This is a genomic window from Salipaludibacillus keqinensis, assembly GCF_003226325.1.
Classification (GTDB): Bacteria; Bacillota; Bacilli; order Bacillales; family Salisediminibacteriaceae; genus Salipaludibacillus; species Salipaludibacillus keqinensis.
In genome coordinates this window covers 461,374-519,044 of the sequence record NZ_PDOD01000001.1, presented here as the reverse complement: position 1 = coordinate 519,044, position 57,671 = coordinate 461,374, and the positions used below count along the sequence as shown (strand labels likewise).

At 38.1% G+C, this 57,671-nt stretch carries 61 protein-coding genes and 3 riboswitches (1 of these 64 running past the window's edge); of the genes, 18 read left to right on the top strand and 43 right to left on the bottom strand.

Annotated elements, in window-relative coordinates; all coding sequences use genetic code 11:
* Positions 1–845: the 5' portion of a D-alanyl-D-alanine carboxypeptidase family protein gene (locus CR194_RS02700; RefSeq protein ID WP_110608091.1), read on the bottom strand. Its footprint begins 304 nt before the window's first position; 845 of the gene's 1,149 nt are visible here — the first part of the coding sequence; its start codon is at positions 843–845; its stop codon lies beyond the left edge, outside the window.
* A gap of 172 nt (positions 846–1,017) precedes the next feature.
* Between CR194_RS02700 and CR194_RS02695 the strand changes: the two genes are divergently transcribed.
* Positions 1,018–1,746 carry a DUF421 domain-containing protein gene (locus tag CR194_RS02695; RefSeq protein WP_408640718.1) on the top strand — a complete coding sequence of 243 codons (729 nt, stop codon included), beginning with the start codon at positions 1,018–1,020 and terminating at the stop codon, positions 1,744–1,746.
* A 96-nt stretch (positions 1,747–1,842) separates the two neighbouring features.
* Here the strand turns inward: CR194_RS02695 and spoVAE are convergent, their stop codons facing one another.
* From spoVAE to CR194_RS02675, 4 genes are read right to left on the bottom strand one after another with little or no spacing between them, the layout of a single operon-like run.
* Positions 1,843–2,193 (bottom strand): stage V sporulation protein AE, encoded by a 351-nt coding sequence (spoVAE, locus tag CR194_RS02690; protein WP_110608090.1) that lies wholly within the window; start codon positions 2,191–2,193, stop codon positions 1,843–1,845.
* 1 nt (position 2,194) lies between these two features.
* The gene (gene spoVAD / locus CR194_RS02685) at positions 2,195–3,208 is read right to left on the bottom strand and encodes a stage V sporulation protein AD (RefSeq protein WP_110608089.1); all 1,014 of its coding nucleotides are present in this window, start codon (positions 3,206–3,208) and stop codon (positions 2,195–2,197) included.
* Positions 3,209–3,222: 14 nt separating this feature from the next.
* On the bottom strand, positions 3,223–3,687 hold the full coding sequence (gene spoVAC, locus CR194_RS02680; protein WP_110608088.1) for a stage V sporulation protein AC: 465 nt from the start codon (positions 3,685–3,687) through the stop codon (positions 3,223–3,225).
* 10 nt (positions 3,688–3,697) lie between these two features.
* Positions 3,698–4,126 (bottom strand): YhcN/YlaJ family sporulation lipoprotein, encoded by a 429-nt coding sequence (locus CR194_RS02675; protein WP_110608087.1) that lies wholly within the window; start codon positions 4,124–4,126, stop codon positions 3,698–3,700.
* Positions 4,127–4,310: 184 nt separating this feature from the next.
* Between CR194_RS02675 and CR194_RS02670 the strand changes: the two genes are divergently transcribed.
* Positions 4,311–4,820: a hypothetical protein gene (locus CR194_RS02670; RefSeq protein WP_110608086.1), complete on the top strand. Its 510-nt coding sequence runs from the start codon at positions 4,311–4,313 to the stop codon at positions 4,818–4,820.
* A gap of 60 nt (positions 4,821–4,880) precedes the next feature.
* The gene (locus CR194_RS02665; RefSeq protein ID WP_233254202.1) at positions 4,881–5,591 is read left to right on the top strand and encodes a DUF421 domain-containing protein; all 711 of its coding nucleotides are present in this window, start codon (positions 4,881–4,883) and stop codon (positions 5,589–5,591) included.
* Positions 5,592–5,720: 129 nt separating this feature from the next.
* On the opposite strand, the gene CR194_RS02660 is transcribed toward CR194_RS02665, so the two are convergent.
* From CR194_RS02660 to CR194_RS02650, 3 genes are read right to left on the bottom strand one after another with little or no spacing between them, the layout of a single operon-like run.
* Entirely contained in the window at positions 5,721–6,218 is a 498-nt protein-coding gene (locus CR194_RS02660; protein WP_110608084.1) for a DUF3907 family protein, read from the bottom strand.
* Entirely contained in the window at positions 6,208–6,837 is a 630-nt protein-coding gene (gene scpB, locus CR194_RS02655) for an SMC-Scp complex subunit ScpB (RefSeq protein ID WP_110608083.1), read from the bottom strand. The genes CR194_RS02660 and scpB overlap by 11 nt, the downstream gene beginning before the upstream one ends.
* Positions 6,824–7,588: a segregation/condensation protein A gene (locus CR194_RS02650; protein WP_110608082.1), complete on the bottom strand. Its 765-nt coding sequence runs from the start codon at positions 7,586–7,588 to the stop codon at positions 6,824–6,826. Before CR194_RS02650 ends, scpB begins: the two co-directional genes overlap by 14 nt.
* A 146-nt stretch (positions 7,589–7,734) precedes the next feature.
* Between CR194_RS02650 and CR194_RS02645 the strand changes: the two genes are divergently transcribed.
* Positions 7,735–8,262, top strand: a complete 528-nt coding sequence (locus tag CR194_RS02645; protein ID WP_110608081.1) for a DUF309 domain-containing protein — start codon at positions 7,735–7,737, stop codon at positions 8,260–8,262.
* Between the two features lie 16 nt (positions 8,263–8,278).
* Here CR194_RS02645 and CR194_RS02640 read toward each other — a convergent pair whose 3' ends face one another.
* From CR194_RS02640 to CR194_RS02535, 22 genes are all read right to left on the bottom strand, one after another.
* Entirely contained in the window at positions 8,279–8,629 is a 351-nt protein-coding gene (locus CR194_RS02640) for a GNAT family N-acetyltransferase (RefSeq protein ID WP_110608080.1), read from the bottom strand.
* A 118-nt stretch (positions 8,630–8,747) separates the two neighbouring features.
* On the bottom strand, positions 8,748–9,218 hold the full coding sequence (gene ribH, locus CR194_RS02635) for a 6,7-dimethyl-8-ribityllumazine synthase (RefSeq protein ID WP_110608079.1): 471 nt from the start codon (positions 9,216–9,218) through the stop codon (positions 8,748–8,750).
* An 18-nt stretch (positions 9,219–9,236) separates the two neighbouring features.
* Positions 9,237–10,436, bottom strand: coding sequence for a bifunctional 3,4-dihydroxy-2-butanone-4-phosphate synthase/GTP cyclohydrolase II (locus CR194_RS02630; protein ID WP_110608078.1), 1,200 nt, complete (start codon positions 10,434–10,436; stop codon positions 9,237–9,239).
* 17 nt (positions 10,437–10,453) lie between these two features.
* The gene (ribE, locus tag CR194_RS02625) at positions 10,454–11,110 is read right to left on the bottom strand and encodes a riboflavin synthase (RefSeq protein WP_110608077.1); all 657 of its coding nucleotides are present in this window, start codon (positions 11,108–11,110) and stop codon (positions 10,454–10,456) included.
* 3 nt (positions 11,111–11,113) lie between these two features.
* Complete coding sequence (gene ribD / locus CR194_RS02620; RefSeq protein ID WP_110608076.1) at positions 11,114–12,202, bottom strand: bifunctional diaminohydroxyphosphoribosylaminopyrimidine deaminase/5-amino-6-(5-phosphoribosylamino)uracil reductase RibD; 1,089 nt, start codon at positions 12,200–12,202, stop codon at positions 11,114–11,116.
* Positions 12,203–12,477: 275 nt separating this feature from the next.
* Positions 12,478–12,623, bottom strand: a riboswitch (FMN riboswitch).
* A 92-nt stretch (positions 12,624–12,715) separates the two neighbouring features.
* Positions 12,716–13,150 (bottom strand): peptidylprolyl isomerase, encoded by a 435-nt coding sequence (locus tag CR194_RS02615; RefSeq protein WP_110608075.1) that lies wholly within the window; start codon positions 13,148–13,150, stop codon positions 12,716–12,718.
* Positions 13,151–13,377: 227 nt separating this feature from the next.
* On the bottom strand, positions 13,378–14,715 hold the full coding sequence (gene lysA / locus CR194_RS02610) for a diaminopimelate decarboxylase (protein WP_110608074.1): 1,338 nt from the start codon (positions 14,713–14,715) through the stop codon (positions 13,378–13,380).
* Between the two features lie 115 nt (positions 14,716–14,830).
* Positions 14,831–15,008: riboswitch (Lysine riboswitch) on the bottom strand.
* Positions 15,009–15,102: 94 nt separating this feature from the next.
* Positions 15,103–16,584, bottom strand: a complete 1,482-nt coding sequence (locus tag CR194_RS02605; RefSeq protein ID WP_110608073.1) for a spore germination protein — start codon at positions 16,582–16,584, stop codon at positions 15,103–15,105.
* A complete protein-coding gene (locus CR194_RS02600; RefSeq protein WP_233254201.1) occupies positions 16,568–17,146 on the bottom strand; it encodes a stage V sporulation protein AE in 579 nt (192 codons plus the stop codon). Before CR194_RS02600 ends, CR194_RS02605 begins: the two co-directional genes overlap by 17 nt.
* A 99-nt stretch (positions 17,147–17,245) precedes the next feature.
* Positions 17,246–18,004, bottom strand: a complete 759-nt coding sequence (gene sigF / locus CR194_RS02595; protein WP_110608071.1) for an RNA polymerase sporulation sigma factor SigF — start codon at positions 18,002–18,004, stop codon at positions 17,246–17,248.
* Between the two features lie 11 nt (positions 18,005–18,015).
* Positions 18,016–18,456, bottom strand: a complete 441-nt coding sequence (gene spoIIAB, locus CR194_RS02590; RefSeq protein ID WP_110608070.1) for an anti-sigma F factor — start codon at positions 18,454–18,456, stop codon at positions 18,016–18,018.
* The gene (gene spoIIAA / locus CR194_RS02585) at positions 18,453–18,806 is read right to left on the bottom strand and encodes an anti-sigma F factor antagonist (RefSeq protein ID WP_110608069.1); all 354 of its coding nucleotides are present in this window, start codon (positions 18,804–18,806) and stop codon (positions 18,453–18,455) included. Before spoIIAA ends, spoIIAB begins: the two co-directional genes overlap by 4 nt.
* A gap of 158 nt (positions 18,807–18,964) precedes the next feature.
* Entirely contained in the window at positions 18,965–20,128 is a 1,164-nt protein-coding gene (locus tag CR194_RS02580; protein ID WP_110608068.1) for a D-alanyl-D-alanine carboxypeptidase family protein, read from the bottom strand.
* 348 nt (positions 20,129–20,476) lie between these two features.
* A complete protein-coding gene (locus tag CR194_RS02575; protein WP_110608067.1) occupies positions 20,477–21,778 on the bottom strand; it encodes a pyrimidine-nucleoside phosphorylase in 1,302 nt (433 codons plus the stop codon).
* 15 nt (positions 21,779–21,793) lie between these two features.
* The gene (locus CR194_RS02570) at positions 21,794–22,633 is read right to left on the bottom strand and encodes a purine-nucleoside phosphorylase (protein ID WP_110608066.1); all 840 of its coding nucleotides are present in this window, start codon (positions 22,631–22,633) and stop codon (positions 21,794–21,796) included.
* The gene (locus CR194_RS02565; RefSeq protein WP_408640717.1) at positions 22,630–23,466 is read right to left on the bottom strand and encodes a purine-nucleoside phosphorylase; all 837 of its coding nucleotides are present in this window, start codon (positions 23,464–23,466) and stop codon (positions 22,630–22,632) included. Before CR194_RS02565 ends, CR194_RS02570 begins: the two co-directional genes overlap by 4 nt.
* Positions 23,467–23,477: 11 nt before the next feature.
* Positions 23,478–24,662: a phosphopentomutase gene (gene deoB / locus CR194_RS02560; RefSeq protein ID WP_110608065.1), complete on the bottom strand. Its 1,185-nt coding sequence runs from the start codon at positions 24,660–24,662 to the stop codon at positions 23,478–23,480.
* Positions 24,663–24,775: 113 nt separating this feature from the next.
* Positions 24,776–25,666: a site-specific tyrosine recombinase XerD gene (gene xerD / locus CR194_RS02555; protein WP_110608064.1), complete on the bottom strand. Its 891-nt coding sequence runs from the start codon at positions 25,664–25,666 to the stop codon at positions 24,776–24,778.
* Between the two features lie 77 nt (positions 25,667–25,743).
* Entirely contained in the window at positions 25,744–25,950 is a 207-nt protein-coding gene (locus CR194_RS02550) for a YqzK family protein (protein WP_233254200.1), read from the bottom strand.
* Positions 25,951–26,188: 238 nt separating this feature from the next.
* Positions 26,189–26,623, bottom strand: a complete 435-nt coding sequence (gene fur, locus CR194_RS02545; protein ID WP_110608062.1) for a ferric iron uptake transcriptional regulator — start codon at positions 26,621–26,623, stop codon at positions 26,189–26,191.
* Between the two features lie 196 nt (positions 26,624–26,819).
* On the bottom strand, positions 26,820–27,461 hold the full coding sequence (gene spoIIM, locus CR194_RS02540) for a stage II sporulation protein M (protein ID WP_110608061.1): 642 nt from the start codon (positions 27,459–27,461) through the stop codon (positions 26,820–26,822).
* A 345-nt stretch (positions 27,462–27,806) separates the two neighbouring features.
* Positions 27,807–28,358, bottom strand: a complete 552-nt coding sequence (locus CR194_RS02535; protein ID WP_110608060.1) for an NUDIX hydrolase — start codon at positions 28,356–28,358, stop codon at positions 27,807–27,809.
* A 194-nt stretch (positions 28,359–28,552) separates the two neighbouring features.
* Here CR194_RS02535 and CR194_RS02530 point away from each other — a divergent pair, with 194 nt between their 5' ends.
* Positions 28,553–29,464 (top strand): aldo/keto reductase, encoded by a 912-nt coding sequence (locus CR194_RS02530; protein WP_110608059.1) that lies wholly within the window; start codon positions 28,553–28,555, stop codon positions 29,462–29,464.
* Between the two features lie 124 nt (positions 29,465–29,588).
* On the opposite strand, the gene CR194_RS02525 is transcribed toward CR194_RS02530, so the two are convergent.
* The gene (locus tag CR194_RS02525; protein WP_110608058.1) at positions 29,589–30,206 is read right to left on the bottom strand and encodes a TlpA disulfide reductase family protein; all 618 of its coding nucleotides are present in this window, start codon (positions 30,204–30,206) and stop codon (positions 29,589–29,591) included.
* A gap of 593 nt (positions 30,207–30,799) precedes the next feature.
* On the opposite strand from CR194_RS02525, the gene uppP reads away from it, so the two are divergent.
* The 3 genes from uppP (at position 30,800) to CR194_RS02510 (ending at position 33,844) form a co-directional block, all read left to right on the top strand.
* Positions 30,800–31,630, top strand: coding sequence for an undecaprenyl-diphosphatase UppP (uppP, locus tag CR194_RS02520; protein WP_110608057.1), 831 nt, complete (start codon positions 30,800–30,802; stop codon positions 31,628–31,630).
* A gap of 147 nt (positions 31,631–31,777) precedes the next feature.
* Complete coding sequence (locus CR194_RS02515; protein WP_110608056.1) at positions 31,778–32,827, top strand: permease; 1,050 nt, start codon at positions 31,778–31,780, stop codon at positions 32,825–32,827.
* Between the two features lie 21 nt (positions 32,828–32,848).
* Complete coding sequence (locus CR194_RS02510; protein WP_110608055.1) at positions 32,849–33,844, top strand: TIGR03943 family putative permease subunit; 996 nt, start codon at positions 32,849–32,851, stop codon at positions 33,842–33,844.
* 101 nt (positions 33,845–33,945) lie between these two features.
* Here CR194_RS02510 and CR194_RS02505 read toward each other — a convergent pair whose 3' ends face one another.
* Entirely contained in the window at positions 33,946–34,473 is a 528-nt protein-coding gene (locus CR194_RS02505; RefSeq protein ID WP_110608054.1) for a PTS sugar transporter subunit IIA, read from the bottom strand.
* Between the two features lie 220 nt (positions 34,474–34,693).
* Positions 34,694–34,795: riboswitch (purine riboswitch) on the top strand.
* A gap of 161 nt (positions 34,796–34,956) precedes the next feature.
* Between CR194_RS02505 and CR194_RS02500 the strand changes: the two genes are divergently transcribed.
* Positions 34,957–35,565, top strand: coding sequence for a xanthine phosphoribosyltransferase (locus CR194_RS02500; protein ID WP_110608053.1), 609 nt, complete (start codon positions 34,957–34,959; stop codon positions 35,563–35,565).
* Positions 35,552–37,069 (top strand): NCS2 family permease, encoded by a 1,518-nt coding sequence (locus CR194_RS02495; RefSeq protein WP_233254199.1) that lies wholly within the window; start codon positions 35,552–35,554, stop codon positions 37,067–37,069. Before CR194_RS02500 ends, CR194_RS02495 begins: the two co-directional genes overlap by 14 nt.
* Positions 37,070–37,135: 66 nt before the next feature.
* On the opposite strand, the gene CR194_RS02490 is transcribed toward CR194_RS02495, so the two are convergent.
* Both CR194_RS02490 and CR194_RS02485 read right to left on the bottom strand, forming a co-directional pair.
* Positions 37,136–38,014, bottom strand: a complete 879-nt coding sequence (locus CR194_RS02490; protein WP_233254198.1) for a Cof-type HAD-IIB family hydrolase — start codon at positions 38,012–38,014, stop codon at positions 37,136–37,138.
* A 58-nt stretch (positions 38,015–38,072) separates the two neighbouring features.
* The gene (locus tag CR194_RS02485) at positions 38,073–38,816 is read right to left on the bottom strand and encodes an SDR family oxidoreductase (RefSeq protein ID WP_110608052.1); all 744 of its coding nucleotides are present in this window, start codon (positions 38,814–38,816) and stop codon (positions 38,073–38,075) included.
* 103 nt (positions 38,817–38,919) lie between these two features.
* Here CR194_RS02485 and CR194_RS02480 point away from each other — a divergent pair, with 103 nt between their 5' ends.
* The 4 genes from CR194_RS02480 to CR194_RS02465 all read left to right on the top strand — a co-directional run bounded on the left by CR194_RS02480 (position 38,920) and on the right by CR194_RS02465 (position 43,013).
* Positions 38,920–39,708: a carotenoid biosynthesis protein gene (locus CR194_RS02480; protein ID WP_110608051.1), complete on the top strand. Its 789-nt coding sequence runs from the start codon at positions 38,920–38,922 to the stop codon at positions 39,706–39,708.
* Positions 39,701–40,429 carry a lysophospholipid acyltransferase family protein gene (locus CR194_RS02475; RefSeq protein WP_110608050.1) on the top strand — a complete coding sequence of 243 codons (729 nt, stop codon included), beginning with the start codon at positions 39,701–39,703 and terminating at the stop codon, positions 40,427–40,429. The genes CR194_RS02480 and CR194_RS02475 overlap by 8 nt, the downstream gene beginning before the upstream one ends.
* Positions 40,430–40,527: 98 nt before the next feature.
* The gene (locus CR194_RS02470; protein ID WP_158282149.1) at positions 40,528–41,532 is read left to right on the top strand and encodes a glycosyltransferase; all 1,005 of its coding nucleotides are present in this window, start codon (positions 40,528–40,530) and stop codon (positions 41,530–41,532) included.
* The gene (locus tag CR194_RS02465; RefSeq protein WP_110608048.1) at positions 41,529–43,013 is read left to right on the top strand and encodes a phytoene desaturase family protein; all 1,485 of its coding nucleotides are present in this window, start codon (positions 41,529–41,531) and stop codon (positions 43,011–43,013) included. The genes CR194_RS02470 and CR194_RS02465 overlap by 4 nt, the downstream gene beginning before the upstream one ends.
* A gap of 98 nt (positions 43,014–43,111) precedes the next feature.
* Here CR194_RS02465 and CR194_RS02460 read toward each other — a convergent pair whose 3' ends face one another.
* From CR194_RS02460 to CR194_RS02450, 3 genes are all read right to left on the bottom strand, one after another.
* Positions 43,112–43,948 (bottom strand): phytoene/squalene synthase family protein, encoded by an 837-nt coding sequence (locus CR194_RS02460; RefSeq protein ID WP_110608047.1) that lies wholly within the window; start codon positions 43,946–43,948, stop codon positions 43,112–43,114.
* Positions 43,949–44,020: 72 nt separating this feature from the next.
* Positions 44,021–45,490, bottom strand: coding sequence for a phytoene desaturase family protein (locus CR194_RS02455; RefSeq protein ID WP_110608046.1), 1,470 nt, complete (start codon positions 45,488–45,490; stop codon positions 44,021–44,023).
* Complete coding sequence (locus tag CR194_RS02450; protein ID WP_110608045.1) at positions 45,487–46,989, bottom strand: phytoene desaturase family protein; 1,503 nt, start codon at positions 46,987–46,989, stop codon at positions 45,487–45,489. Before CR194_RS02450 ends, CR194_RS02455 begins: the two co-directional genes overlap by 4 nt.
* Positions 46,990–47,212: 223 nt before the next feature.
* Here CR194_RS02450 and CR194_RS02445 point away from each other — a divergent pair, with 223 nt between their 5' ends.
* On the top strand, positions 47,213–47,491 hold the full coding sequence (locus CR194_RS02445) for a ubiquitin-like small modifier protein 1 (RefSeq protein WP_110608044.1): 279 nt from the start codon (positions 47,213–47,215) through the stop codon (positions 47,489–47,491).
* Positions 47,492–47,496: 5 nt separating this feature from the next.
* Positions 47,497–47,772, top strand: a complete 276-nt coding sequence (locus tag CR194_RS02440; protein ID WP_110608043.1) for a hypothetical protein — start codon at positions 47,497–47,499, stop codon at positions 47,770–47,772.
* Positions 47,773–48,054: 282 nt separating this feature from the next.
* Here CR194_RS02440 and CR194_RS02435 read toward each other — a convergent pair whose 3' ends face one another.
* From CR194_RS02435 to CR194_RS02410, 6 genes are all read right to left on the bottom strand, one after another.
* A complete protein-coding gene (locus CR194_RS02435; RefSeq protein ID WP_110608042.1) occupies positions 48,055–49,878 on the bottom strand; it encodes an aldehyde ferredoxin oxidoreductase family protein in 1,824 nt (607 codons plus the stop codon).
* Between the two features lie 114 nt (positions 49,879–49,992).
* On the bottom strand, positions 49,993–51,843 hold the full coding sequence (gene asnB, locus CR194_RS02430) for an asparagine synthase (glutamine-hydrolyzing) (protein ID WP_110608041.1): 1,851 nt from the start codon (positions 51,841–51,843) through the stop codon (positions 49,993–49,995).
* A gap of 115 nt (positions 51,844–51,958) precedes the next feature.
* On the bottom strand, positions 51,959–52,945 hold the full coding sequence (locus CR194_RS02425; protein WP_110608040.1) for a class I SAM-dependent methyltransferase: 987 nt from the start codon (positions 52,943–52,945) through the stop codon (positions 51,959–51,961).
* 288 nt (positions 52,946–53,233) lie between these two features.
* Positions 53,234–53,704 carry a low molecular weight protein-tyrosine-phosphatase gene (locus tag CR194_RS02420; protein ID WP_110608039.1) on the bottom strand — a complete coding sequence of 157 codons (471 nt, stop codon included), beginning with the start codon at positions 53,702–53,704 and terminating at the stop codon, positions 53,234–53,236.
* 78 nt (positions 53,705–53,782) lie between these two features.
* Positions 53,783–54,097 carry a hypothetical protein gene (locus tag CR194_RS02415; protein WP_110608038.1) on the bottom strand — a complete coding sequence of 105 codons (315 nt, stop codon included), beginning with the start codon at positions 54,095–54,097 and terminating at the stop codon, positions 53,783–53,785.
* 192 nt (positions 54,098–54,289) lie between these two features.
* Positions 54,290–55,087: an SDR family NAD(P)-dependent oxidoreductase gene (locus CR194_RS02410; RefSeq protein WP_110608037.1), complete on the bottom strand. Its 798-nt coding sequence runs from the start codon at positions 55,085–55,087 to the stop codon at positions 54,290–54,292.
* Positions 55,088–55,286: 199 nt separating this feature from the next.
* On the opposite strand from CR194_RS02410, the gene proC reads away from it, so the two are divergent.
* Together proC and CR194_RS02400 are read left to right on the top strand one after the other, a co-directional pair.
* Positions 55,287–56,135, top strand: a complete 849-nt coding sequence (gene proC / locus CR194_RS02405; RefSeq protein ID WP_110608036.1) for a pyrroline-5-carboxylate reductase — start codon at positions 55,287–55,289, stop codon at positions 56,133–56,135.
* Positions 56,136–56,331: 196 nt separating this feature from the next.
* The gene (locus CR194_RS02400) at positions 56,332–57,645 is read left to right on the top strand and encodes a phytoene desaturase family protein (protein WP_110608035.1); all 1,314 of its coding nucleotides are present in this window, start codon (positions 56,332–56,334) and stop codon (positions 57,643–57,645) included.
* The last annotated feature ends 26 nt before the right edge of the window (positions 57,646–57,671 follow it).

The window sequence follows — 57,671 nt, the reverse complement described above, 5'->3', positions numbered from 1 at the left end:
TTCACCTTTCCTTCTTTCACTAATGTCTTTAACTGAAAATGTTCAAATCCCCATTCAAACAAATTCATATGGTCGTACCAATCACTCGGGGCATTAATTGTGACGGCAATTAAATCCATTTCATTTTTTTCTGCCGTTGAAACGAGCGTTCGTTTCGCTCTTTTCGTGTAACCTGTTTTACCTCCGGTGGATGCAGGATAGAGTTGGGTTAATAATCGGTTTTTATTATTAAAGACTCGGATACGATTTTCCTTTGTTTCTGAGCGATAAGTCTCTGTAGCGGAGACTTCTTGATAAACAGGGTTTTTCATTGCATATTGGGTTAGCAAAGCCATATCATAAGCAGTTGAATAATGCTCTTCGTGATCATCTAAACCATGTGGGTTCGAAAAAACAGTTTGACTCATTCCAATTTCTCTAGCTTTTTCGTTCATTAAATAAATAAATCCTTCTAAACTTCCACCAACATGTTCAGCAATTGCTACGGCTGCGTCATTTCCGGAACGGAGCATCAATCCATACACCAAGTCATTTAAAGGGATTTTCTCTCCTTCAGCTAAATAAATGGAGGAACCTTCTGTACCGAAAGCTCTACTGGAAACTGTCACCGTTTCATCTAACTTTCCAGATTCTATCGCTAAGATGGCTGTCATGATCTTTGTAATACTAGCAATTCTCATTTGCGTTCGGGAATTCTTTTCGTACAAAATCCGTCCGCTTTCTTGTTCCATAAGAATAGCGCCTTCAGCTGATACGTTTTGATTAAATTCATTAGCTCCGGATGCGCCTGACAAAGTTAATACTATTACAACGCTCGCTACCACGGTAAATAATTTCTTATACATACCTGTCCTCCGATCATATCAACCCGTGTGTTGGCTTGTCTTGCCTATCTCTTATAAGTCAATTTATGCAGAGATTAATAAAGTATGTCCATCTCGTTTTACGATAAGAAGAATATCTTTCCTCTAGTTGTAAAAACTAACTTTATTCATATAAATTGAAGGGGAAGATAAGATGAACGACTCCATGATTGTGATGGAATTAGCGAAAGTCATTTTAAGGATTTTTACTATTCTTCCTTTACTACTCGTTGTAACTATGTACATGGGTAAAAGAGCAATCGGACAATTACCGTTATTTGATTTTCTAGTCATTATCACACTAGCTTCTGTAACAGGTGCTGATATTGCCGATCCTAACATTCATCATATTCATACGATTGTAGCAATTGTAATGATTGCTATATTACAAAGAATTGTCAGTTACCTCTTAATAAAGAAACGGTGGTTCGGCCATGCGATGACCTTTGAACCTACTGTTGTAATAGAAAATGGGGTATTAATCATCGCTAACCTCGAGAAAATCCGTTATTCTATAGATAACATCCTTCAAATGTTGAGAGAAAAAGACATTTTCGATCTATCTATTGTTAAATTGGCAATTGTAGAAGCTAATGGAAAATTGACAGTTTATAAAAAACCTGAGAATGCTGTTGTCACTCTAGAAGATCTCTATCTTGCTAAGCGCTCTTCTAATTTAGCTTTTCCTGTTATTATTGAGGGCCAGGTCTATCCAAATATATTAAAACATTTGAATTTGTCTATTAACTGGCTTGATGAAGAACTAAAGAAAAAGGGTGTTAGTCAATCAAAAAACGTCTTATTCGCCAGTGTAAATGAGGAAGGCGACCTTCATATATCAATAAATGACATCAAATATAAAGGTCCTCCTTTTTACCATTAATCTTCGCTGAAAATAAACTTGAGAATCTTGCTCCTTTATCAAGTTGATAGGAAAGATCTCGCTCCCCTTCCACGTAGCGTATTTAACATGACTCCCTCACCCTTTTGGTCTGAAAAGAAGAGCAGCTAAAAAGCTGAAAATAATTGCTGATGAGATACCAGCACTAGTGACTTGGAATATGCCTGTTAAAATTCCTATCCAACCGCTTTGACCAGCTTCAGTAACTGCACCATGAACAAGAGCATTTCCAAAGCTAGTAATTGGTACACTTGCTCCTGCCCCTGCAAAATCAATTAAAGGTTCATAAAGACCTAAACCATCCATAATTGCACCTACGACGACTAATGTGCTCATAGTGTGTGCGGGCGTTAATTTAGCGACATCCAAAAGAATTTGTCCTATTACACAAATAATTCCCCCGACGATAAAAGCATGAACAAATATCATTTTACATCCCTCCTTGATGTTCAATAGATACAGCGTGTGCTATGCAAGGGATTGATTCTTTTTGTTGGAAAGTTAGTGGGGATAAAAGTGCACCTGTAGCGACAATCAATACTCTCTTCAATTCACCACTTTGGATACGTTTCAAGATATGTCCATACGTAACTGCCGCAGAGCATCCAGCTCCACTAGCACCAGCTTGAATTGGTTGATCAGGTTTATAAATCAACAAACCAGCATCCTGAAAGATATCCTCTTGAATGGAAATCTTATTTTGCTGAAATAGTTCCAACGCTATCGGCCTGCCGATCTTTGCTAGATCTCCAGTCAAAATTAAATCGTAATGATCAGTTGAAAGATTTCGATCGGTTAAATGCGCTTTTATAGTATCTACAGCTGCTGGCGCCATAGCAGCACCCATGTTAAAAGGGTCTTTTAAACCTTCGTCTATCACTTTTCCAATTGTTGCAGAAGTAACAACAGCGCCTTCACCTTGAGAGGCTACAAGTCCAACGCCTGCTGCAGTCACCGTCCATTGAGCAGTAGGAGGCTTTTGAGACCCATATTCAGTGGGGTATCTAAATGTTTTTTCGATAGCAGCGTTATGACTGCACGATCCAGTTAGAACGTGTTGGGCCCCTTGGCTGTTTACAACGTAGGCTGCCAGTGCAAGAGCTTCCATAGAAGTTGCACAAGCACCGAACAGGCCGAAATAAGGAATAGACAAGGATCTACAAGCAAAACTAGTAGAGGTAATTTGGTTTAATAAATCGCCTGCAAAGATAAACTGAATATCCTCTTGCTTCAAATTGGCTTTGTTTAAAGCTTCCTGACATGCATCTTCTAACAATTTTTTTTGTGCTTGCTCATAACTTTTTTCTCCACACCATAAATCGTCATAAAAGCGGTCAAAATCGTTGGCCAATGCTCCCTGTTTTTCAAAAGGGCCACCGATAACACCTGAGCTAATAATCACTGGACGCTTTTCAAACATCCATGTTCGTTTTCCGACTAGCAATGAATTCTCCTCCTTTATAGCTCAAAGAACGCCATTTTGATTAACACCACGAAGAAAGCCGCAACTACACCGAACACAATGACTGAACCGGCAAGTTTAAACATATTTGATCCTACTCCTAATACATAACCTTCTGTTCGGTGTTCGATTGCTGCTGAAGCCATTGAATTAGCAAAACCAGTGACCGGAACTGCGGAACCTGCTCCTGCTAACTGGCCAAACCTGTCGTATACACCGAACCCAGTAAGTAGAGCTGCTAAAAAGACCAACGTAGCTACTGTAGGGTCCCCAGCAGTCTTTTCTGTGAAATCAAAGTAATGAATATACCCGTTTTGAATAAGTTGTCCAAACGTGCACACTAACCCACCGAAAATAAACGCTTTAACACAGTTTATTCCTACAGGTCTTTTCGTCTCATGTTTACTGGCGACTTGTTGATATGCTTTTTGAGCGGGCGATAACTTGGAATCTTTACCCATAAAAAGACACCTATCCTTTCATGTCTTTGTCGATTTTCTCTAATTCAGTTTTCATTTGCTCCTTAGTCATTCCCTGTTCCTTCAATTTTTCCTTAAGTTCTTTGATTTCTAATTCGATTTTCTTATCAGTAGAGACGTGAATATTCTCTTTCGAAGCTTTTGTTTCAAGGCTTTTTTCAGCTTCTTTACGAATATCTTTTAGAAAGAAACGATCAAAGCCAGTCACTGATAAATGAATATACACATCCTTATCCAATGACACCGCTGTAGCCTCTTCTACTTGCTCCAAGCTCTCTACTGTCTTCTCTGCTTGGACAGCCTCTTGTTGAGAAATGACCTCTTTCTTCATGCTTTGCCCTTGAGGAGAGCTTTGGTCAGACGTTTGACATGCAGTAAGAATGACAAAACACATGGCCAAGAGCATAATTCTTATCAACACTGCGTTCATCCTCTCTAACTTTGTACAGTTAGTATCTTAAAAGGTAAGATTTTTTATGTTGGGAAAATAAGGTGACTTTCAGCTTATAAAAGATGCTGGCATATTAGAAATCTAATCTAGCAAGAACTTGTGTCATTTATAGGTCATCTTTGATACGATACTTGTGTGAATGGAGGGTTTACCAATGCTTTTATCGATTTCTATCATGCTGTTCGCCATATTTCTTGTACAGATCATCACCCTATTTTTCATCATGAAGATGATACCTAAACACAAAAATGTAAAAAATACCCGAAAATTACATACTGAATCTGACTATACAGAAAAAGATTGGCACGAAGAAATATCACGAACGATTGAATTGCAATTATTGAAAATAAGGAATGCGGTTCAAAAACAAACTTACAGTATTCATAAAAAAGAGATTGAATTAACCCCCAATTTTCTTCTATTCGATGACGAAATATTGGCATCTATATATATTGAGGATCAACTAATCATAATAAATAAATATTTACAGACTTATAACGATTATTTACTTCGCTTTTGGTATACAAAAGAAGGTACATTAAAAACGGTTTTTTCAGGTTCAATAAATAATCCAAATACAGAAGTAGGTCAACTTGTAGCTGTATCAAACGAAATTTGCTCTCAAATGGATCAATGGCTAACTGAATTATTAAAAGCCTCATAATATTGAATGCTTAGAGAACCCTACTTAATAAACAAGTTTTCAGAAGGCAGGGTTAGATCATTGAATACAACCTTTTCATCTTTAACAATCGAATTATTAATAGGATTTATAGCTCTACTTGTGTTAACAAAAGTTTTGGGCAAGACTCAAATCACCCAATTAACACCTTTTGATTTTATTTCAGCTCTTGTATTGGGGGAGTTAGTTGGAAATGCGATCTACGATAAAGAAATTGGCATAAATTATGTTCTTTATGCGGTTTTGTTATGGGGAATCTTGATTGTGGGGATTGAAAAAGTTACTCAAAAATGGAAGGGTACGCGTAGTTTGTTAGAAGGGAAACCTTCTATCGTAATCAGAAAGGGAATCATCGATCGTGAGCAGTTGAAAAAAAATAATTTAGATCTCCACCAGTTGCAAAATTTATTAAGAAACAGGGACGTATTCTCTTTTAAAGAAGTAGAATATGCTATTCTTGAAGCGAATGGAACAGTAAATGTACTGAAGAAGAGCCCTTATCAAAGCATCACTAAAGATGACCTGTCTAAAACTCCTACTAATGTGATATTACCTATGACCATCATTAGCGATGGTGAATGGATTCTAGACAACGTAGATCAGACAGCATATTCTAAGGAATATTTCGAATTTCTTCTCGATCAACAAGGATTAAACGTGCAACACGTCATTATAGGTGAGTGGACGAAAGATACTCCTCTCTACTTACAACTAAACCGCAGTCCATTCATTAAAGAGATTCAAATACTTTAATCTTCACCTGTTATTAATGAGTCTTCCTCATTACCTGATCAAGGAACAAGTTCTTATTTTAATGCAGACTTAAAAACACTAAAAAACAGGCTGTCACCCATATCGTGGCGCAGCCTGCATGAATCTAAACTATTTGCTTTCTCTTTGCTTCACTTTTGTACGATAGTCTGTTTCATAATACTCTAATTCCTCTCGCACCTCTTGAAGAGGACCCTCAATCACTTTTACGATTTCTTTTATTTTCTGAGGAACTTCCGTTCGAAAACGAATCGCATTTTTACCAGTGTAAGCAGCACGACTATCTTCATACCATATATCAAAGTGCGGTTGGAAAAACTCTTCCACGCATTGATGAAAAATCCAGTAAAGTGTTTTCTCTGCAGCACTTTTCCGGAAGTTTTCGCTGCGAAGCAGTAAATTGCCGGATTCCCGTCCTTCATCAAAGAAGACAAGAAGTCGACGAAACTGATCAAGAATTAATTGAAAATCTTCTTCTGAGGTCTCACTTCCTTCTGCTATTAAATTAGTTAATGTTGCTTCATTTAAGAAGCTTCTCAATTCTTCTGCAGCTTGTTCCATATTATCCATCGTAAATTGAAGTTGTCGTTTTACTAAATCATTTCCCATTAGGTTGTTTCTCTCCTTCTTGAATTAAAGTCGGTTGATTAGCCATTTGCTCTTGGAATTTCTCGAAAAACAAGTCAACTTCTTCTTCCCCTTCATCTTCAGACACTTGATCAGGTAAGGGAGGAAGTTCTTTCGTTGAACGCAAACCAAACTGCTCTAAAAAGAGCTTTGTTGTTCCATATAATATCGCTCTGCCAGTACCTTCTGCCCGTCCAACTTCTTTAATAAATCCTTTGCCATTCAAAGTCCTTATCGGCCGTTCGGATTTCACGCCGCGGATATCTTCCACGTCTACCCGTGAAATGGGTTGTTTGTAAGCGATGATCGCAAGAGCTTCCAAAGCAGCTTGTGAAAGTGTGGCTGATGTAGGAGACTGCACAAGCTTTTTGAAATAAGGTGCATGTTCCTGCTTCGTAGTCAGTTGGTATCCATCTGCTACTTCCACTAACTGTAATCCACGGTGATCAGACTGATACATCTCTTTCATTTCATGGAGATAAAACTTAAGAGATTTACGATCTATTTGCAGAACGTCCATCAGCTGACTTTCGTCTATACCTTCTTCGCCAGAAACGAATAAAAGTCCTTCAATAATTGCCTTGATTTCATGACTTTTCAATCGCATGGACCTCCTTTTTATAAATAAATATATCTTCAAAGTTTGATTCTTGCTCACATCGAATCGTGTTCGATTTCATTAATTCTAAAATCGCTAGAAAGCTCACGACAATATGTTCGTCATTATCTTCTTCAAATAATTCTGAGAACCTGCTTTTACCTCCAAGATGATGCAGTTTCAACACAATCTGAGACATCTTTTGTTCTATTGGAATTTCTTGACGATGAATCTTAGAATATACGGGCTCTTTTCTTTTCTTTCTTTTCTTCATGTTTTGAAAAGCTTGCAGCATATCGTATATAGAGACGTCCACTTTCGATTGACTTGTTTCTTCTTCAGAATCAGCTAATAAAGGAGTAAGATCTGTCATTGGTTTTGAAAAAAGGTCACTGCGGGCTAATTCTCTGTCTTTTAATTCGTCAGCCGCTTCTTTGTATTTCTTGTACTCAATTAATTTTTGCATAAGGTCTTCACGAGGATCTTCTTCATCTATAAACTCTTCCTCATCCCAGACTTCCTCTTCTACTGGAAGTAGCAGCAAACTTTTCATATGTAATAACGTAGATGCCATGACTAAATATTCACTTGCCACATCTAAATGAACGACTTGCATAGCATGAATGTATGTCATATATTGCTCCGTAATCTCTTTTACAGGGATATCATAAAGATCTAAATCATTTTTTTGAATAAGATGAAGTAATAAATCTAAAGGACCCTCAAAGGAATGAAGCTTTACATTGTATTGCATGAATTCACCATTCCCTTTCTTTCATGAATGAATTATACCATATTCTTTTTCCATCATTCGGCTATGTCTCATTTTTTGTCATCTTCACTTTGAAAGGAGAATAGTTTATGATGAAGAGATAAAACTTGATTTTGTTGGAGGGGAAAATGGAAAAATATCCACAGCCTTATATAGAATATCTTGTTCATTTCCATGGATCAAGAGATTATTTCGAATGCCATGAAATCATGGAGGAATTTTGGATCGAAAATAACCATGATGTCAAATGGCTAGCGCTTATTCAAATCGCGGTTGCTGTTTATCATGAACGTCAAAAGAATATTGATGGTGGCTTACGCTTGTACCGTAAAGTATTGTCTCATTTGCGAAACGATCGAGGTTTACTAAACGATTTGAGTATTCACCAAAGTGACTTAGAACAATTAATAAAGTCGAGAATAAAGAATATGCTTTACGAAGGTCCTTATCAGCCATTGGACCTTCCTATTATAGACGAAGCATTAATAGAACAATGCAAACAGTTGGCTGCTAAAAGAGGTTGGGAATGGTCGTCTTGTGAAATAGAAGATACCACAGAATTAATTTACAGGCATAAACTGAGAGATCGATCCGAAGTGATCCAAGCAAGACAACATTCACTTATAAAAAAGAAAAAAGAAAGAGAAGAGGGATAACTCTTTTCTTTCTTTTTTATGAGGAAACTTTACATTTATCTACGAAATGTTTTGTCCTTTCTGATCCTACCACTGGAAGTGAGTTCATTACGATCAACGTTTTTACCATCGTTGTTCCATGACCCTCATTACGGTGAGATGGATCAACCGTAATATTATTCACATATACTCGCCGTCCACTTTCTTTTATTCCAATCACCCCTATGAAGCGATCTGTATCGTTTTTCCATAAATATAGTTGAGAAGTTTTAGATGTTTGGTAAAGATCGATCCATTCTCGAATGATTTTAATGCTTTTTTTACCAGGCATAAAGGACAGTAGCCCCATGGCAATTTTTTCATATTCTTTCTTGTATGGAATTAACATCGATCTCCCTCTTTGCTTGGTTTTACACATGGTATTCCCTTCTTTACTTAGTATTATTCCTCTTTTCGTAGGTTAAATAGGAAAAGCATCTGCAATATACTGCAGATGCTAAATGAATTTATTTAGAAAATGTTTTTGATAGGTTAGCCATTTCAATAGCCCCTGCTGCAGCTTCCCAGCCTTTATTTCCAGCCTTTGTGCCTGCTCGTTCTACAGCCTGCTCAATCGTATCTGTAGTTAGCACGCCAAATATGACAGGAATCCCCGAAGAAAGAGAGATAGAAGCGACTCCCTTAGACACTTCACTACATACATAATCAAAATGAGGGGTAGACCCTCGTATTACAGTACCAAGTGTCACAACCGCATCATAATTACCAGAATCCGCCATTCGCTTCGCGATTAGAGGAATTTCATATGCCCCCGGTACCCAAGCAACATCAATATCTTCTTCTGCAACGCCATGTCGCTTGAAAGCATCTTCCGCTCCACCTAAAAGTTTACTCGTAATAAATTCATTAAACCTTCCAACAACGATCCCTACTTTTAAACCTGTTCCAATTAAATGTCCTTCGAAAACTTGACCCATGATTATTCCTCCTGTGAATTAAAAGTGTAGTAAATGTCCCAACTTATCTTTTTTTACTTTTAGATACTTTTCATTCGATTTAGAATGAGGAAGCTGAAGGGCAACCCGGTCAACAACCTCTAAATCGTACCCTTTTAGACCTTTGATTTTACGCGGATTATTTGTTAACAGCTTCATTTTCCGAATGCCAAGATCTCGCAGAATTTGTGCACCGATACCGTAATCTCTTAAATCAGGAGCAAATCCTAGTTTTTCATTTGCTTCTACTGTATCGTATCCTTCTTCTTGTAGTTTATAAGCTTTCATTTTATTAAGTAAGCCAATACCTCTGCCTTCTTGACGCATATAAAGCAATACACCCGATCCAGCTTCCTCAATTTGTGCCAGTGCAGCCTGCAACTGAGGTCCACAATCACATCGCTGAGAGCCGAAGACATCACCTGTCAAACACTCTGAATGGACTCTGACGAGCGTTGGCTTCTCCCCGCCAATTTCTCCTTTAACAATGGCCACATGTTCTTTTCCATCGACGACATTTGAATAGCCAATCGCTTTGAAATCCCCAAACTCTGTGGGGAGTTTAATTTCCACTTCTTTCTTGACTAGCTTGTCTTTTCGGTTTCTGTATTGAATTAAATCTTTAATCGTCACCATTTTAAGGTCATGTTCATCCGCGATCTTGCGAAGGTCTGGTACCCTTGCCATTGTACCATCCTCTTTGATGACTTCACAAATGACACCTGCTGGTTTAGCTCCAGACATTCTTGCTAAATCTACAGCCGCCTCTGTATGTCCCGCTCTACGTAAAACGCCACCCTCTTTGGCAATCAAAGGAAAGATGTGACCAGGGCGTTGAAAGTCAGCTGGTTTCGTACTATCATCAATAAGTGCTTTTACGGTCATAGCCCGCTCTGGTGCAGAAATCCCTGTGGTAGTGTGTTTGTGATCAATACTGACAGTGAACGCTGTACCATGAGGATCAGAATTCCGGTCCACCATCGGAACTAAACCAAGTTTTTCTGCTCTATCTTCAGTAATAGGTGTGCAGACGAGTCCCCTACCATGAGTGATCATGAAATTAATAATTTCTGGTGTCGTTTTCTCAGCAATAGAAACGAAATCACCTTCGTTTTCTCTGTCTTCGTCATCACAGACGATGACAACATCTCCTTGCGCTAATGCGTATATCGCCTCTTCAATCGGATCAAAAGTACTCATGTTATTGTCTCCTTCCTTTATCTAAACCCATGTTCTTTCAAGAAACTTTCTGTCATCTTTTCAGAAGATGCTTCGTCAGCAGAAAACCGATGAGACATCAATTCTTCTATATATTTTGCGAGCATATCACATTCAATGTTTACAATATCACCTGTACCTTTACGGCCAATGATCGTTTCTTGAATGGTATGAGGAATGATAGAGATAGTAAAACTGTCCTCTGTAAGACCAAAGATCGTTAAACTTGTTCCATCGACTGAAACGCTTCCTTTCATCATCATATACTTTCTTAATGCTTTTTCAACTTGAATGGTATAGTATACAGCGTTATGTTCTGTTCTTTTGGATTGAATCACACCAACTCCATCAACATGTCCAGTGACAAAGTGACCACCAAACCTTCCTTTCGCTGCCATTGCTCGCTCTAAATTCACTTCAGAACGAACATTCAGGTCCCTTAAACTTGTTGAACGAACAGTTTCCGGCATTAAATCTACCGAGAATGAAGATTGATTAAAAGTAGTCACTGTTAAACAAACACCATTTACTGCGATACTGTCACCAAGTTGAACATCTGAAAGGATTTTGTCCGCATGGATGGTCATTCTAATCGCATCACCCGATTGGTGGATGCGGTCAATCGTTCCTTTTTCCTCAATTATTCCCGTAAACATAACTCAATCAATCCTCTCTTTGTGAAAAACTAGTTTTACGTCATCTCCTAGAGGTTCCATTGATTGTAATCGGAGTTTAGGAGCGTCAACTAATCGGCCAATTCCTTCGCCTGAAAATGAAGACTTGGCCATTTCCCCACCAATCAGCATGGGAGCCATATACTTGATTAATCGTTGAAACTGACCAGATCGAAGAAAACTGTCATTGACTCTTCCCCCACCTTCAACTAGGAGAGAGGTAATTTTCCATTCAGCCAATACTTTCAGCATGGGAGAAATTGAGATCGTTTCATCACTCATAACAAGGATCTCCACTCCTCTTTTCTCCATCTCCTTGATACGATTTAATGGCGCCGCTTCTGTAGTGACAATCCAAGTTGGTGCCTTTTGATCTGTAAGCACCTTTGATGTTAAAGGAGTACGAAGCGTTCTATCCAAAATGACTCGAATGGGGTTCTTGCCTCCCTCTTCCAACCTTGTAGTTAAAGAAGGGTTATCTTGTATGACAGTGTCTACCCCTACAAGAATCGCATCATGTTCTCGCCTTAAATAATGACCATCTCTTCTCGCTTCTTCTCCAGTAATCCACTGACTTTCACCTAATGACGTGGCAATCTTTCCATCTATACTTGTTGCTGATTTCAATGTTACATAAGGTTTTGACGTGGTCATATAATGAAAGAATATCTCATTTAAGGCATCTGCTTCTTCTTTCATGACACCTACCTCAACCTCGATTCCAGCTTGTTTCAGTTTGGAAATCCCTTGACCTGATACTTGTGGATTAGGATCTGTTGATGCAATGACAACTTTGGCTAGACCAGCTTCAACAACTGCATCAGCGCACGGAGGTGTTCGACCATAATGAGAGCAAGGTTCTAATGTGACATACATAGTCGCCTCTTTAGCTTTGTCGTCTGCCATATGAATCGCATGTCGCTCAGCATGAGGTTCACCCGCTTTTAAGTGGGCCCCTAACCCAACAATTTCACCGTTTTTGACGATGATACATCCAACAACGGGGTTCGGTGCTGTTTGTCCTATTGTCTGTTTTGCCATTTGAATAGCTAATTCCATATACTGATTCCTCATTGAACCCTCCTCTTCTAAACGGATAAACCTCTATTATACGCGGGCTCTAAAAAGACTAACAAGATCTGCAAGAGTTTTAATAGCCAAAATAAAAAGCCTGAAGGAAAACACCCTTCAGGACATAGTTGCAGAATATGATTTGTGCAGAAAAGGGTCCTTTACCTTCATGCGAGAACACAACAAACAATAGAGGTGTCTCTCGAAGAAGAAGTTGCAAAGAAAAGCATTAGAAGTGAAGACACACTTGTCCCTTTGACATTACCCTCTTCAACCGTCATATCCTTCTCCCATCCAGACTTTACTGTCGGCTTTGGAGTTTCACCAAATCCACCGTCACTTGAAATCAAGCAACGGGTCACGGACTAAGAGGCCTTGCCTCATCACCGCCGGTTGGGAATTTCACCCTACCCCGAAGGAACGGTTTATTCGTTTTGTTTATTATATCACAAGAGCTTCCAAATGCGTTTATATTTGCTCAAAAAAACCCGAAGAATAGCTCCTCGGGTAAAAGTTTTACTCTTCATATACCTTGACTTCTTGCATAATATCTCCTTGGCGAATACGGTCCACAGCATCAATGCCTTCAATAACTTTACCGAACACAGTATGAACACCATCAAGATGAGGTTGAGGTTCGAACACAAGGAAAAATTGACTTCCACCTGTGTCTTTACCAGCGTGTGCCATAGAGAGACTGCCTTTCTCATGCTTGTGAGGATTTCCTTTTGTTTCACATTTAATTGTGTAACCAGGCCCCCCCGTACCTGTTCCATTAGGGCAACCACCTTGTGCAACAAATCCAGGAATCACACGGTGAAAAGATAAACCGTTGTAAAAACCTTCATTAGCCAATTTTTCAAAGTTTGCCACTGTTCCTGGTGCTTCATCAGGATAAAATTCAATAACTACTTTTTCACCTGTCTCAAACGTAATTTCACCTTTTTTCATGTGTCATTACCTCCTAAATGTTTTTTAATATGTACACCTCACTTATTTTACACTAAGTGAGAAAAGAAGGAAACTAGGGCGCTCAATAGATAGAGTCTACTTCCCGAATCTTTGTAGTTTCAGAACAGTCTCGTTCTAACTCATCTCTAGGGGTCTAAGCTTGCTTTGTCATCCGCATAAGACTCCAAATTCATTGCCCTAATTCCTTCTAAAAACTTGATTATCCTTCACGCTTGTGTGACATTTTTTCTTGTGTTTAAACGTGAATACGAACGTTCTCTCCTTGTTAAATCTTGGAAAGATTCTCTGTCGATAACACATGTATGCTCGCCATCCTCTACAAATACAACAGCGGGACGCAAAATTCGGTTGTAATTATTAGCCATTGAGTACCCGTAGGCTCCTGTAGATGACACAGCTAGAAAATCTCCTTGCAGTGCTGGAGGCAATGAAAGATCCCATATAAGCATATCACCACTCTCACAACATTTCCCTGCAATAGAAACGACTTCTGTCTTCTTGTGATCCGCTTTATTTGCAATAATCGCCTCGTATTCTGCTTGATACAAAGCAGGACGTATATTATCTGTCATTCCACCGTCGACAGAAATATAGGTTCTTAAGTCTGGGATATCTTTTCTAGATCCAATACGATATAGAGTCGTCCCAGCTTCACCGACCAAGGCCCTTCCCGGTTCAATCCATATTTCTGGTACGGGCATATTTAATTTCGCAGATTCAGCTTTTGCTGCTAAAACCATTTTATCAATATATTCGTGTAACGGGAGGGGATGATCATTCACCCCGTATCGAATTCCGAAGCCACCGCCTAAATTCAACACTTCTGGGTAGTAATCTAATTCTTGTTTCCATTGTGCTAATGACTGATAAATAGCTTTGACCGCTTCCTCAAACCCTTCAGCTTTGAAAATCTGAGAGCCAATATGAGAATGAACGCCTTTAAGATTTAAATGAGTATGTGTCAAAATCATCGTAATTGCTTTTTTAGCTTGACCGCTATTTAAGTCAAAACCAAACTTTGAATCTTCTTGTCCTGTAGAAATGTAATCATGAGTATGTGCTTCTACACCTGGTGTGATTCGAATTAACACGTCCATATCTGTGTTCATGGATTCAGTCATATTCATAAGCCAAGATAATTCAGTGAAATTATCAACTACAATGCAACCAATATTTTCTTTTACAGCCATTTCAATTTCATCTGGGGTTTTGTTATTTCCATGAAAATGAATTCTTTCTACTGGAAACCCTGCTTGCAGAGCTGTAAACAGTTCTCCGCCAGAACACACATCCAAACTTAGTCCAAGTTCGTCAGCCAATTCAATCATAGCAATACAACTAAAAGCTTTACCTGCGTATGCTACTTGATAATTAACTTGATGATATTCAAAAGCTTGTTGAAACTCTCTCGCTTTGTTTCGGATGTCTTTCACATCGTATACGTATAAAGGTGTCCCATATTCGTTGGCAAGTGTGACCGTATCAACTCCGCCAATGGTTAAATGACCTTCATTATTAATTTTACTAGTACCATATAAACCCATTTGTTATCCACTCCTCAAAGCCATGCTTGAACGGTTCTGTGATCTTGAAAGTACAAAAGGGAAATGAATGTGAATCACACTCATTTCCCTTTTGGTCAACTTAAATCAAGTCTATCCATTAGGTTAGTGCTCCACTACAAAGTGTAGTGACAGTGAGCCGTTTTTTCAACCACTCCCCAGCAGACAAAAGTTAGGAATTCTCCAGTCGCTTCGGCAAATCGACCTTTCCAAAGTCTTCAACGCTTCCTAAGCTCAAACTTTGTACTCATTCTTTTTGCACCTCTACCTATTTTGAGTTATTAACTCATTTGAAATTGTTTTTTAAACAATACCATACTCTTTTTGATGTTGCAACTACCTTCTTTCCTTTGACTAATCCCTTGCGGATTAACTTTGTTTAATTGAATCTTCAGGGTGGACGATACTAGGTCTTTTCCGTTTGATTGGGATAGGTTGACGGATTAGAATGTCCATAAACGCTTTTGGATAAAACGGCAAGAATGGCCATAAATAAGGGGCATTCAGTGTAGTCGTTCTCACTAACATGATAAACATAATCGTGGCAGCTATCATAAATCCAGGAACGTTAAATAGCGCCACGGACAATATTAGAACGAATCGAAGCATCTTTAATGCTACAGCCATTTCATAACTAGGTGTTGCGAACATACCTATCGCACCTACCGCAACATACAAAATAACTTCTGGTACAAATAACCCTACTTCAATAGCAATTTCACCAATTAACAATGCGGCTACAAGGCCTAAAGCTGTAGCTAATGGTGATGGTGTATGAATCGCTGCCATTCTTAACAGCTCGATTCCCAATTCAGCTAATATAATCTGGATAAATATAGGGACATTAGAGTCTTCTTCTGGTCCTATAAAATCTAAATTGTCCGGCAGTAACGATGGTTCTTGTACCATGAGTAGCCATAGAGGTAAAATTAAAAGGGAAAACAGCATCCCAGAAAATCTTACCCAGCGGAAAAAAGTACCTATAATAGGGGCTTGTCTATATTCCTCAGCATGTTGCACATGATGAAAAAGAGTTGTAGGAAAGATAATCACACTTGGTGAGGCATCCACAAATAAGATGACATGCCCTTCTAATAAATGTGTTGCTGCCACATCTGGCCTTTCCGTATAACGGACCATTGGAAAAGGATTCATTCCTTGTTTTACTACAAATTCTTCGACTACTTTATCTGCCATCGTTAATCCATCAATATCAATAGTTTCAAGTTCTTTTCTTACGATTTCTACAAGCTTTGAGTCAGCTACCCCTTCTATATATGATAAGCTTATATCTGTCTTGGAGCGCCTTCCTATTTGCATAATTTCATTTCTTAAGCGCTCATCGCGAATTCTTCTTCTTGTTAATGCTGTATTTTCTATGATATTTTCTGTATATCCATCTCGGCTCCCTCTAACGACCCGTTCTGTATCAGGTTCTTCAGGACCTCTTCCAGGATAGCTTCTGACATCTACCACGATCGCTCTCGGTTCGCCTTCAATAAGAATAAAGATTAACCCAGATAACATTTGTTTAATAGCTTCATCTAAGGTATCTACTTCTTCCACCTGGACATGGGTTAGTCGGTTAACTACTTGATCTTTTAGGTTGTAACGCTTACGCTCAGTGGCATCCAAAAACATTAACTCTTTCAATAACTCAATAATATACTGAATGTCGCATAGACCATTGACAAAGTAAAACTGTATTTCCTTATCAAAAACATATATTTTCCGAACATCTACATCGAAACTTTTTCCAATACCCACGCGCTCTTTTATTATTCTTTCATTTTCATGGATATCCCTTGAAATAGGATGGTCAATCTTAGTTTCATCATTTTGGTGGCTCACGGAGACCGCTCCTTTCCAATATTACTGTTAAAGCTTTCTTTGTCACTGGTGCTCCTTTTTCTAATGCATCGTATCCTCCCATTTTTCCTACATCCCCTATTCCAATAATGATTGGAATCTCATTTATATCTAAACAATCCACCGTATCACCTCGAATTCGTCCCGTTTCCACTTCTTCAAACCCTTCTTTATCGACTCCATACTCGGTCAATTTTCCTTGACGATCCACACAAAGGTGGACTTTCGTCCAATCGTTCACATATGAATGAGCTGCTACTGCGACCACACCAATCAAAAAGATTTCTGGTGATTTCGCTACCTCAGTCATCTTTTGCTCTCCTTGACCTATCCCTGGACAACCAGCGTCATCAAATAATAATACAACTGGTTCAAGTGTCGCTTCCTTGATTTTTTTAATAAGCCCTTTAGCATCCACTGGAGATGGATTCCCTTGCGACAAGGTAAGAAAATAACACCCTAGTGTTTCTGAAGCAGCTTTTACAGCATGAGCTGCTGTTTCATCGCCATCCGTTACGAAAATGACTTTTTTCTTTCCTTTCATCATTTCACCCTTTTTTCTATCATCTCAAGCAATTGGTCATTTGTAGACGATCTTAGTATGAGTGAAAGGACTCGAAACCATACAAAAAACAACTCAACATTAATCGTTGAGTTGCTCCCTTAACTGAACTAGTATTTTCTTTTCTAGTCGAGACACTTGAACTTGTGAAATTCCTAGCCTTTCAGCTACTTGTGATTGAGTTTGGTCTTTATAGTATCGTAGATAAATAATTAACTTTTCCCGCTCGTTAAGCTTTTCAATTTCATCCCTTAAAGCGATCTTATCAAACCACTTTACGTCTTCTTGAGCAGAAATTTGATCTAATATTGTGATAGGGTCTCCATCATTTTCATAAACCGTTTCATGAATGGATGCTAACTGTCTGTTAGCCTCTTGAGCAAAAACCACTTCCTCAGGAGACAAATCCAATTTACTAGCAATCTCTTGAACCGTCGGAACTCTTCCTAACGTTTTAGATAATTCATCATTCATCTTCCGAATATGGTTTGCCGTCTCCTTAATAGACCGGCTTACTTTCACAGTTCCATCATCTCTTAGAAACCTTTGTATTTCACCAATTATCATCGGAACAGCATAGGTGGAAAATTTAACTTCATAACTTAAATCGAATTTATCTACTGATTTGATCAAACCAATGCAACCAATTTGAAATAAGTCTTCTTGATCGTATCCTCGATTCAAAAAGCGTTGCACGACAGACCAAACAAGTCTAGTATTGTGCTGAACAATTCGATCTCTAGCTTTACGGTCGCCCTTTTGTGCCAACTCTATTAGTTGCTTTACTTCATCATCATGTAAGTGTTTCTTCTTTTCTTTTCTATAATCAACCTTTGTCATCGTTCTGCCTCTTAATTGCATAATGCTTTTTGCTTCGAGAGACGTTTCACCAATGTCACAGTCGTTCCAGTCATTGGTTCCGATTCAACTTCTATGTTATCCATGAAATTCTCCATAATTGTAAAGCCCATGCCGCTTCGCTCTAATTCCGGTTTGGAAGTATAAAGGGGTTGACGTGCTTCGTCAAGGTTTACGATTCCATGCCCGTCATCTCGAATAATGAGATAGACAGTGCCGTCAATTAGCTCCACCTCAATATGAACGAATCCTTCATCTGTTTCACCATAGCCGTGAATAATCGCATTCGTTACAGCCTCACTGACAACGGTTTTAATTTCTGTTAACTCGTCCATAGTAGGGTCTAATTGAGTAACAAATGCCCCTACGGAAACTCTGGCAAAAGACTCGTTTGCGCTTACTGCTAAAAATGAAAGTTCCATTCTGTTTTTCATGAAGCCACCCCCAAACTCATAAGTGCTTCCCTTTCATTAGAGGTGAAGGTGACGATCTTAAATAATCCAGAGAGTTCAAATAAACGTTTCACTTGGGGGGAAATACAGCATATAACCATTTCTCCTCCCACAGACTGCACTTTCTTATACCTGCCTAGAACCACTCCAAGACCTGAACTATCCATAAATGTTAGTTTTTCTAAATTCATAAGCACATGTGTTAAATGATGTTCATTTAAGGCAGCATCGACACGTTCTCGTAACTTCATAGCTGTGTGATGATCTAATTCTCCGACAAGACGAACACATAATACTTCTTCCTTTTTCTCCAAGTCGATTAATAAACTCACTACGTTTCACTCCTTCTTGTAAATTCTATTCTCTCCAGTTTCCCTCTCCACGGAAAACATTGGATACGCTCAACTAATTCCTTTTGAATCATCTCTTTTCCTGCTTCAAAACAAAACTAGTGGACATTCGCCAAAAGCAGTTTATATTCGTGATTATTTTACGAGGCATCACCAAACATAATTGATCTTGTTCGCTTCATTAACTCCCATAAAGAGGCTTCTGGAACGCTTTCGGAGGCAATCAAAGCTTTGTTTATGACTTCCTTTCCATCTTTTTCCATTGTCATTGTACCCACTTGATCGCCTCGTTGCACAGGAGCTTTCACATTTCTATTTAGTGTCATCGTTTCTGTTATCCCTTCAACTTCCTCCCCTTTCTTTAGCAAAATTGAAATCGGTTCTTCAGGAATTACTTGGACGACAGGTTGACTTCCTTTATCTATTTTCACTGTTCCTAAGATATCAGACGTATGATATCGCGTATGCAATTGGTATTGACTATAAGCGTAATCAAACAATTCTGTTATTTGGCGGTTCCTCTCTTTAGGAGAGGGAGCTCCCATGATCACGGCAACCATTCTCATTCCATCTTTGTTGGCACTTGCAGTCAAACAATATTTAGCTTCGTTCGTATACCCTGTTTTCAATCCGTCTACCCCGGGATAAAATTTCACAAGTTTATTTGTATTTACAAGCCAAAAAGGTTCTTTCGTTCCTTCTCTCAAATAATCTTCGTATAGACTGGTGAACTCAGTGATCGCCTCATGACGCAATAATTCTTTCGCAATGATCGCCAAATCATAAGCAGACGAATAATGATTATCTGCTGGAAGACCATTTGAATTCACGAAATTTGTATTTTTCAAACCTAACTCTAATGCTTTTTCATTCATTAGCTTGACGAATTCATTTTCAGTTCCTGCTAAATGCTCTGCCATCGCTACAGATGCGTCGTTTCCTGAGGCAATCGCAATTCCTTTCATCATTTCTTTCACCGTCATTTCCTCTCCAGGTTCAAGAAAAATTTGAGATCCTCCCATAGAAGCAGCTCTTTCACTTGTTCTTACACTATCATCCCAAGACAGATTTCCATTTTCAATAGCTTCCATGATTAAAAGCATAGTCATGATTTTCGTCATGCTGGCTGGGGGAAGACTTTCGTTACTATTTTTTTCAAAAAGCAAAGTTCCCGTATCTCTCTCCATTAAAATAGCTGAGGTAGCTGCATCAGCAAAATCAAGGTTTTCTTCCATCGCATGTGCAACTGGTACTTGTCCTATGAAGAAAAAGCCCATTAAGCACAAAATAATTATATTTTTCATTGTTATCCCTCCCGTTAATGTCAAACTAAGTTCTCTCTATTCTCTCCAATGTATTAGCACGTTATTCTCCTCTTCCAATAATAAAAAGGACCGCTCTTCATAAACACTCGATTACGGTCCTAGCTTATTTTTCAACTTAGTCTAATACAACTGTAGCTTCTGACCCTCAGAGCTAACAACACTTCATTTTACCGCTTTTTAAGACGTTTTTTATCCGTGATTCTCCCTCTTCACCTTTTACTGAACAGATAGCCACAGAGTGCTCAATAATATTATTTAACTACAAGAAAAAAAGTTGGCCCTGCTTTGAAAGCAAGACCAACTCTTATTGTATGAATGAATCAATGTTTAAGAAATAACATCATAGACTAATGGAGGAACGTCTACTTTTTCCGATGAGATTTCGTAAGATGCTACTATCTTTTGCTTTGAAGCATCTACATCTTGATTGTTTGCATAGATGGTAACTAACGGCTCACCTTTTTGAACTTTATCGCCTATTTTCTTTCGTAATTCAATACCAACGGCTAAGTCAATTTCTGACGTTTTAGTCGCCCGACCGGCGCCTAGGAGCATAGCTGCAGTTCCAATTTGATCTGCAACAATACCGGAAATATAGCCTTCGCTTTCGGCTAAAACATCTACTTTGTACTTAGCTTGCGGTAACTTTTCAGGCTCATCTATTACAGAAGAGTCACCATTTTGCGATTCGATAAACACTTTAAACTGTTCTAACGCTTTACCAGAAGATATAGCTTCTTGAAGGAGCTCTCTTGCCTCAGTCAATGTACTTGCTTTATTAGCAAGAACGACCATATGGCTCCCTAACGTCATGCAAAGTTCTGTTAAGTCTTCTGGACCATGACCTTTCAATGTATCTATCGCTTCTTTTACTTCTAATGCATTCCCGATCATGAAACCAAGAGGTTGGCTCATATCCGAAATAACGGCCGATGTTTGACGTCCCAAATTATTTCCGATCCTTACCATCGCCTCAGCTAACTCTTTTGATTCTGAAAGTTCCTTCATAAATGCTCCTGCCCCTGTCTTCACATCTAACACTATGGCATCAGCACCTGAAGCAATTTTTTTACTCATAATAGAACTTGCTATAAGCGGGATAGAATTCACGGTCGCTGTAACATCTCTCAATCCATATAACTTTTTATCGGCAGGAGTTAAATTCTGAGTTTGACCGATGACCGCAGCTTTGTTTGTATTCACTAAATCAATGAATTGCTGATTACTAATCTCGACACTAAACCCCGGTATAGCTTCTAATTTATCAATTGTCCCACCTGTATGACCTAGCCCCCGTCCGCTCATTTTAGCTACAGGAACTCCTAAGCTTGCAACTAGTGGCGCGAGAACTAATGTGGTTGTATCACCAACTCCACCTGTTGAGTGTTTATCTACTTTTACTCCTTCAATAGCAGACAAGTCAATCGTATCACCAGATTGGACGATAGCATCTGTTAAGAAAGCCCGCTCTTGTTGATTCATATCTTGAAAGTAAATTGCCATTGCCCACGCACTAATTTGATAATCTGGAATGGTATCATTAGAATATCCGTCTATAATAAATTCGATTTCTTCTTTTGAATGAGATTTTCCGTTTCTTTTCTTTTCAATTAAATCGACCATTCTCATTGCTTCTTCCCCCTTTTATCTGTTCCACAGTTCGTTCCTTCCAGTTTTTAACACTTGTCGAACCAACATTTTGAATCTAGGTTTGGCTTTCGCTGCTACTTCCATTACTTCTTCATGTGTGATTCCTTCGATAGCTTCTCCAATGGCCATATCGGTAATGCAAGAGATCCCTAATATATTCATTGACATATGACTTGCTACCATCGCTTCTGGTACTGTGGACATCCCCACAACGTCACCACCCAGTTTACGAAGCATAATCAATTCTGCACCTGACATGTAAGTGGGGCCACTGATGGCAGCATAAACTCCTCGTTGCACTGTTTGCCCAACCGCTTTTGCTGCTTCTAGGGCATGTTCCCTTAACTCAGGTGTATATGTTTGACTCATATCAGGAAACCTCGGACCATAGTCATCCAAATTTTCACCAATTAGAGGGTTTGCTCCTGTGAAATTAATATGATCTTCTATAATCATTAGATCACCAGGCTGATAATTCTTGTTCATACCGCCACAAGCGTTGGTTACGATTAAACTATCACACCCCAATTCTTTCATTACACGTACTGGAAATGTGACCTCTTGCATGGAATAGCCTTCATAGTAATGGAACCTTCCTTGCATAGCCATCACGGTATGTCCTTCTAATAAACCTATGACCAATTGTCCCTTGTGGCCTGTTACAGTCGAGGACGGGAAATGAGGTATATCTTTGTAAGAAAGGCAAACGGGATTTTCTATTTCATCTGCTAAATCCCCTAACCCAGATCCTAGAATCAGTCCTACACTCGGTTGAGCCTCGATTTTATCTTCAATCCATTTGGCAGACTCTTGAATCATTTCGGCAGTAATCATTTTGAAACCTCTTTAGGCATTTTTTCAACGATTTGTTTAACAAACTGAAGGAAATCAGCTCGAACTTGCTCCGTTGTTTCCATTACTTCGTCGTGAGTTAGAGGTTGGTCTAAAATTCCAGCCGCCATATTTGAAATACACGAAATGCCCAATACGTTCATTTCGCTGTGACGTGCAACGATCACTTCAGGTACTGTGGACATTCCAACTGCATCGCCACCTAACGTGCGAAGCATTCTTATTTCAGCAGGCGTTTCATATGTAGGACCAGTATTTCCTACATATACTCCTTCTTTTACATTTAATTGAATCTCTGCGGCAACTTGTTTAGCTAAATCATTCAGGTCTTTTGTATAAGCTTGAGACATATCTGGAAATCTTACTCCTAACTGGTCATCATTAGTCCCAATTAAAGGATTTGTACCGAACATATTCAAGTGGTCTGTAATGATCATCAAATCCCCAGGTTTGTACTCTTCATTAATGCCCCCTGCGGCGTTTGTAACGATTAATTGTTCCACACCTATAGCTTTCATTACTCTTACTGGCAACGTAACCAAGTCCATGGAGTACCCTTCATAATAGTGAAAGCGTCCCTGCATGGCCACGACTGTTTTCCCTTCTAATTCACCTATCACTAACTGTCCTTTGTGACCAGCAACCGTAGATGTAGGAAAACCCGGTATTTCATTGTAAGGAAGTCGTACAGAATTTTGAATTTCATCTGCTAGGACGCCTAATCCAGATCCGAGAATAAGTCCGATCGTGGGCTTTTCTGAAATCTTCTTTTCTATAAATTGTTTTGCTTCAGTAATCATAATGTTACTAATCATGTCATCATCTCCTATTTCAATTCTTTTAAGAAACTTTTTCCAAACTCAGGAAGCTTCACATTAAAGTTGTCTGCAACAGTTGCCCCGATATCTGCGAATGTTTTTCTTGTACCTAATGACTTTCCAGGTGAGAGCTGTTTATTAAATACGAGTAGAGGAACATATTCCCTTGTATGGTCCGTTCCGGGGTGAATTGGATCATTTCCATGATCAGCTGTAATAATTAACAAATCGTCATCGTTTAAATGGTCGATTACTTCTGGCAGCCGTGCATCAAATTCTTCAAGGGCTTTTCCGTATCCAATCGGATCCCTTCTATGCCCAAATTTCGCATCAAAATCTACCAAGTTAAGAAAACTTAACCCTCTAAAATCCATTGACACCGTTTCATTCAGCTTGTCCATACCATCCATATTCGAAGTTGTTCTCAACGATTGGGTAATCCCTTCTCCATCATAAATGTCCGAGATTTTGCCGATAGCTATTGAATCAAACCCTCCGTCTTTCAACTCATTCATTACGGTTCTGCCAAATGGCTTTAAAGCATAATCATGACGATTAGGTGTTCGTTCCCAATTTCCTGGTGTTCCTACAAACGGTCTAGCAATCACACGTCCCACCATGTACTTTTCATCCAATGTTAGTTCACGAGCCATTTCACAAATATCCCAAAGTTCACTAGCTGGGATGACTTCCTCGTGAGCGGCAATTTGCAGAACGGAATCCGCTGACGTGTAAACTATCAAGTCTCCTGTTTTTACGTGTTCTTCTCCTAATTCATCCAATATTTCTGTGCCAGAGGCTGGTTTGTTCCCTAATACTTTGCGTCCAGTTTTCGCTTCAATCTCTTGAATAAGTTCTGATGGAAATCCATCTGGAAACGTTCTAAACGGTTGATCGATATGAAGACCCATAATCTCCCAATGGCCGGTCATAGTATCCTTGCCTACTGAAGCTTCTTCCATTTTTCCGAAAAAACCTTTAGGATCTTTGACTTGCTGACCGCCTTCATACTGCTTGACTTGCGTTAATCCAAGTTGATCTAAATGTGGCATTTTCAGGCCTTTCATCACTTTTGCAATATGGCCTAATGTGTCTGCCCCTTCATCATTAAATTCTTTTGCATCTGGTGCTTCTCCAATTCCGACTGAATCCATAACAATTAAAAATATACGTTTGAATTTTTCGGTGTTCATGTTCGTCCTCCTTAAATTTACATTGCATCTTTTTCATACTATACCCTAATCTAAATGAGTAACTCGAAAACCCCTTTGATGTCTGAGGTCAGACATCTATACTTGCAATAAAGTTAAGCCCTTGGATGATATTGCGAATAAACTTCTTTCATTCTTACCTTTGTAACGTGAGTATAAATCTGTGTAGTTGATATATCTGCATGTCCTAGCATCTCTTGAACAGCTCTTAAATCAGCTCCATTTTCTAATAAATGAGTAGCGAACGAATGTCTTAACGTGTGCGGAGTCACTTTTTTCTCAATTCGAGCGTCTTGAGATAATTGTTGTAAAACTTTCCAAAACCCTTGTCTGCTTAACGATCGTCCATGATGATTTACAAATAGAACATCATGTTTTTGTTTTCTCGATAAGATTGGACGGCTTTCTTGCAAATAAGTTTCCAACGCTTCTCCTGCTAATTGACCTAAAGGAATAATACGTTCTTTATTTCCTTTACCTAAACAACGAATGAATCCCATTTGCAAATGTACATCTGCAAGTTTCAAACCACAAAGCTCACTCACACGCACACCAGTTGCATAAAGCAATTCAAACATCGCTTTATTTCTTAGTCCGAGTGGGGAACTACCACTAGCTGCTTCAAGCAGCGCTTCAACTTCTGTTGTTGAAAGAATCTTAGGTAGAGTCTTATCCGGTCTTGGCATTTCTATATGTAAAGACGGATCGTGAGAAATGAACGCCTCCCGAATTAAAAACTGATGGAACGACCGAATAGACGAAAGCATTCTCGACATAGATGCACTAGCTCTACCTAAATCATTTAAGTGATGTAAAAAATGAAGGATGTTTGACTTCTTTACTTTATCAAAGTCTTCTATTCCTTCTACTTTTTCTAAGTATATGAGATAAGCTTGTAAATCTCTTTCATAAGCCTTTGTAGAATTTTGAGCTAATCCTTTTTCAACAATTAAATAATGAATAAACGCTTTCAATTCTTCTCTCAAACTTCAATTCCACCTTTCAATTCTCCCAGTAGTGCCAGTTGAATGGTTAAAACAGCATTCTATACGAACAGGCTTAGCTATTCACCCTCCACAAAAAAAAGGCGTAAACGTTCGAAAGCTTCCATTTCCTTCGGTTCTTCTACATTCGATGGAGAAATGACTTTCATCGATCTACCGTGGGGTTCATCATATCTGTGATACTCTTTGTATTCGTCGCTCACCCATAGAATACCATAATAAAAAACAAGCGTGCACCCCATGAACAAGAAAAAAAGCCATATCATTTGAAAAAATCGATAAATATTTCTCATTGCTTCCCCTCATTTACAATCTGTCCTCTAGTTAATAAAGGATATGTCCACTCTCTTAGAATCTATACATGAAATTTAAACGATCCATTAAACAAAGAAAAGCGCCTACTTAAACAAAGATACACCCCAACTGTTAGACAGCATCTAACAGTTGGGGTGTACCTTATTAATCGTAAGTGCTTTATATTTATAGAAGTTGATTAGCAACGGATCATTTACATCGATGGCAAATACCGTGAAAGGTCAACCGATGATCTTTAATAGTAAAGTTCCACCTGTGTTCCACGACCTTCTCTACATCTTCCAATAAGTCTTCTTGGATTTCGTCAACAGCACCACATTCAATACATACGAGATGATGATGGAAGTGTGCAGCACCTTCTTGTCGCAAGTCATATCTTGAAACACCATCACCAAAATTTATTTTATCAACAACTTTTAGTTCAGTTAATAGTTCAAGTGTGCGATATACTGTAGCCAACCCAATTTCAGGATATTTTTCTTTCACAAGCATATAGACATCTTCTGCACTAAGGTGATCATCTTCGTGCTCAAGGAGAACTCGAACGGTTGCTTCACGTTGAGGTGTTAATTTATAACTTTGCGAATGCAATTGCTTCTTGATACGTTCAATTCTTTGTTCCATCGTTTTCCCCCTACAACTAACTTATCGATTTCCACTGACACTCCCAAACCGAGTTTATAGAACCATTCATTCTGAGATAATGATTAAGGAAGTTGTTTTATTCTTCGTCTATTATACTCTTCGAGAAAAAAGTGTGTCAAATGAGAATTGTTACAAAGATGATTTTATAATAAATATTAAATAGTAATAATTATAATTAAATCATCTTTTCAACGACAAATTGCATAACAACTGGAGTAACGAAAGCTTCAAAGGCAGAGACAATAACTAATAATCCCCCTATTAACAATATAAATACAGTGTATGAAAGAAAATGAGGGAAAATGGGTTGATGACTTCTCCTGATCACCTGTCTCCATATAAGGATGGAAAAAGATGTGGCTGTAGAGGCTACAATAATGAACATTGGAATCAATAAAATATTCTGTGGAAAAACAGCCGAAAAAGCAAAAAGAAAACCTTCAAACCCCATTTGATCGACAAGAAATCCGACTGTAAAACCAACCATCAGTCCTTTAATAAACACAAGTATAAATACAACGGGCAAGCCTATGACTGATAGCCCGAGGATCCAAATAAAGCCTAGCATTTTACTGTAGTAAGCAAAGCTTTGCGTAAATATCTCTTTTGAATGAGCAAATTCTCCTTTTTCAACTTCATTAAAAAACAACGTTAAATAAGCGTATAGATCATTTTTTTGTGTGAAACTCATGCTATTAACAATGATTGCTCCAAAAATGACTCCTACGATTAATAAAACAGATGTAAAGATGTATCCAGCCCGATGGTCCTCTAAGTGATTAAGCAGTTTATTTCTTTTGAAATGTGGCTTGCTCATATTCACGTCCCTCATTTCTATCATCTGATTCTTTCTCTATCAGAGTCTATGAAATGAGAGTGAAAACTATGAGTAGAAAAGTGCAATTCGTTCAGATTAAATTTCCTATAACAGCCGACGTGAAATGAAACATCAGTAGCGTGTTATTGTATCTCATTTTTAGGCTTCGAATTGTTTCGACGCAAATAACTTCAGAATGAAACTAACAAAGATAGAAGCAGTAGTGTTAGAGGTTTCTGTTTCCACAAATTAGTGTGGGTAAAATGTTTTAACCCGCAGCTAACGACAAACCCATTATTATTTAATAGACTATACGATTTTTTTACTATGACACCAATCGCTAGATTAATGAAAAGCTCTTAATTGTCTTAGTTGCCAATATTGGACAGCATATATGGTTTTAGCATCATGAATTTCTCCTGTTAAAATCATTTGATTCGCTTCTTCTAACGTGACATCTACTCTTTCAACAAATTCGTCTTCGTCTGTGTTCTCTATTCCTACTTCTAATCCTTCAGCCAAATAAACATGTACGATTTCGTTAGCAAACCCAGGACTAGTATAAAAGGAATTCAATTTTGACCAGTCTCTGGCTTTCACACCGGTCTCTTCTTCCAATTCTCGTTTCGCACACTCAAGGGGATCTTCACCTTTCTCCAACTTTCCTGCAGGAATCTCAGCAATAGCTTTTTCTAAAGCTTTTCGATATTGTTTCACTAAAATTAACTTTCCTTCCGGTGTAAACGTAATTATAGCAACAGCCCCCGGGTGTTCAATGATTTCCCTTTTACTCTCTTTACCATTCGGTAACAATACTTCATGAACATCTAAATCTATGATCTTGCCCTTGAAGATTGATTTCTTTCTCGTTGTTTTTTCTTCAAATTTCTTATTCATTATACTTCCTCCAATTTTTTCGAAATAATATATTTAAAGCATCATAAAGGTTCTTTTAATATTATGTTAAACACTATCATTCCGTTTATTACCGCAGGACTCCATATTGAAACCTGTGTCTACTATTTTTTCGAAAATCATATTGTAAGAATATCTATTGCCAGTTATGGGTAAAGGAACAAGGAGGTGATTCTATGAAAAAAAATCGATTAGGTACATCTGACTTATACGTTTCAGAAATTGGCTTAGGATGTATGTCTTTATCAGATGACCATTCAGCCAATCAAGATATTATTCACGAGGCATTGGATCGTGGTGTTAATTTTTTTGATACTGCCGATTTGTATCAGTTTGGATTTAATGAAGAATCTGTAGGTAAAGCTTTGAAAGGAAAGAGAGATCAAATCCTCCTATCATCTAAAGGTGGAAATGAATGGGGAGATGGCATCGATGGATGGCAATGGAACCCAAGAAAAAAATACTTAAAAGAAGCCTTGAAAAATTCTCTACGGCGATTGAATGTGGATTATTTAGATCTCTACCAGCTACATGGTGGAACCATTGATGATCCGATTGATGAAGTTATTGAAACTTTTGAAGAGTTGAGTCAGGAAGGAACGATCCGATACTACGGCATTTCTTCGATACGACCAAATGTCATTAAACAATTTGCCGAAAAATCAAATATGGTTAGTGTGATGATGCAATACAGTTTACTAGACCGCCGTCCCGAAGAATGGTTCTCTATGTTTGATAAACATGGCCTTTCAATCATAGCACGTGGTCCTGTCGCTAAAGGCTTACTAACAGATCAATTTCAAAGAAAATTACATTCAGACGGCTATTTATCCTATTCAGAAACTGAGCTTACTCAAGTGTTACCTCAATTAAAATCTTTGGCCCTTGAACAAGGAATGACTTTGCAACAAATGGCTCTAAGGTATGTCATAGATCAACCGGCTGTAGCTACTGCCATTACTGGAGCAAGCCAGTCCTCACAATTGAAAGACAACGTACAATCTGCAAATGCCGTTCAACTCTCAGACGAATTAGTAAAGGAAATCCAGTCGATCGTTAAACTTTCAGTATATGATAAACACCGATAATACAAAAAGCTTGTATTAATCATTCATACAAACTTAGGAACAGATTGATTTGAGTGAAAAGAAATGACTTTAAATACAATTAAAGGACCGACTCAATCAACAATTGAGTCGGTCCTTGGTTTATTTAGCTTCTGTTTTCATAGTCTTGTTTAATTTCTAGGTAAGAGTCTTCTAACATATCGTAATTAATGAATCCTGGTCTTCTCATAGCAACTTTCCCATCAGGTCCAATGATTAGAGTCGTTGGCATGTGCCTGACTTCATACCCATCTAAAATCTCTCCGTCTTCGTCAAGAACGGTGTGAAATGGAATATCGAAATCATCAATAAATTGTTGTACAACATCTAGATTTCTCTCTTGGGTTGTCATATTTATACCGACTACTTCTACGCCATCATCTTTATACTCTTCATAAAAATTTATGAAGTCAGGCATTTCATCGCGACATGGTGGACACCAGGATGCCCACATATTTAACACAACATACTTGCCCTCCATGTTTGATAAAGTAAGTGTGTCATTCCCCTCTGCTTGTGGAAGATTAAAGTCTCTTGCCTGATCCCCAACTTGTACCGATGCCGTATCTAGTTCTTGTTCGATACCATCGTTCTCTAAGTATTCATCTAGCAAACGTTGATTTTCGTCGGCACTTTTTTGCTTCTGTTCTTCATATACAACATAACTCCCTAATCCAACAGCTAAAAGAAAAATAGCAATAGTTAACAGTCTTTTCCCGTTCATATAGGCCTCCCTTTATTTACAAATATAACTAGATGGAAGCGTGTTCCACGGATTATAGCATACATTAAAGGAACTTCCCAGAAAATATGATTTAACCGTCTAAATTCCTTTGCTTATCAAGGTATTCACTATAAATGATGATTAAAATATTTTTGCACCATTTAGATTAACCATTACGTATTATTATATGACATTTTTATCATGTTGATAAAGGACTTTGTTTTGTTCAAAGTTCTCCTTGATGTTTTTTCGAATAGTTTGTTGCCCTAAAAGGGATCACTTTTCTCCATGTGCTCCCAGAATACCACAACATCGCAATTGGATCTTCAAGGTAGCCCCCACAACAAATACAAGAATTGTAAATGTTTCATTCCCTCTCGAACGATGATCCTTTAGATAAATTGAGCAATTGAAGGAGATTAGTCCATGTAAGAAAAGGTATTAGTGCAATACTTAGCTACTTGTAAATAAAACATATTCTATTTCATAGAACTTTGTTAAAATGAAAAATGGTATAGATTAGTTGGTTCTGAATAGACCTTTAATAGAAAACTATTTACCATTTTACAACTATTTTGGAGAGGAAGATTACGTTGACGTTATTTGAAGCTATCATTTTTGGAATCATTCAAGGAATTACAGAATTCTTGCCTGTTTCTAGTACTGCACACATCGTTATTACGCAATTATTATTTGGATACACATTTCCTGGACTTGCTTTTGAAATATATCTTCACCTTGCTTCAGTTTTAGCAGTCATTATGTATTTTTGGAGAGACTTATGGAATGTCATTCAAGGATTCTTCAAATTTATTTTTAAGCAATCGAAAGAAGATCGAGTTCAGTTTTACTTCGGAATTTATATCCTCGTCGCCACAGCAATCACAGGTGTTTTAGGAAAATTGTTAACTGACACAATGGGAGAAGGCCTGAAAACTCCAGGTATGATTGCAGGCGCTTTAACAGTGACCGGTTTTGCCTTGATATTCATTGAAAGATTTCATAAAACTGGTGATAAAAATGAGAAATCAATGACTTTCTTGGATGCTATTATTGTAGGTCTCGGCCAGACTTTGGCTGTTATTCCGGGTATCTCTCGCTCTGGGTCAACTCTAGTAGTCTCTTTGTTAAGAGGATTAGATAGAGAAACAGCCGTTCGTTACTCATTTTTATTAGCTATCCCTGTTATCTTGGGTTCTAGTGTACTTGCGTTGGATGATTTTTCTGCTGAGATGCTTACCTACATCGGACCTTTAAATTTATTTGTTTCTTTTGTAGTTACTTTTTTCTTTTCTATCTTGGGGATTATCTGGCTCATTGATTTCTTAAAGAAGAGTAAGTTAATTTACTTTGCCATTTATTGCTTTGTTTTAGCCCTCTTAGTCTACACTATGATCGATCCTGACACTGTTATGGATGTTTAGCCACTTAAGTCAGTAGACCAAGAGTCTACTGACTTTTATTTCAACCTTATTACAACTACTAAAATTCGATTTACTAGCTGTCCCCTATTTGCTAGAATTATCGCAGCGGAATTAATTATTTTAAGCAGATAAGGTCAGGAGTAAATGATGAATAACCATAAAGGAAAACTTATCGGAAAAGATTTATTAGGTCTTGGTCTTCTCTTTTTATTTCTCATTTTGTTTTTATTTAGTGAGCAAATCAGTACAAGCAATCAAATAGAAGCCATTCCTAATGCATGGATGAATGTAAACACTATTTTCCTCAGCATTGTAATCGAGGCGATCCCATTTATTTTATTAGGTGTTTTCATTTCTGCTCTAATTCAAATGTATGTATCTGAAGAAACTATTCAACGGTTTTTACCTAAGAATGCTATCGCGGCCTTGGTACCTGCTGCCTTGCTCGGAGCTATCATTCCTTTATGTGAGTGTGCTATTGTCCCTGTCGTTCGACGATTAATAAAAAAAGGAATGCCTTTACACGTTGGAGTCGTTTTTTTAGTTGCTGCACCGATCTTGAATCCGGTCGTATTTGCTTCTACATATTTTGCATTTCGTAATAATCCAACGATCCTTTATTCTAGAATGGGCTTGGCTTTCGTTCTATCAATCATGATCGGAGCTATCCTTTACAGTATATTTAGAAAGCAACCTCATCAGCTAAGGCGTACTGCCAATTTATCTCTGGCAAGCCACCATGTCCATATTGATGGTGCAATGGATCATCAAAGCACTAAGCCAACGGTTGGTACTCGTGTAAGAGATACACTTTATCATGCTGTAGATGAATTTTTTATGATGGGGAAGTATTTAATATTAGGTGCATTCATCGCTGCGTTATTCCAAACGTTTCTTGATCGAAGTTTGCTCGAAACGATCGGGTCTAACGAATATTCATCCACTTTAGTTATGATGGTTTTTGCTTATTTATTATCTTTATGTTCTGAAGCAGATGCCTTTGTCGCCTCTTCGTTTGGAAATCAATTTACGGACTCATCACTAGTTGCCTTTCTTGTATATGGTCCCATGTTAGATTTAAAAAACACGTTTATGCTTTTTGCTTTTTTTAAAGCAAGATTTGTCATAGCTTTCATGATCACCGTAACATTTGTCGTTTTCTTCTCCGTATTAATATTGTTCGGTTTGATTTTATAACGTTTAAAGGAGTTGAACAACTTGAAAATTTATGACCAATCCTTTCACGCCTTTATTCAAGGAGTTATTCTGATTGGCTTTGCTCTTCTCATCCTTGGCTTAATTTTGTCAGGAAACATTGTTTACTATATAGCACCGACGATGATGCCTTTTATCTATTTCGCATTAGGTACCTTCTTTTTATTGGGGATTGTTCAAGTTTTTCGTAGTACGAAAAAAGAAGATGATCATGCACACACATCATGTAACTGCGAACATGAACATCAAATTAGAGGCCCTCTATGGTTGCAAATAGGTATTTACAGCATTTTCATTTTACCGGTAGTTTTAGGATTTTCTTTCCCTGATCGTGGTCTTGACAGCTCTGTAGCAGCTAATCGAGGCATTCAGTTCGGTTCAGGTATATCAACTAATTCCGAAATAGCTGAACATGGTAGTCAAAGCTCGAAAGAAAAAGCTGAAACTGAGGAGAACGAAGGAACCTCTCGTGCAGAAGCATATTTGGAAGACCCTGACGAGTACATGGAATCTTTAGGCGCCTCTTCAAACCAAAGTGATATAGAGGAAGAAGATCACTATCAAATAGAAGATCTTTATGACGAAGAGTGGTTTGACGAATACTATATCGAATTAGCTGAAGAGATGTTGGAAGAAGATCACGTTCAAGTGACAGAAAAAAACTATTTAGATGTCATGACTGTATTAGATCTTTATCTAGATGATTTTATTGGGAAAGAAATCGAAATAATGGGTTTCGCTTATCGCGAACCTGATTTTGAAGAGGATCAAGTGGTTGCTGCAAGGTTTTCAATGACATGTTGTACGGCCGATGCTTCTGTATACGGCACATTAATCGAATCTGAAGAGGCATCTCAATTTGACGATGATACTTGGATCTTAGCGAGTGGAACCATTGAAAGAGGAGACTATCATGGCCAAAGCGTTCCGAAAATAACCGATGCTTTCATTCAAGAGATAGAAGAACCTGCTAGTCCGTACGTTTACCCTAGCTATTAATTTCAGAAAAGCGCATGTGGAAATGAAAAAAGTTAACCTAAATGAATCTCCTTTCTTTCCTACAAATAAATAAAAAAGCTGCTCTTTGGCAGCTTTTTTATTTATTTACTATTTACAGTCATTACAGTTGTCTCACCAGCTGTAACCTGTTGATTCTCTTGTTTCTCAATACTACTAACCGCATCTCCGTTAGTAATGATAACTGGAGTAATGGTACTCTCAGCTTTTTCGTTGACTAAATTCATATCGAATTTGATCAACTGATCACCTTTTGCTACTTTATCTCCTTCTTTCACAAAAGCTTCGAATCCTTCACCTTGCATATTCACTGTTTCAATACCGATGTGAATAAGGATTTCAATTCCATTAACTGTTTTAATCCCCACTGCATGTTTCGTAGGAAAAAGTTGCATGATTTCACCATGAACCGGAGAAACGATCAAACCTTCAGATGGCTTAATAGCTACACCATCTCCCATCATTTTTTCAGCAAAAGTGGGGTCTGGTACTTCAGACAATGATACAACTTCTCCAGATGCAGGACTGGCTAAAATATCTTTGCCATCAGCTTCAGGCATTTCTACTTGCTTTGATTCTTTCTTATCTAGACCAAACAATTTTTTTAACATTTTCAATCACCCTTCTTTTTTTTATCTTGTATGTACATGTTCCACAACAAGAAATAGTTTAAACAAAATCAGGTGCATTGTAAACCATCTCAATCAATTGTCATAAATTTGTATCATTTCTTAGCTGACAATCGTAAAACACGCACAATATAGATCATAAAGATAATTTCATTCGGAAAACTATTGATATGTCTATTCAATATGATATAATCATGACATCTTAATCACAAATTCATACACTCGTATAACTGTGAGAATATGGCTCACGAGTCTCTACCGGACGACCTTAAATCGTTTGACTACGAGTGACAAAATATAGAAGTGTACATACCATTAGTCTGCGAAATTTCATTGATGTTATGTATAATATTCTTCCCTATTTAATTCGTCATGAAACTCGGGATTTTGTTCACTCGTCTAAAAAAGCGTGAACATGATTCTGAGTTTTTTTGTGTTTTGTGAATATCATTTAGGAGGTTTCTCATGGAACTGATAGAACAATTTATTGTGAACGAAGGAAAAGTTATAAACGAACAGGTGTTAAAGGTAGATTCATTTCTAAACCATGCAATTCATCCAAAACTAATGAAAGAGATTGGGAATGAATTTGCTGAACGGTTTAAAAATGATCATTCTACAAAGATCTTAACTTTGGAGTCTTCAGGGATAGCCCCAGCTTTAATGACTGCATTAGCCTTGAATTGTGAACTAGTATTCGCAAGAAAAAGAAAATCTATAACAATGACAGAAGATCTCTTCACAACAACCGTTCATTCATATACAAAAAATACAGATAATGAAATTTCTGTAAGTAGAAACCTTTTGAAACCTTCAGACCGGGTTTTGATTATCGATGACTTCTTAGCAAACGGTCAAGCGGCTCTCGGCTTAATTGATTTGGTTCATCAAGCTGGCGCTTCTGTTACAGGACTGGGGATTGTCATTGAAAAATCCTTTCAACCAGGGAGACAGATACTACTAGACAAAGGTTATAAAATAGAATCACTAGCGAGAATTTCTAGCCTATCAAATAAAAAAGTTACCTTTGCTAACCAATTAGAAGAAGGAGCGCCTACCAATGTCAGCAACTAACGTTCATTATCCTTGGTTTAAAAGGGAAGATATTGATGCTTTTTTTGCCTTATTTCAAAACAATTTAGCTAACTTTGTGATTATTACAGTGACCATGCTTAGCATGGGGTTTCCAGCTAGTCTCGTCTTCGGCAAGGTCATACCAGGGGCAGCTGTGGCTGTCATTTTTGGGAATCTTTATTATGCTTATATGGCTAATCGTTTAGCTCAAAAGGAAAAGAGAACGAATGTAACTGCACTCTCTTACGGTATTAGCACTCCGGTGATGTTTATTTTTTTGTTTGGAGTTCTCGTTCCTGCCAATGCATTTACTGGGGATCCCCAACTAGCATGGAAGATTGCTTTAGCGGCTGCTTTTATAAGCGGTTTGATTGAAGTAATGGCTAGTTTTACTGGTAAATGGGTTCAAAGAAATATACCAAGGGCTGCCATGCTCGGCGCCTTAGCAGGTGTTGCTCTGACATTTATTGCAGGGGAAATGCTGTTCACTTCTTTTGAAATGCCTGTTGTCGGATTGTTTGTTTTAGCTGTTATTCTTCTCGGCATTGTAGGAAAAGTTGCTTTACCCTTTAAGATCCCCGCGTCACTTTTCGCCATGATCATCGGGACGGGTTTAGCATTCTCCTTAGGTTATGCTGATACTGGAGCGATTCAGGAAGGCTTCTCACATTTAGGATTTTATCCTATTCTTCCTTCTCTCGATGTATTCGAAGGCTTTCAATATTTATTTGGAGCAATGATTGCTTTATTGGCAGTCATACTACCCATTACTATCTATAATGCCGTGGAAACGATGAACAATGTGGAAGCTATGAAAGCTGAAGGGGATGACTATGATGTTCGAGAGTGCCAAGCTGTTGACGGGATTGGAACGATGGTTGGCTCACTCTTCGGAGGCATGTTCCCAACAACTGTTTATATAGCTACAATTGGATCCAAAAAAATGGGCGCCGGGCGGGGGTACAGTATTTTAAACGCAGGTGTCTTTGCTCTAGCAGCTTCTTTTGGAATCATTGCCGCTCTTAGTGCCATCATTCCCGTGGCCGTTGTAGCTCCTATCTTAGTTTTTGTTGGTATTTCCATGGTTTCTTCTGCCTTTAGCAAAAATAAAGAAAAGTATTATCCCGCAGTAGCGATCGCCATGCTTCCATACTTTGCTAATTATTTAATGACAAGGTTCAATAACCCCGCTCCGGAAGCAATTGCTGATTTATCCCCCGGAATTGTACCCTTAGGAGAAGGTGCGATGTTTACTGCCATCATTTTGGGAGCTATGACTGTATTTATTATTGACCATCAATTCCATCGTGCTGCAGTATTTTCCTTTGCAGGGGCATTTTTAAGTTTCATAGGTTTGATGCACGCGCCTAATCTTCAAATTGCGGCAGCAGTGGATTTTGCGGTCGGATATACGATCGTTGGTTTTTTCTTAGGTGGATACTATTTGAAAGATGTCCGATCTAAACATGAACAAAAACAATTAAAAAATACGAATGCCGCCTAAAAGATAAGAGCGCCTGTTTAGTATACAACAGGCGCTCTTATCAATTTCAATTTATTATTCTTATGATTACTTTTGCAAGTGAGGAATAACAGAACGAATCGCGTGTGCAACGCCGTTATCTGTATTTTTTTTAGTGGTATGATCACAAATTCGCTTAATTTCTTGTTCTGCATTACCCATGGCTACTGAATATCCAGCTTGTTTCATCATGGATACATCGTTGAAATTATCACCAATAGCCATCGTTTCAGATAAGTTAATCCCATAATGATTAGACATGATTTCAATCCCAGAGCCTTTCGTAGCCTCATGGTGGGTAATTTCTAAATTATCTCTAGCTGAAGCACTAATAGCTACATCCAATTCTTTCTCCATTTGATGTTTCGCCCGTTCTCTACTCACTTCATCTTTAGAAAAGGCTAGTAATTTTAATAATTGAATGTGAGAATTCTCTTCTAATAGAGCTTGATAATCTTTCGCCCGATTAATAGCTCCCTCTTGAAATCTCTTCTCTGCTAACTGCATCGCTTGGTCATACGAAGAAAAATCGCCTGTCGATAATAAAAGGTCAACAATAAGATCTATTCCTTTTTGATCATCATTTGTGTAAGCGCCTTTCGTTGTATACATTTCAAAGTAAATATCTTCCTTTGTCAAAATGGCATTCATCTGTTTAAAAACATCCAAATTTAACGTCTGCTGGTGAATGATTTGACCGTCTTCCCTACGAATGTCCGCTCCGTTTACGCAAATAAGAGGGAGTTTTAACCCCGCTTCTTTTAGGGGCGTCACCGCTTCAGTATAATCTCGCCCAGTAGCTACGATGACGTTTATTCCTGCTCTTTGAGCTTCTTCAATCGCTTTAATATTTTCTTCAGATACAGATCGACCATCATTTAGTAACGTACCATCCATATCAGTTGCAATCATTTCAATCTTTTTCATGATACTAATCTCCTTATCAATCAGATAACGTTGATGGTACGATATTTGAGTGGAAATATCAATGATTGTAGATCATTTTACGTGTCATTCCGCCATCAATAACCAGATTCTCTCCGGTGATAAAGTCGTTCTCATCATTAGATAAAAACAGACAAGCACGGGCAATATCGCTTGGCTTTCCTACGCGTTTCGACCAATGCTGCTGATGGTCAATTTCTCTCAACTGGTCATAATTTTCATTTTGTATCCAGCCTGGACTTATGGCATTCACTCTTATCCCTTCAGAAGATAAACTCGCTGCCAAAGCATGTGTCAAAGCTACTAATGCCCCTTTAGACGCTGCATAAGCCTCACTACCTGGCTCAGACATTAGAGCTCTAGTAGAAGCAATATTAATGATAGAAATTCCTTGATTCTTAATATTAACTACAGATTTTGAAAAAAGCATCGCGCTTCTTACATTTGTATTTAAAACGCGGTCCCACTCTTCCACATCCAGTTCATCCAAAGAAACAAAAGAGGACACACCAGCATTATTAATCAACGTATCTATACGAATATTTTTTTCTGTTAACATCTGAAAAAAACGTTGTATTTCTTTAGGTGAAGCTACATCTAGATGCACAAACGTTGACCGCCACCCTTTTTCAGAAAAATGCGCTTCAAGTTTTCTCCCTTTCTTATCGTCTACATCGATCATCCATATATGGGCTCCTTGTAGAGCGTAATGCTCGGAAATGACCTTACCAATTCCATTTGCAGCACCAGTTACAATGACTTCTTTATCTTTTAAATTCGGCATGAAAATCCCTCCTGTATAAGTAAGAATAGCAGTTTATTGTACATTATTTCCACTGTCAGATATAATTTGAGAGAGTCATTTATTTGAAAAAGGAGCCTTGTTCATGCCTACTAAATTTGATAGTTATCTTTTTCGTTTTTTTATTATTTGGTACACGATCGGCGTGTTTTTATTGTCTTTTGATTTAGTCCCTCCTTGGCTTGAGTGGGCAAATGTGGTATTTCTTATTACTTCAGGCTTGTTAGCCATGGTTTATTTCTATCGGAGCGGATCAAAAAGAAAAAGTTTGATCGTTATCGTGGTTATTTTTTTCCTTTCAATGGCTATTGAAAGCTTTGGAGTCCATACGGGGCTTTTTTTTGGAGATTATACATATAAGACTGATTTTGGTCCAAAACTGATTGGTGTTCCAATTACGATTGGGTTTGCTTGGGTAATGGTCATGGCCACTTCTCACGTACTTGCCGCTCCAATCATCGAAGTTGTGCCACGATTTAAAGGATTTATTTATGCTTGTTACGGTGCGGTTATTGCCACTTCATTAGATTTGATTATTGATCCTGTAGCTTATGAAGTAAAACAATATTGGGTATGGAATGAACCTGGATTGTATTACAATATTCCCTTTTCCAATTTCTATGGGTGGTTTATATTATCTTTCCTCCTTCATATTGTGATATTCGGGCTATTTTACCGTGCGGGTAAATGGACAAACAATCAATCTTCTTTCTGGTCTATGCGAATGGTTTACTTATACGGAATGATGGCGGTCATGTTTATTATCGTTTCTTTAGTCAATATGATGTGGTTGGCGCCAGTTGTGTCACTCGTAACTCTTATCGTTTACTATATCGCTTATATTAAACTAATAAGGACTTTTGCCAATGATTAAAGCGGAGAGAAATAAATCTTTCGAACACTTTTTCTATTTATATAACAGAATGTTAATTAAGAGATCCTTTCATCAAGTGTCCCTGACTAAAAGCTCTTCTCTGCCTACTCAAAAACGAGGAATATATTTAATAAACCATAGTTCCTGGTGGGATTCTTTGATGCTATTTTATTTGAACCAAAAAATTCTCAAGCTAGATGCCATTGCTATGATGGCAGAAGACGGCATGAAACGCTTTCCATTCTTCAAAAAAATCGGAGCTTTCTCTGTTAATCCTGGTTCAAGAAGATCATTAATTGAATCATTGAGTTACGCAGCAGAACAGCTAAAAAATGAAAAACACCTTTTCCTGTTCCCACAAGGAAATGAAACTCATCTGGAAAAACGCCCTTTCAATTTTTTTTCTGGTGCGGGCTACTTGCACGATAAAGCGCCATCTACTCCAGTGATCCCAGTAGTGTTTTACCATGGATTGTTCCATCACCAGTTGCCTGAATGGTTTATTCACATCGGTGAGCCGATTACTTTTCCGGCCCAATCTAGCCGAAAAGAAAAAACATATTTATTCGAAAAAGCCGCAGAACATGAACTGGAGTATTTAAAAAAACTGGTCATTTTAGATGATCCTTCTAAATTCAGAGTCTTATTAAGAGGAAAAAAAGGAATTGGTCAGCACTGGGAAGGATTCAAAGGTGTATTTCAAAGGGGGAAGCACACATGATCACTTCCTACACTTTCATAATTATACTTCTGTTATTATGGACAATCTTAAACGGGTTGAGCTTACCATTACTAAAAGGTTCTTTTCAGAATGACCACATGCCTTCCTCGAAAGTTTCTGTGCTTATTCCATTAAGGAATGAACAACGAAATGTAGGGCCACTATTAGCATCTTTAAAGAAATTAACTTATGAGAATTTGGAGTTTATTCTTTTAGATGATGGATCCGTAGATAATACGAAAGAACTGCTCGTAAAAGAAATAAATGGAGATCGTCGATTTACGATTATTGAAGGAAAGCCTTTACCTGCAAAATGGATTGGTAAAGTTCATGCCTGTCATCAATTATCTAAGGAAGCTAATGGAGAATACTTTCTGTTTCTCGATGCTGATGTTAGAGTTCATCCAGATACTGTGCAAAGAAGTTTACATGCTTTTTCTAAAAACACTGGACTTATATCCGGTTTTCCCCAATACCCTTTAAGAAGTTTTCTTGGTCATTTACTAGTCCCTATGCAACATTTTGTCATATATCTTCATTTACCAGTAGTTTTAGCTAATCATACGAGATGGGCCGCTACCACAGCTGCGCATGGAGCATATATGATGTTTCGCCGAGACGCTTACGAAAGAATCGGTGGACATGAAATTGTGAAACATTCGCTAGTTGAAGATGTACATATTACTAGAGAAATAAAAAGACACGGATTTTATGTCAAACTTGTTAACAACACGAATACAATTATTTGCCACATGTATGAAACAAACAAGGAAGTGTGGGACGGTTTTTCTAAAAATCTTTTTCCTGGTCTTGGAAGAAATCCATTTTTAGTGTTCGCATTAATAATTTTCTATTTATTAATGTTTATCTTTCCTCTTCCTTTAGCTATTTACGGAGCAATCACAGGAAATTTGCTTCTAATGACTCCACTCTTTTTCACTATGTCGATTAAATTAAGCATTGACCTTATGACTAGACAGAAATGGTGGTTATTTATTCTCACTCCTTTCTCAGTCATATTCATGCTTATGCTAATGGTTTACTCCATGTACTTGGGACTGTTTAGACGAGGTTTTACTTGGAAAGGACGGACTTATCAATGAAAACACAGCGAACTGCTTTGGTAATTGGAGGAGGATTAGCTGGTTTATCTGCAGCTATTCGATTACAATTTGCAGGGATTCAGACAACTCTTTTAGAAAAAAATCATGAAGTGGGAGGAAAATTGCACGAGGTGACGTTAGGTACACATCGGTTTGATTTCGGTCCCAATACCATTACAATGCCACACGTTTTCCAATCCGTTCTTGAAAAGGTTCACGAGAATCCAGACGATTATTTTGAATTCATTAAATTAGAAACTCACACTAAAAATGTCTTTTCTGATGGCAGTCACTTGTTCTTTTCATCTAACCAACAATTAATGACAGAAGAGCTAGCTAGATTAGACCCTCAATCAGCCAAAAAATACGCTGCTTATTTAAAAGAAGTAAAAAAATTGTATCATCTCTCTAACAAGCATTTCTTACATCGGACATTTTCATCGTGGAAAGATTATTTATCTCTTCCCCTCGCAAAAGCCATGGCATCCGCCAGACCGCTGCAAAGTTTAGATCAATTCCATCGCAGTTTTTTCAAAGATGAACGGATTATTCGAGCTTTTAATCGGTATGCTACGTACATTGGTTCTTCCCCCTATACTGCTCCTGCAACGTTTGGATTAATTGGCCATTTAGAAATGGGAGATGGAGTATATTACACAAAAGGTGGGAACCATCAAATTGCTCTCGGATTTAAGAAAGCTGCAAAGAAATTGGGCGTGAGGATTGTTTGTAATGAGGAAGTGGTTAAAGGCTATTCTTCGAACAACAAATTAGATTCTGTCGAGACAAAATCGGGCGGACATTACAAAGCTGATGTATTTGTATTAAATGGAGATTTACTCACACAATATCCGAGATTAATTCAAGAATCCGATCGGCCTTCCATGTCCAACAAAAAAGTGAACCAGTTTGAACCGTCTATTTCCGCATTTGTCACCCTAGCGGCTAGCTCTAAAAGACATGACTTGCATCATCATCATGTATTTTTTGGCGATGATCCCCGTGAAGAATTTCAAGATATTTTTCAGTATGGCACTTACGGTAAAGACCCGACGATTTATGTATGCACATCATCTAAAACGGACCCTTCCATGTCACCAGATGGAGATAATTTATTTATTCTGGTAAACGCTCCTCCTTTAAAGAAAGAAGTCCAAAGAAGTATGGACCTCAAATCAATGGAGCAAAAACTCTATCAACAACTGGACAAAAAAGGGTTATCGATTCAATCAAATATAGTAGCATCTAAAATCGTTGATCCACAGATGATGCAAGACCACTATTACGCTTTTCGAGGAGCTCTTTACGGTGTCGCGTCGAACAAAAGAAAAGATACCTTTTTAAGACCTTTTAATCGTTCACAAGATTTAGGAAACCTTTATTTTGCAGGGGGGAGTACTCATCCAGGAGGAGGTTCACCTATGGTTGTCTTAAGTGGACAAAACGTAGCAGAAAAAATCGTACAAGCTTACAAACAATAAGTTCGGATAGCTTCACAATTAGTTAATGTTAAATAACAGAACCTATTCAAAAAGAGGAGTACCAGTAATAATGGGTACTCCTCTTTCATGTCATACAATTATTTTTCAATTGCACTTAAAATTTCTTTTTTTTCTTCATTTGATACAAACGCTCTTTTCTCAAAGACATCATACCTATTTGCTCTGACAGAATTTAAAATCCCTTTATAAAAATGAGCCGCCGCTTTAACAGGGATACGAGCGTTTACAGGGTACAAATACATCTTGGAAAGTCCAATGTCATAATAGTCCTCCGCCCTCTGCGCTAGATCCTCCCACAGGTCAACAAAAGAGTCGTTAACTACTCCATTTTCAAGCATTGGTATCGTATAATTATATTTATCCATCAGTTGTTTTGGTAAATAAATTCGGTCCCTCTCTAAATCCTCACCTATATCACGTAAAATATTTGTAATCTGCATGGCATAGCCTAACGCAATAGCACTTTCCTTCAATTCTTCTTGATTCTTAGGCGATAAAATTGGCAAAAGCATTAAGCCAACAGTGCTTGCAACATGATAAGAATAATGAATCATTTCTTCTACGGACTCATAACGTGTTTTCTTTAAGTCCATTTCCTGACCGGAGATCATTTCATAGAACGGTTCCAGGTCAAAGTCGAAATGAGTAAAGGCATCTTTTAGTGCGATCCAAAGAAAGGAGGGTTCTATCTGTCGGTCATTGGCGAATTCATCTAAGTGATATTTGAACAACTGAAGTTCTCTTTCTCGATCAAATCCTTCGTCAACGATATCATCCGCTTGGCGGCAGAAAGCATACACTGCCCATACTGCTTGCCGCTTCTTCTTTGGCAAATGTTGAAAAGCTTTTGCGAATGTTTTTGAATGATATTCAATCACTTCTTTACAATGGTTATATGCTTCATTTACTTGCACGTGAATTCCCCCCTTCTTCAATCTGTATTTAGTCTTAGAATATCATTTTCTCCCTTGCCTGTCTTGAACAAGCTATTGAGAACTATTTGTTTTTGCTCTATTCAGAAATTGCTCTTCTTCATCTAAATACTCAGAGAGAACTTTCGCTCCTTGCATAACAATGGGAACCCCTCCCCCAGGATGAATAGAAGCACCAACTGCATAAATATTGTCATAGGCGAATGGTTTCACTTGTGGACGGAACACTCCAGATTGAAATAACGTTGGTGCTAGACCAAAGCTTCCCCCTTCAAACAATCCGTCTCTTTTCGCTTCTTTAGGCGTTCGAATTTGTTTCCAGAGAATTTTATCCTCAATATCTGGATCTAAGCGAGCTTTTAGTTCTTTAATCATTTTATTCGCATAGGCTTCAAATTCTTCTCGAGTAATGTCACTTGATGTAGGAACTGGAATAAGAATATAGGCTACACTTTTCCCAACTGGTGCCAAGGTATCGTCAATGATGGAAGGATGGAACAAATAAAAGGATGGATCTTCAGGGAGCTTTTTCTGAGTAAAAATTTCCTCCATTTGTTTATCTAGATTTCTTCCCATAAAGAACTGGTGCACATGTTTCGTATTTAACTGTCCTTCGATTCCCAAATAGATAAGAAGACAACCTGCTGAAGGGGTGTACGAACGAGATGTCTTTTTATTCACTAATTTCTCAGCTACAGGAAAATCTCCGTTTAATATAAATCGATCGTAATAAATTTGTTTGCTATGAACTGTGAGCGACGTTGCCCTGTTTTTCTCTACTTGTATATCTTCTACTTCTGCTCCGTATTTAATATGAACGCCCCGGTTTGCCAACTCTTCTGTTAATAGCTGTGCTAGGTAAGCATAACCGCCTTTAATATACCAGATCCCGTGTTCGTGTTCACTAAAAGGTACGAGCGAATAAATTGCAGGGGTCTGCTCAGGAGAGCCACCAATATATAAGGTTTGTAAGGAAAAGGCTTCTTGTAGCTGTTTAGCCTGAAAATATTTTCTTGTCTGATTTTTAACTGTTTGATAAGCTTTTAATTTCATTAAGGTGTTCACATTTTTGCGTGACCAAAAGGAGCGTTTGCTCACAAAAGCCCGATCTAAAAACGCTTCTTTCCCTTTTTCAAATCTATGAGCCATATCTTTCATATAAGCTGCATAATGAACACTCTCTCCAGGGAAGTGATTATCAATCTCTTGTTTTTGTTTATCAGGATCACTCCACTTCATAAATGTAGTCCCGTCACGAAAATGTAGCGGATAAATCGGGTCAATCCGAACCATATCTATTTTAGACATATCAAATTGTACCTCTTTTAATATTTCACGAATCATATGAGGAAGCAGAACGATTGTTGGCCCTTCATCCACCTTGAATCCATCTTGACCGGTATATGAAAGACGGCCTCCAAGACGGTTTTCTTTCTCATAGATTGACACTTCTTCTCCTTTTAAGTTCAAATAAAGGGCGGTGATCATCCCGCCAATTCCTCCACCGATAATGGCTGTATTCATGCCTGCACCTCCTCTAGCTTATACTTTTCCGTAAGCAGATTTGCAGTAATTCTAGCTGATTCGAAAATAGTAGGAAGACCACTTCCAGGGTGTGTCCCCCCTCCTACGAGCCATAAGTGATCCAATTCATTGAATTTATTATGGGGCCTAAAGTACATCATTTGCCCTAAATTATGAGCAAGATTAAACGTAGCACCTTTATACACGTGTTTTTTATGTTCCCAGTCATATGGTGTAAGTATTTCTTCAACTTCTATCATTTTGTCTAATTCTTTCAATCCTGTTTTTTTCTCTACTTGATCTAAAATTAAGTCTCTAAAATGACCTTTTTCATTTTCCCAGTTAATTTCACTGAAATTATTAGGGACAGGTGCTAGTAAATATAACGCCGACTTTCCATTAGGCGCTAATGTTGAATCTGTTATAGAAGGATTTTGCACATAAATAGATGGATCTGCGGATAAGAGTTTCGTTTTAGTTATTTCTTCTACATTTTTCTTGTAGTCTTGCGAGAACAATATGGTGTGGTGATCTAAATTTACCTGTTGGTTCATTCCAGCATAAATCATAAATGTGGAGCATGAATATTTCTTCTTCTCAAGATGAACATTTTTAAATTTCTTTCTTTTTGAATCATCAATTAAGTCGCTCATTCCTTGAGCAAAATCAGCATTCATCACTACATCGTCTACTTCAACCAAATCTCCGTCATCTAGTTCCAATCCTGTAACAGTCCGTTTATCGTTAATAAGTAATTTCTTCACACCCGTACCAGTATGAATTTCCCCACCATGCTCCTCAATCACTTTTGCCATTGATTTTGTTAATTGGTTTAATCCGCCTATTGGATGGAAGACGCCATACTCATGTTCCATAAAGGATAAAATACTAAAAGCGCCAGGACATTCCCAAGGGGACATCCCTAAGTACTTTGATTGAAAAGTGAAAGAAAGTTTTAATCGTTCATCATCAAAATAGTTTGATAGCACATCATGTAATGATTTGCCAAGTTCTAATTGAGGCAAAGCTTTCAGACTTCTAAACCTAAGATAATCAAGCATAGACGCATGTTTATTTTGCAAAATGGGCATTAAAGCGTTCATTTTTTTCCTAGTATCATTCATAAATCTCTCATAACTTTCACCATTACCTGGAAACAATGAATCTATATTTCGCTTCATTTTTTCTCTGTCCCGTGTAGCTCTAATTGTCATGTCATCAAATGAGAGTGAGTACATTGGGTCTAGTTCTTTCAATGTAACGTAGTCGTCTAAACGGCGCCCTGAGGATTCAAATACTTCTTCTAATATATGTGGCATGCTAAAAAACGTAGGACCTAAATCAAATGTATAACCTTTTTTAGTAAACGAAGATGTCCGCCCACCTAAATAAGGCTGTTTTTCAAAAACTTGCACGTTAAACCCTCTTGCTGAAAGCATCATTGCAGCAGCTAAGCCTCCTGGACCAGCGCCAATAACAGCTATTTTTCTTCGAGCCATGTTCTCACCCCTTTAATTTCCAGGTATTATCTATTTCACTATTCCTTTATTGAAAATAACATAAACAAAGGTTATACAAATTGTATATCGTTTTCCTTTCTTTTGCAAAAGATTCGCTATCAAAAGTTCAATTAACTGATACTGAATTATTATAAAATTCAAAAGAATGAAGATTGTCAATATCGTTATTAGACGTCATAATAATAGATAGAGGTGATGATAGATGAAGGAAATTAAAGTGTTTGCAACTTTTCGGGAGATTTGTGATGGTAAGACTATTCAAGTGCCTTTTGAGCATGGTCGATTAATAGGATCCATATTAGACGATGTGATCAGTCAGTTTCCTGCGATGGAAGAAGAAATCTTTACACCTGATCGAACAGTAAAGCAACATGTTCATGTATTTATAAACGGTCGGAATATCATTCATCTCGAGGGGCTTGAAACAGCCGTTCACGATGAGGACGAACTGGCTTTGTTCCCTCCTGTGGCTGGGGGGTAACGACAATGGAGTATAAAGAAAAATTAGAAATCCGCGGTATTTCACGTGATGAATTATTTAAATATGTCCAAGAATTAGGTGGAGAACGCTTATCTAGTAATTCAGACATGATCTTATTTCAAAGCGATAAATGGTCATGTACTCTTTCTTCCGAAGAAACCTTTTATTTTATGCACTCGGATATTCCTATCGTTCATGTTTCGTTCCACTCTTCTAATGAAGATGCTTTAAGGGACATTTTGAGAAAGTTCCGGTTAAAAACATTTCGCGCTGGCGGTTAAAGAGGTTGGAAAAAAGGTGCGTTTTCTGACACCTCCATAATTAAGCTTTTATTTATTGTAAGTCTTGCTTATTATATGAAATAAAACTGAGAGACTTGTCAGATAGAACCACGAAATCAACCTTTATAAACATCAAGTTCTAGGATGCTTATACCAGTGGTTTAAGCGTCCTCATTAACAGAATTGGGCCAACGTCTCATCTACTGATACAACAAACCTTTAAAAACAGTCAAATAAAAAAGACCCTCAGCTTGAAGGGTCTTTCTCTGTATTCTCGAGTACTTATGCTCCTACATTCGTTTCAATATTTAATTCTTTTAGCTTTTCTGCAGGTACAATGCCGTCTTTCCAGCCACGCACATCGTAGTACTCTTTGAGCATTTCTGGTAAGTGTGAGACTTCCCCTTTTGAATTTCCTCCTGCTTTCTCTTCAAGGAATCTTGCTGGTAAGCTATCGTCTTTCCCTACGAATCCTGCTTTATTATTAAAGTAGCGTTCAATGTTGTAAACCCGCTCACCAATTTTCATCACATCATCGGCATCAAGTTCGATTCCCACAACAGCCGTGTATTGCTCTGCATACAAATCAGCATTCTCTGAAAAGGCAGAGAACTTACAAATATCTAATGAATCAGAGAAGGCATGAAGATCTTGGAATATTTTCAGTAACGTTCCTTTCCCTTCTACCGCTAGTCGGTCTACCGGTTCTGGAAGCCCTGCTATTTCCGCAGACACACTGTATCCTCGTAGATGACAGGCTCCTCGGTTACTGGTTGCATATCCAAGACCGATCCCTTGAATTCCCCTTGGGTCATATGCCGGAATTCCTTGGTTTTTACTCACCATAGCTAAACTACCGTCACCAAAGGATTTAGCTGCATTCCCAGGTCCTTCCGCAAGAAGATCGCCAATTCCTTGCCTGTGAACGATTTTATCAATCCACTCAATCATTCTGTCCACATCACCCCAGTCGAGACGCTCTTGAATTAACCCTTTCTCATACGCTTCCATGGCTACAGAAAATACATGCCCCAGTTCAATCGTATCAATACCATATTCATTACAGCGGTCAATCATATATGCAACCGCTTCCTTATTGCCGGTTCCACAGTTTGGTCCAAGAGCCCAAGCAGATTCAAACTCAAAACTCTCGACCTTCACTTTATACTTTCCTTCAGTCACTTCTACTTCTTTTTTACATGCTACTGGGCAAGCGTGACAAGTAGGTTCACTAACAAGAATTTCTTCGCGAATCGTTTCACCACTGACTGCTTCCGCATGCTCTGAAACGGTGGTTTGTGAATTTCTCGTAGGAAGAGCCCCTGATTCATTTATAATGTTCATCAGCACATTTGTTCCATAAACGGAAAGACCACCTTTATTCGGAGCGGTTAATGCCCCTTCATTGATGGCTTTTAACCCCGCTTTTACAGCCGTTTTATATTTGTCCGGAAGGGCTGGTTCAGGCATATTTCCTCTTTGCGTCCCTTTAATAACAATTGCTTTCAAGTTCTTAGAACCTGCAACCGCTCCTGTGCCACCTCTGCCAGAAGCGCGGTCATCTTCATTCATCCAGCCGGCAAATCGAATAAGGTTTTCTCCCCCTTGACCGATCGCCATTACACTTGTATCTTTACTTCCATAAAGATCTTCTAAAGCTTTCACTGTTGGCCGCACACCTTTTCCCCATAAGGCAGTAGCATCTTTAAGTTCTGCTTTACCATCTTCTACATAAAGATAGACAGGTTTATCGCTTTTACCTGTGAATATCAAGTTATCAAACCCTGCCCATTTCAGCCTTGCCGCTGTCCACCCTCCCATATGAGAGTCGGTAACAGTTCCAGTTAATGGCGACCGAGTAACTGTGCAAAGTCGCCCACTCATATGGATTCTCGTTCCTGTTAAAGGGCCTGTCATCACAGCCAAAATATTATCCGGTGAAAATGCATCCACGTTGTAGACACCATGATCCACCATGTATTTGACTCCTAATCCTCTTGCACCGACATAATTCCGCAAATCCTCTTCATTCAATTGACGATACGTGATTGTACCTTTCGACAAATCGACCCAGGCTTCGTGATTCTTATAGCCTCCTAGATTCATGAAGATACCTCCCCATTCAGTATTTTGCTACAATATTATACATTCTCTGTTTTCATCTGAAATTCCTCTTTCCCTAGGGATTAATTTGTTTTTTCAGACAATTAATATTGTGAACTAAGTGATGATTTTCACATTATAATCTTTTAGCCACATATCCATTTGTAGCAAATGAGCAATAAGTTGAGGGCCTGACATTAATTGGCCAAAATAAGGAGTTTGGAAGGAATCCCCTCCCGAAGCTGCTAATTGTTGAATTTGATTGTACTCAAAAATGTCAAAGAGGGGAGAATCTTTGATATCAACGAGCTGCTTCAAAGCTGATGTGACTAGATTTTTATAAGTTGGGTGATGTGTCTTTGGATAAGGACTTTTTTTACGATAAAGTACTTCCGATGGAAGAACTCCTTCCAAAGCTTTTCTTAAAATTCCTTTTTCCCTTCCATCTAACATTTTCATTTCCCAAGGGATATTCCATACATATTCTACAAGACGGTGGTCAGCAAAGGGAACGCGTACTTCTAAACTTTTCCCCATACTCATGCGGTCTTTCCGTTCAAGTAACGTTGTCATAAACCAAATCATATTTACGTAAAACATTTTTCTTCTTTTTGCTTCAATTCCTGTCTCTCCTTGCAATAAAGGAACTTCTCGCAAGGTATCTTCATATCGGTGTCTCACGTAGTCAACTAGTTCAAGCTTTTTCCTCCATTTTGGTTGGAGAAGCTTCTCTCTTTCACTAACAGAATTCATCCAAGGAAATGTATCTCCGTTTAATTTTTCTTCGTTATGAAACCATGGATAGCCGCCAAATATTTCATCGGCACATTCCCCTGATAAACCTACAGTAACTTGATTGCGAACCGTTCCACAGAACCAAAGGAGAGAAGAATCGATATCAGCCATGCCCGGTAAATCTCGTGCTCTCATTGCTTCTTTTAAAGAACGATACAACTCTTTCTGACTGATGACCGATCTATGATGGTTCGTTTTAAATGTTTGTGACACTTTGTTCACCCAAGGAGCATCGGAATTAGGCTGAAAGTCGTTAGCTTTGAAATATTGATCGTTTTCCTCATAGTCGACTGAAAATGTCTTTAAAGGGGGTTTGCCATGTTCTTTGAAATAATCGGAAGCAAATGCAGTGATCGCGCTCGAATCCAAGCCGCCAGATAGAAAGGTACATACAGGAACATCCGCTACTAGTTGACGCTGGACAGCATCTTTCAAAAGATCTCGCACATGCTGAGCAGTTTCTTCTACAGATTCACGATGAGCAAGACTTTTAACTTGCCAATATCGCTGAATTTCAGCTTTCTTACTTGAGGCTTTCATCCAGTGTCCCGGTTTTAACTCCTCCATTCCGTTGAAAACACCGTGCCCTGGAGTACGGGAAGGGCTTAAACCTAACAGTTCTTGTAGACCTTGTTCTTTTACTTCCGCACGGACTTCAGGGTGAGCTAGGATGGCTTTGAGTTCCGAACCAAATAACCATCCGTTACGTAACGGATATATAAACAGAGGTTTCACACCTAATCGATCCCTCGCCAAAAATAGCTGTTTTCTTCCCTCATCCCATATAGCAAATGAAAAGATTCCGTTTAATTTATCTAAGCATTTATCCTGCCAATGGATATAGGCAGTCAATAAGACTTCCGTGTCCGAATGCGATCTGAATGTATAACCAAATTGTAGGAGCTCTTTTCTTAAGTCTTCCGTGTTATACAATTCTCCGTTATAACATATGGTAAAGGACTTATCATTTATCGACCTCGTCATCGGTTGACTTCCACCTGAAGGATCTACGACAATTAATCTTGTATGACCAAAAACCACGTGGTCACTTGTCCACGTGGTTGTTCGATCTGGCCCTCGGTGTGTCAAGGTATTTGCCATATTATTTACTACTGCTAGATGATGTTCATTTATAGGATGATCGAAATCAACCCATCCTGTAATTCCACACACAATACATCCCTCATTTCATGGTTGGAGCATTCTTCACAATCTCCTAAACCATGATATTCAGTGATGCTTGTCCTCTATACCTTTTTCCATAAAAATGTCTTATCCTCTGAAAGCGTCATTTCTTTTTCATAGTTACTAAATACCATCCACCTTCACGTATGAGCGGTTTAGCGTCTATTACTTTAAATCCTGCCGATTTCCCGTCTTCTTTCATTTCATCTAAGGATGGTAAAGGGAAAAGGTTCTCGTGCGCAGTCATAAATGTATTGAAAGCAGCCGTAAACGTTTGACCATATTTCGCCTTCGTTAATGGCGTAATGAAAGTAACGGTTCCTTTTTCATTCAAAACTTTGGCGATTTTCTGATACAAGTTTTTTCTTTCCTTAACAGGAAAATAATAAAGAAGGTTATGGGCCATCACCATATCTACTTTCCCTGTATAGTTCTCTATGAAATCAACCATGTCTTGATTGTAGACGGTAATCTCTCCATTTAATTTTTCTTCTGCCTTTTTAGCGACATCTTTGTTTATTTCGATGCCACTTAGTTTGATCTTAGGGTATTTATCGTGAATATTCTTTAAATATCCACCATAACCACACCCTATATCAATAACCGATTCTGGTTTCTCTTTTTTTACCGTTCGCAAAATAGGAGATACTGCTGCTTTTTCCAAGAATGAAGACGTTTCTGCAACAACATCTGCGAATTTGTCTTCTAAGTAAGTAATACGCTCGTCTGATTTTAATAATTCTGGATATTGCATCAAGGTTGGAATATGCAACTCCATCATTTCTCTTAACAGAATACCAACAGATTCAGAACTATTCGCTGAAGCGTATTTAACTAATTTCTTTTTTGCTTTAATTTTCCCTTTGTACCCTTTTTTCAAGTGTCCTACTTCTAATCCAACGTCAATCCAACGTTCTAGAAGAGGTAAGCTGAGTTCACATTCTTCCGCAGCCTGTTTAACAGATTTTGCTTTGGAAAAACAATCAAATAAATCTAGCTTATAACCTACATGGGCGTGCCACGTTGTTAAAAAATTCTCGTTACTTTTCATCCAGTTTCTCGCTGTAATAAAGCGATTTAACTCACTCACAAACTTCAGCTCCTCTCAAGCATAAAACAACATTTGTAAGTGACTTTTCCCCTGCCTATACATTGTTAAACTCTTCCCATCGTTTTTAATAAATCTATTACTATATTAATTTGAGGTGACCAGTTATCAATTTTGTATGAAAATCCATTCTTATGTAAAATCTTTTGACTACCACCTTTCACCAACGTTAATTAACTTTATTTTTAAAAATTCTCGCCCGGAGATTTTCAAATGCTTATAAAAAAACCAGTAGAGAAAATTAGAATTTTCACTGCTGGTTCACCGAAACTAAATAGATTCTTTCTCTTTAATGTATGTTAATAAGTTTGCACAACCCTTCTCTACCATTGCATAAACTTCAACAAAGTTCCCAGTAAAATAAGGGTCCGGAACATCCTTTGTTTTCAACTCAGGAACAAAATCTAATAATCGAAATAACTCTCCTGATTCACTTTGACCTTTTAACTTATGTAAGTTGCCTAAATTTGAGGCATCCATAGCTATAATGTAATCAAATGCTTTTAAATCTTTCTTTTCTACTTGTCTCGCTAACAATGCCTCATGAGAAACTTGATACTTCTCTAATATATCCACTGTTCCTTCATGTGGACGTTTGCCTATGTGCCAATTACCTGTACCTGCTGAATCAACAGATAGATAAGCATCTAGCCCCGATTTCTTCACTTTGTCTTGGAAGATCGCTTCAGCCATTGGTGAACGGCATATGTTTCCTAAACAGACAAATAGTACATTGATCAATATACACCCTCTCCTTTCGTCAGTTCATTTCCATTCCTTTATTATAGACCAGAAAAAGACAAAGAAAAACCTCTTGGATTAACCAAGAGGTAAAAGTGAGTTATCTGTTTTAAATAAATCTTTATGGTTCAAACGGATATCTGCTATGATCTCATCTATAGTCGAAAATGTATCACCAACTAAATACGTTTTAACACTTTTCAGTGATGCCGTTGATACTGGGCTCCCAACCAAAATTTGAATTTGTTCTTCCGGATCGCATTCGATTTCTTCGAATTTATCACCTTCGCAATGGCAATCAACGTTCTCAAAACGCTCATAAACCACAAACGCACGTTCACTCATTTCCTCAGTTAGTAACTCTCTCGTCTCAACTAAATCTTTTACGATCATAGTAAATTCCATCTCCCTTTGTATTGAGAATCTTTGTGAATAAATTCACCTAATTACTAAATTACAAGTTTAACTATACACCATTTTCGCTCTTTTTTTGTGAACATTTAGTGATATTCCTGTTACAAATTGATCACAAAGTTAGCTCTATAAGAAATGCAATCACTCATTTCAAACCCAGTATATTTTCTCTTATTTTTGCCGGAGTTGCTTTCCTGCTATCCTCTCTACGATTTGAGGAAATAGCTGATAAACCATCGAACCGACTCCCATCCAAAGGGGTAAATTTAGTTCCCGTCTCGGCCTAGCTATTAATTGAATCGTTTTTTTGGCCACATCATTTGCATCAAGCAAAAATTTCTCTACGCTTTTCTGATAATTCCCTGTTTTGTCTGCTGCCTCTAAAAAACCTGTACGAATCGGCCCTGGATTTACAACACTAATCGTGATGGGATCATCATGAACTTCCATTCGTAATCCATTAGCAAAACCGAGCAATGCATGTTTAGTTGCTGCATAAACGCTAGCTTTCGGTGTGGATAGTTTTGCCGCTTGAGAAGCAACGAAAATAATATGCCCCGATTTATTCTTTAGCATATGAGGGAGAATTGCTTTCGTACATGCAATTGTACCAAGTACATTCACTTGAAACATGTCCTCTGCATCTTCCATTGACGCGTTTAAGACAGAGTCAAACACAGCAAATCCTGCATTATTAATTAAAACATTAATTGTGCCGTGTTTTTCTATGATCGTATCAAAAACTTTCTTGACTTCCTTGTTATTCGACACATCCAGTATGTAATATGGGGCGATAATGTTGGTAGAAAGATATATTTGATCTGATATGGCGGCCATCTTCTCTTCAGACCTTGCTAATAAAATTGGAACCCCTCCACGGTTTGCTACTTCGATCGCCATTTCCTTTCCTATTCCACTAGATGCGCCTGTAATCACAACGAGTTCTTTTGTTAAAGCTTTACCAGTCATAAGAATTCCTCTCCTGATCAATAGGATGTGTCCATTATAGCTTTAGAACCTTTGATTCGTCTAAACATTTCAAGCACAACGTTGACAATAAGAATATGTACCTTCATACTAAGATAAATTTTAATTATTCTAAATAGAATAATTATTCTAGATGGTGTGTAAAGATCAACTATATATTCCATAAAAAGGTGGCTTAAAAATGAATTTTAATTTGACAATCATCGGTGCTGGATCTATGGCCGAAGCTCTTATCGCAGGCTGGCTAAAAAGTAATAGCATTTCACCTGAAAACATCATGGTTACAAATCGTAGTAACGACCATCGGTTAGATGAATTGACTCGTGCATATCAAGTGAAAGTCACTCGCAATCAGGAGTCCTTACTTGAGCACGGACAACTTTTTATACTAGCTTGTAAACCTAAAGACTGGAAAAATGCTTTACTTCCTTTTAAGCAAACCATGAAGCCAAATACCCCATTAATATCTGTTATGGCTGGTATAACTGTGAAAGATCTGGAAGAATACTTTCCTCATTTAAATGTTCCTGTTATTCGAGCTATACCTAATACGTCAGCTGTTGTAAATGCTTCTATGACACCTTATGCTTTAGGCGCGTGGGTTACTCAGACACAAAAAAATATTGTAGAAAAAGTTTTTACATTTGTAGGTGAAATAGCCGAAGTCCCTGAATCTCAAATGGATGCCATGACGGCATTAACAGGAACAGGACCTGCTTATATCTATTATTTAATGGAATCAATGGAAATGGCTGCAGAGAAAATTGGTATTGATAAGACTTTAGCCAGACACCTTGTCTCACAAACATTACTAGGTGCAAGCCTTAGAGTCCAGACAAAAGAGCTCTCTCCTTCCACGCTTTATCATCAAATTATGAGTCCTGGGGGAACAACTGAGGCTGGTTTTAATATTTTAAGAGAACATGAAGTCCAAGAAACAATGATTCATTGTATTGAGAAAGCTTATGGACGATCAAAAGAATTAGGCGACAGCTGTCGTGAGATTTTAACTGATGACGTACACAAATGATCATCAATCCAACTTGGTTTATCTCCAGTTTATTCCACTAAATCACGTAGCGGTCTCATCATATCGATGACCGCTTCAATCTTCTCTTTTAAACCTCACCATTGTAAGATATAATTATTTACAAAATGACTATAGATATTTTCATTATGAATTATTGATCTAACGGGATTTCCATATACTTTGGGGGGTAACATTCATGAGAAAAAGCCGATACGATGCCGTGATTGTAGGAGGTGGTTTGGCAGGATTATCCACAGCTGCATATTTAGCGCACCAAGGAAAAAAAGTAGCTCTTCTAGAGCGAGGTAAATTAGGTGGACGCGCAATGACCATCCAACTAAAAGGCTACCAGTTCAATTTTGGTGCCCATGCGATTTATGCACGAGACACATCTTACTTGACGAAAATTGAAAACGACTTAGGACTCCGTATTCAATGGGAGGACTTTACACAACTGAAGGCTAAGTATGATATGGGCGAAGATACTAGCGTTATTCCTTCAAATATTGGTGGGCTTCTCCAAACCAAACTTCTTAAAGGGATGGATAAATTCCGATTTGCTTATCATATGCTTTTCACCACACTGGGGTTTGAAAAAGGCGATCCGAATTTATCCATTCAAGAATGGATTGATCTTCGGAAAATTAGTCCAGCAGTGAAAGAAATGATGCTAAATTTAGCTACTACAAACTTCTTTTCTGGAGATCCAGACAGCATACCATCTGATGTCTTTTTTAGTTATTATAGAAGACTTTTTAAAACCAATATTCCTGTAAGTTTCATCCAAGGAGGATGGAAAGTATTAATCGAAGAGTTTAAGCGTGTCATCAAACAAAACGGCGGAGAAATTCACGAAAAAACGAAAATCACTCATATTAACAGTAATCAAGATTTCGTAACTGAAGTGCAAACGAAAAGACATTCTTATTCGGCTGAAGACTTTATTTTTGCCATTCCTCCGGAAGAATTGCAAAAACTGTTTCAAGAAACACCCATTCAAAGCGACTTAGAACGTTATACCGATTACGAACCAACTTATGTCATGTTTTACGATGTCGGTTTAAAGAAACGAATTGAATCTGATTATACGTATATTTTTGATAAAGACCGTCAGATTTTCATTACTGATATTTCTTACTACGATATGGAAGCTGCTCCTCCAGGAGGACAACTACTTCAAGCAGTAGGGTATTTGAATCAACATGAAATAAACGACACGGGTGCCCACGAAGAAATGATTCAACGAATGGAACAATTCTACGATAAACATTTCGAAGGCTGGCGAAAACAATTAGCCATACCGAGAGCTTCAAAGAAACCCGTCCTTCAAGCTATAAGATGGGCGATGAATCAACGAGGGTTGCCTACTCATTTTTCTAAACTCCAGAATGCCCACTTTGCGGGTGATTGGTGCCAAGGCGTGGGACAGCTGTCTGAACTTTCTTTTTCAAGTGCTTATCAAGTTTCTCAAAGAATCCTTGCTAAAAAAGGAGCAATAAAAGGAGCATAATTTACTAGAGCTGTCCAATTTTCAAC

Coding starts and splice junctions, on each gene's coding strand:
- lysA (WP_110608074.1), bottom strand. CDS start 14,715: ATGGGTTTATATGGTACTAGTAAAATTAATAATGAAGGTCATTTAACC.
- CR194_RS02650 (WP_110608082.1), bottom strand. CDS start 7,588: ATGCAATACAATGTAAAGCTTCATTCCTTTGAGGGTCCTTTAGATTTA.
- CR194_RS02435 (WP_110608042.1), bottom strand. CDS start 49,878: ATGAATCTAGGAGGCTATAAGAATCACGAAGCCTGGGTCGATTTGTCG.
- fur (WP_110608062.1), bottom strand. CDS start 26,623: ATGGAACAAAGAATTGAACGTATCAAGAAGCAATTGCATTCGCAAAGT.
- CR194_RS02415 (WP_110608038.1), bottom strand. CDS start 54,097: ATGATCGTAAAAGATTTAGTTGAGACGAGAGAGTTACTAACTGAGGAA.
- CR194_RS02495 (WP_233254199.1), top strand. CDS start 35,552: ATGTCAGCAACTAACGTTCATTATCCTTGGTTTAAAAGGGAAGATATT.
- CR194_RS02410 (WP_110608037.1), bottom strand. CDS start 55,087: ATGACTGGTAAAGCTTTAACAAAAGAACTCGTTGTGATTACAGGCGCA.
- CR194_RS02525 (WP_110608058.1), bottom strand. CDS start 30,206: ATGAACGGGAAAAGACTGTTAACTATTGCTATTTTTCTTTTAGCTGTT.
- CR194_RS02485 (WP_110608052.1), bottom strand. CDS start 38,816: ATGCCGAATTTAAAAGATAAAGAAGTCATTGTAACTGGTGCTGCAAAT.
- CR194_RS02535 (WP_110608060.1), bottom strand. CDS start 28,358: ATGAATAAGAAATTTGAAGAAAAAACAACGAGAAAGAAATCAATCTTC.
- CR194_RS02505 (WP_110608054.1), bottom strand. CDS start 34,473: ATGTTAAAAAAATTGTTTGGTCTAGATAAGAAAGAATCAAAGCAAGTA.
- CR194_RS02500 (WP_110608053.1), top strand. CDS start 34,957: ATGGAACTGATAGAACAATTTATTGTGAACGAAGGAAAAGTTATAAAC.
- proC (WP_110608036.1), top strand. CDS start 55,287: ATGAATTTTAATTTGACAATCATCGGTGCTGGATCTATGGCCGAAGCT.
- CR194_RS02600 (WP_233254201.1), bottom strand. CDS start 17,146: ATGAAAGGAAAGAAAAAAGTCATTTTCGTAACGGATGGCGATGAAACA.
- spoVAE (WP_110608090.1), bottom strand. CDS start 2,193: ATGATATTTGTTCATGCTTTTATCGTCGGGGGAATTATTTGTGTAATA.
- CR194_RS02565 (WP_408640717.1), bottom strand. CDS start 23,466: ATGATTAGTAACATTATGATTACTGAAGCAAAACAATTTATAGAAAAG.
- CR194_RS02630 (WP_110608078.1), bottom strand. CDS start 10,436: ATGAGTACTTTTGATCCGATTGAAGAGGCGATATACGCATTAGCGCAA.
- CR194_RS02445 (WP_110608044.1), top strand. CDS start 47,213: ATGAAGGAAATTAAAGTGTTTGCAACTTTTCGGGAGATTTGTGATGGT.
- CR194_RS02470 (WP_158282149.1), top strand. CDS start 40,528: ATGCCTTCCTCGAAAGTTTCTGTGCTTATTCCATTAAGGAATGAACAA.
- ribD (WP_110608076.1), bottom strand. CDS start 12,202: ATGAGGAATCAGTATATGGAATTAGCTATTCAAATGGCAAAACAGACA.
- CR194_RS02645 (WP_110608081.1), top strand. CDS start 7,735: ATGGAAAAATATCCACAGCCTTATATAGAATATCTTGTTCATTTCCAT.
- ribH (WP_110608079.1), bottom strand. CDS start 9,218: ATGGGTCAAGTTTTCGAAGGACATTTAATTGGAACAGGTTTAAAAGTA.
- sigF (WP_110608071.1), bottom strand. CDS start 18,004: ATGACAAAGGTTGATTATAGAAAAGAAAAGAAGAAACACTTACATGAT.
- CR194_RS02695 (WP_408640718.1), top strand. CDS start 1,018: ATGAACGACTCCATGATTGTGATGGAATTAGCGAAAGTCATTTTAAGG.
- spoIIAB (WP_110608070.1), bottom strand. CDS start 18,456: ATGAAAAACAGAATGGAACTTTCATTTTTAGCAGTAAGCGCAAACGAG.
- CR194_RS02480 (WP_110608051.1), top strand. CDS start 38,920: ATGCCTACTAAATTTGATAGTTATCTTTTTCGTTTTTTTATTATTTGG.
- CR194_RS02530 (WP_110608059.1), top strand. CDS start 28,553: ATGAAAAAAAATCGATTAGGTACATCTGACTTATACGTTTCAGAAATT.
- CR194_RS02550 (WP_233254200.1), bottom strand. CDS start 25,950: ATGATATGGCTTTTTTTCTTGTTCATGGGGTGCACGCTTGTTTTTTAT.
- CR194_RS02440 (WP_110608043.1), top strand. CDS start 47,497: ATGGAGTATAAAGAAAAATTAGAAATCCGCGGTATTTCACGTGATGAA.
- CR194_RS02640 (WP_110608080.1), bottom strand. CDS start 8,629: ATGTTAATTCCATACAAGAAAGAATATGAAAAAATTGCCATGGGGCTA.
- ribE (WP_110608077.1), bottom strand. CDS start 11,110: ATGTTTACGGGAATAATTGAGGAAAAAGGAACGATTGACCGCATCCAC.
- CR194_RS02570 (WP_110608066.1), bottom strand. CDS start 22,633: ATGATTACTGCCGAAATGATTCAAGAGTCTGCCAAATGGATTGAAGAT.
- CR194_RS02580 (WP_110608068.1), bottom strand. CDS start 20,128: ATGAAAAATATAATTATTTTGTGCTTAATGGGCTTTTTCTTCATAGGA.
- CR194_RS02515 (WP_110608056.1), top strand. CDS start 31,778: ATGAATAACCATAAAGGAAAACTTATCGGAAAAGATTTATTAGGTCTT.
- CR194_RS02455 (WP_110608046.1), bottom strand. CDS start 45,490: ATGAATACAGCCATTATCGGTGGAGGAATTGGCGGGATGATCACCGCC.
- CR194_RS02465 (WP_110608048.1), top strand. CDS start 41,529: ATGAAAACACAGCGAACTGCTTTGGTAATTGGAGGAGGATTAGCTGGT.
- deoB (WP_110608065.1), bottom strand. CDS start 24,662: ATGAACACCGAAAAATTCAAACGTATATTTTTAATTGTTATGGATTCA.
- CR194_RS02615 (WP_110608075.1), bottom strand. CDS start 13,150: ATGAAAAAAGGTGAAATTACGTTTGAGACAGGTGAAAAAGTAGTTATT.
- CR194_RS02400 (WP_110608035.1), top strand. CDS start 56,332: ATGAGAAAAAGCCGATACGATGCCGTGATTGTAGGAGGTGGTTTGGCA.
- CR194_RS02450 (WP_110608045.1), bottom strand. CDS start 46,989: ATGGCTCGAAGAAAAATAGCTGTTATTGGCGCTGGTCCAGGAGGCTTA.
- CR194_RS02490 (WP_233254198.1), bottom strand. CDS start 38,014: ATGAAAAAGATTGAAATGATTGCAACTGATATGGATGGTACGTTACTA.
- CR194_RS02660 (WP_110608084.1), bottom strand. CDS start 6,218: ATGGGAAATGATTTAGTAAAACGACAACTTCAATTTACGATGGATAAT.
- spoVAC (WP_110608088.1), bottom strand. CDS start 3,687: ATGGGTAAAGATTCCAAGTTATCGCCCGCTCAAAAAGCATATCAACAA.
- CR194_RS02475 (WP_110608050.1), top strand. CDS start 39,701: ATGATTAAAGCGGAGAGAAATAAATCTTTCGAACACTTTTTCTATTTA.
- CR194_RS02575 (WP_110608067.1), bottom strand. CDS start 21,778: ATGAGAATGGTCGATTTAATTGAAAAGAAAAGAAACGGAAAATCTCAT.
- spoIIM (WP_110608061.1), bottom strand. CDS start 27,461: ATGAGCAAGCCACATTTCAAAAGAAATAAACTGCTTAATCACTTAGAG.
- CR194_RS02670 (WP_110608086.1), top strand. CDS start 4,311: ATGCTTTTATCGATTTCTATCATGCTGTTCGCCATATTTCTTGTACAG.